General features: G+C 67.4%; 55 protein-coding genes, 1 tRNA gene and 2 pseudogenes (1 of these 58 running past the window's edge). 38 read left to right on the plus strand and 20 right to left on the minus strand.

The genetic code is table 11. From position 1 onward, the window contains the following. Positions 1-207 precede the first annotated feature (207 nt). Complete coding sequence (locus tag AB0H56_RS29325) at positions 208-828, minus strand: TetR/AcrR family transcriptional regulator (protein ID WP_357169190.1); 621 nt, start codon at positions 826-828, stop codon at positions 208-210. Between the two features lie 56 nt (positions 829-884). Between AB0H56_RS29325 and AB0H56_RS29330 the strand changes: the two genes are divergently transcribed. From AB0H56_RS29330 to AB0H56_RS29345, 4 genes are read left to right on the plus strand one after another with little or no spacing between them, the layout of a single operon-like run. Continuing rightward, positions 885-2048 (plus strand): acyl-CoA dehydrogenase family protein, encoded by a 1164-nt coding sequence (locus AB0H56_RS29330; protein ID WP_357169193.1) that lies wholly within the window; start codon positions 885-887, stop codon positions 2046-2048. Positions 2049-2057: 9 nt separating this feature from the next. Next, the gene (locus AB0H56_RS29335; protein ID WP_357169196.1) at positions 2058-3185 is read left to right on the plus strand and encodes an acyl-CoA dehydrogenase family protein; all 1128 of its coding nucleotides are present in this window, start codon (positions 2058-2060) and stop codon (positions 3183-3185) included. Next, positions 3185-4306, plus strand: a complete 1122-nt coding sequence (locus AB0H56_RS29340) for an alcohol dehydrogenase catalytic domain-containing protein (RefSeq protein ID WP_357169199.1) — start codon at positions 3185-3187, stop codon at positions 4304-4306. The genes AB0H56_RS29335 and AB0H56_RS29340 overlap by 1 nt, the downstream gene beginning before the upstream one ends. After that, positions 4306-5742, plus strand: a complete 1437-nt coding sequence (locus AB0H56_RS29345) for an NAD-dependent succinate-semialdehyde dehydrogenase (RefSeq protein WP_357169202.1) — start codon at positions 4306-4308, stop codon at positions 5740-5742. Before AB0H56_RS29340 ends, AB0H56_RS29345 begins: the two co-directional genes overlap by 1 nt. Positions 5743-5754: 12 nt before the next feature. On the opposite strand, the gene AB0H56_RS29350 is transcribed toward AB0H56_RS29345, so the two are convergent. Further along, positions 5755-6378 carry a helix-turn-helix domain-containing protein gene (locus AB0H56_RS29350; RefSeq protein ID WP_357169205.1) on the minus strand — a complete coding sequence of 208 codons (624 nt, stop codon included), beginning with the start codon at positions 6376-6378 and terminating at the stop codon, positions 5755-5757. 75 nt (positions 6379-6453) lie between these two features. On the opposite strand from AB0H56_RS29350, the gene AB0H56_RS29355 reads away from it, so the two are divergent. Further along, positions 6454-7665 carry an oxygenase MpaB family protein gene (locus tag AB0H56_RS29355; RefSeq protein ID WP_357169208.1) on the plus strand — a complete coding sequence of 404 codons (1212 nt, stop codon included), beginning with the start codon at positions 6454-6456 and terminating at the stop codon, positions 7663-7665. Between the two features lie 343 nt (positions 7666-8008). On the opposite strand, the gene AB0H56_RS29360 is transcribed toward AB0H56_RS29355, so the two are convergent. Then, positions 8009-8575 (minus strand): DUF2637 domain-containing protein, encoded by a 567-nt coding sequence (locus tag AB0H56_RS29360; protein ID WP_357169211.1) that lies wholly within the window; start codon positions 8573-8575, stop codon positions 8009-8011. A gap of 157 nt (positions 8576-8732) precedes the next feature. After that, complete coding sequence (locus AB0H56_RS29365) at positions 8733-9926, minus strand: helix-turn-helix domain-containing protein (protein ID WP_357169214.1); 1194 nt, start codon at positions 9924-9926, stop codon at positions 8733-8735. Between the two features lie 174 nt (positions 9927-10100). Between AB0H56_RS29365 and AB0H56_RS29370 the strand changes: the two genes are divergently transcribed. Then, entirely contained in the window at positions 10101-10961 is an 861-nt protein-coding gene (locus tag AB0H56_RS29370) for an alpha/beta hydrolase (protein WP_357169217.1), read from the plus strand. 9 nt (positions 10962-10970) lie between these two features. Here the strand turns inward: AB0H56_RS29370 and AB0H56_RS29375 are convergent, their stop codons facing one another. From AB0H56_RS29375 to AB0H56_RS29415, 9 genes are all read right to left on the minus strand, one after another. Continuing rightward, a complete protein-coding gene (locus AB0H56_RS29375) occupies positions 10971-11540 on the minus strand; it encodes an alkaline shock response membrane anchor protein AmaP (RefSeq protein ID WP_357169220.1) in 570 nt (189 codons plus the stop codon). Beyond that, positions 11537-12073 (minus strand): DUF6286 domain-containing protein, encoded by a 537-nt coding sequence (locus AB0H56_RS29380; protein WP_357169223.1) that lies wholly within the window; start codon positions 12071-12073, stop codon positions 11537-11539. Before AB0H56_RS29380 ends, AB0H56_RS29375 begins: the two co-directional genes overlap by 4 nt. Next, entirely contained in the window at positions 12070-12387 is a 318-nt protein-coding gene (locus tag AB0H56_RS29385) for an Asp23/Gls24 family envelope stress response protein (RefSeq protein WP_280299212.1), read from the minus strand. Before AB0H56_RS29385 ends, AB0H56_RS29380 begins: the two co-directional genes overlap by 4 nt. Then, entirely contained in the window at positions 12384-12572 is a 189-nt protein-coding gene (locus tag AB0H56_RS29390) for a hypothetical protein (RefSeq protein ID WP_232999091.1), read from the minus strand. The genes AB0H56_RS29385 and AB0H56_RS29390 overlap by 4 nt, the downstream gene beginning before the upstream one ends. A gap of 1 nt (position 12573) precedes the next feature. Then, complete coding sequence (locus tag AB0H56_RS29395) at positions 12574-13053, minus strand: Asp23/Gls24 family envelope stress response protein (protein ID WP_357169228.1); 480 nt, start codon at positions 13051-13053, stop codon at positions 12574-12576. Positions 13054-13126: 73 nt separating this feature from the next. Beyond that, positions 13127-13444, minus strand: a complete 318-nt coding sequence (locus tag AB0H56_RS29400) for a hypothetical protein (protein WP_357169231.1) — start codon at positions 13442-13444, stop codon at positions 13127-13129. A gap of 14 nt (positions 13445-13458) precedes the next feature. Further along, positions 13459-13830, minus strand: coding sequence for an Asp23/Gls24 family envelope stress response protein (locus AB0H56_RS29405; RefSeq protein ID WP_357169234.1), 372 nt, complete (start codon positions 13828-13830; stop codon positions 13459-13461). Next, positions 13827-14402 (minus strand): Asp23/Gls24 family envelope stress response protein, encoded by a 576-nt coding sequence (locus AB0H56_RS29410; protein WP_357169237.1) that lies wholly within the window; start codon positions 14400-14402, stop codon positions 13827-13829. Before AB0H56_RS29410 ends, AB0H56_RS29405 begins: the two co-directional genes overlap by 4 nt. Further along, positions 14393-14959 (minus strand): sigma-70 family RNA polymerase sigma factor, encoded by a 567-nt coding sequence (locus AB0H56_RS29415; RefSeq protein ID WP_110040687.1) that lies wholly within the window; start codon positions 14957-14959, stop codon positions 14393-14395. The genes AB0H56_RS29410 and AB0H56_RS29415 overlap by 10 nt, the downstream gene beginning before the upstream one ends. Before the next feature lie 272 nt (positions 14960-15231). Between AB0H56_RS29415 and AB0H56_RS29420 the strand changes: the two genes are divergently transcribed. Next, positions 15232-15316 (plus strand) — tRNA-Leu (locus AB0H56_RS29420). 685 nt (positions 15317-16001) lie between these two features. On the opposite strand, the pseudogene AB0H56_RS29425 reads toward AB0H56_RS29420, so the two are convergent. The 5 genes and pseudogenes from AB0H56_RS29425 to AB0H56_RS29445 form a co-directional block, all read right to left on the minus strand. Next, a pseudogene (locus AB0H56_RS29425) lies at positions 16002-16958 on the minus strand (recombinase family protein); the annotation flags it as partial. A gap of 671 nt (positions 16959-17629) precedes the next feature. Beyond that, positions 17630-18878: pseudogene (locus AB0H56_RS29430) on the minus strand (IS110 family transposase). A 493-nt stretch (positions 18879-19371) separates the two neighbouring features. Continuing rightward, positions 19372-20466 (minus strand): LAGLIDADG family homing endonuclease, encoded by a 1095-nt coding sequence (locus tag AB0H56_RS29435; RefSeq protein WP_357169240.1) that lies wholly within the window; start codon positions 20464-20466, stop codon positions 19372-19374. A gap of 215 nt (positions 20467-20681) precedes the next feature. After that, on the minus strand, positions 20682-20969 hold the full coding sequence (locus AB0H56_RS29440; RefSeq protein WP_357169243.1) for a hypothetical protein: 288 nt from the start codon (positions 20967-20969) through the stop codon (positions 20682-20684). Between the two features lie 269 nt (positions 20970-21238). Beyond that, positions 21239-22732 carry a DEAD/DEAH box helicase family protein gene (locus AB0H56_RS29445; RefSeq protein WP_357169410.1) on the minus strand — a complete coding sequence of 498 codons (1494 nt, stop codon included), beginning with the start codon at positions 22730-22732 and terminating at the stop codon, positions 21239-21241. Positions 22733-23149: 417 nt separating this feature from the next. Between AB0H56_RS29445 and AB0H56_RS29450 the strand changes: the two genes are divergently transcribed. After that, the gene (locus AB0H56_RS29450; RefSeq protein WP_357169246.1) at positions 23150-24016 is read left to right on the plus strand and encodes a hypothetical protein; all 867 of its coding nucleotides are present in this window, start codon (positions 23150-23152) and stop codon (positions 24014-24016) included. Positions 24017-24161: 145 nt separating this feature from the next. On the opposite strand, the gene AB0H56_RS29455 is transcribed toward AB0H56_RS29450, so the two are convergent. Further along, the gene (locus AB0H56_RS29455) at positions 24162-25091 is read right to left on the minus strand and encodes a tyrosine-type recombinase/integrase (RefSeq protein ID WP_357169249.1); all 930 of its coding nucleotides are present in this window, start codon (positions 25089-25091) and stop codon (positions 24162-24164) included. Positions 25092-26233: 1142 nt separating this feature from the next. After that, positions 26234-27052: a helix-turn-helix domain-containing protein gene (locus AB0H56_RS29460; protein WP_357169252.1), complete on the minus strand. Its 819-nt coding sequence runs from the start codon at positions 27050-27052 to the stop codon at positions 26234-26236. A 920-nt stretch (positions 27053-27972) separates the two neighbouring features. On the opposite strand from AB0H56_RS29460, the gene AB0H56_RS29465 reads away from it, so the two are divergent. From AB0H56_RS29465 to AB0H56_RS29610, 30 genes are all read left to right on the plus strand, one after another. Next, entirely contained in the window at positions 27973-28596 is a 624-nt protein-coding gene (locus AB0H56_RS29465) for a hypothetical protein (protein WP_357169255.1), read from the plus strand. A gap of 233 nt (positions 28597-28829) precedes the next feature. Next, the gene (locus AB0H56_RS29470) at positions 28830-29822 is read left to right on the plus strand and encodes a cutinase family protein (RefSeq protein WP_357169258.1); all 993 of its coding nucleotides are present in this window, start codon (positions 28830-28832) and stop codon (positions 29820-29822) included. Further along, positions 29819-30940 (plus strand): lipase family protein, encoded by a 1122-nt coding sequence (locus tag AB0H56_RS29475; protein WP_357169262.1) that lies wholly within the window; start codon positions 29819-29821, stop codon positions 30938-30940. The genes AB0H56_RS29470 and AB0H56_RS29475 overlap by 4 nt, the downstream gene beginning before the upstream one ends. 79 nt (positions 30941-31019) lie before the next feature. After that, on the plus strand, positions 31020-32525 hold the full coding sequence (locus AB0H56_RS29480) for a cutinase family protein (protein WP_357169265.1): 1506 nt from the start codon (positions 31020-31022) through the stop codon (positions 32523-32525). 120 nt (positions 32526-32645) lie between these two features. Then, on the plus strand, positions 32646-33302 hold the full coding sequence (locus tag AB0H56_RS29485) for a hypothetical protein (RefSeq protein WP_357169268.1): 657 nt from the start codon (positions 32646-32648) through the stop codon (positions 33300-33302). After that, on the plus strand, positions 33302-33952 hold the full coding sequence (locus AB0H56_RS29490) for a hypothetical protein (RefSeq protein WP_357169271.1): 651 nt from the start codon (positions 33302-33304) through the stop codon (positions 33950-33952). The genes AB0H56_RS29485 and AB0H56_RS29490 overlap by 1 nt, the downstream gene beginning before the upstream one ends. A gap of 2 nt (positions 33953-33954) precedes the next feature. Then, positions 33955-34251: a hypothetical protein gene (locus AB0H56_RS29495; RefSeq protein WP_357169274.1), complete on the plus strand. Its 297-nt coding sequence runs from the start codon at positions 33955-33957 to the stop codon at positions 34249-34251. 1 nt (position 34252) lies between these two features. Continuing rightward, positions 34253-35113: an alpha/beta hydrolase gene (locus AB0H56_RS29500; RefSeq protein ID WP_357169277.1), complete on the plus strand. Its 861-nt coding sequence runs from the start codon at positions 34253-34255 to the stop codon at positions 35111-35113. After that, positions 35113-35346 carry a hypothetical protein gene (locus tag AB0H56_RS29505; protein WP_232998174.1) on the plus strand — a complete coding sequence of 78 codons (234 nt, stop codon included), beginning with the start codon at positions 35113-35115 and terminating at the stop codon, positions 35344-35346. Before AB0H56_RS29500 ends, AB0H56_RS29505 begins: the two co-directional genes overlap by 1 nt. Before the next feature lie 53 nt (positions 35347-35399). Further along, positions 35400-36005 (plus strand): hypothetical protein, encoded by a 606-nt coding sequence (locus tag AB0H56_RS29510; protein WP_357169280.1) that lies wholly within the window; start codon positions 35400-35402, stop codon positions 36003-36005. Between the two features lie 10 nt (positions 36006-36015). Further along, entirely contained in the window at positions 36016-36816 is an 801-nt protein-coding gene (locus AB0H56_RS29515) for a hypothetical protein (protein WP_357169283.1), read from the plus strand. 140 nt (positions 36817-36956) lie between these two features. Next, complete coding sequence (locus AB0H56_RS29520; RefSeq protein WP_357169286.1) at positions 36957-38234, plus strand: hypothetical protein; 1278 nt, start codon at positions 36957-36959, stop codon at positions 38232-38234. After that, positions 38231-39703, plus strand: a complete 1473-nt coding sequence (locus AB0H56_RS29525; protein WP_357169289.1) for an SCO6880 family protein — start codon at positions 38231-38233, stop codon at positions 39701-39703. The genes AB0H56_RS29520 and AB0H56_RS29525 overlap by 4 nt, the downstream gene beginning before the upstream one ends. Before the next feature lie 323 nt (positions 39704-40026). After that, positions 40027-41427 carry a hypothetical protein gene (locus tag AB0H56_RS29530; RefSeq protein ID WP_357169292.1) on the plus strand — a complete coding sequence of 467 codons (1401 nt, stop codon included), beginning with the start codon at positions 40027-40029 and terminating at the stop codon, positions 41425-41427. Further along, the gene (locus AB0H56_RS29535) at positions 41424-43073 is read left to right on the plus strand and encodes a peptidoglycan DD-metalloendopeptidase family protein (RefSeq protein WP_357169295.1); all 1650 of its coding nucleotides are present in this window, start codon (positions 41424-41426) and stop codon (positions 43071-43073) included. Before AB0H56_RS29530 ends, AB0H56_RS29535 begins: the two co-directional genes overlap by 4 nt. 7 nt (positions 43074-43080) lie before the next feature. Then, positions 43081-43644 (plus strand): hypothetical protein, encoded by a 564-nt coding sequence (locus AB0H56_RS29540; RefSeq protein ID WP_357169298.1) that lies wholly within the window; start codon positions 43081-43083, stop codon positions 43642-43644. 91 nt (positions 43645-43735) lie between these two features. Continuing rightward, positions 43736-44548, plus strand: a complete 813-nt coding sequence (locus AB0H56_RS29545; RefSeq protein WP_357169301.1) for a hypothetical protein — start codon at positions 43736-43738, stop codon at positions 44546-44548. A gap of 23 nt (positions 44549-44571) precedes the next feature. Then, positions 44572-44868, plus strand: coding sequence for a hypothetical protein (locus tag AB0H56_RS29550; RefSeq protein WP_357169304.1), 297 nt, complete (start codon positions 44572-44574; stop codon positions 44866-44868). Beyond that, positions 44868-45896, plus strand: a complete 1029-nt coding sequence (locus AB0H56_RS29555; RefSeq protein WP_357169307.1) for a hypothetical protein — start codon at positions 44868-44870, stop codon at positions 45894-45896. Before AB0H56_RS29550 ends, AB0H56_RS29555 begins: the two co-directional genes overlap by 1 nt. 1 nt (position 45897) lies before the next feature. Further along, positions 45898-46767, plus strand: coding sequence for a hypothetical protein (locus AB0H56_RS29560; RefSeq protein ID WP_357169309.1), 870 nt, complete (start codon positions 45898-45900; stop codon positions 46765-46767). A 309-nt stretch (positions 46768-47076) separates the two neighbouring features. Beyond that, positions 47077-47778 (plus strand): hypothetical protein, encoded by a 702-nt coding sequence (locus AB0H56_RS29565; RefSeq protein ID WP_357169312.1) that lies wholly within the window; start codon positions 47077-47079, stop codon positions 47776-47778. Next, positions 47778-48743 carry a hypothetical protein gene (locus AB0H56_RS29570; protein WP_357169315.1) on the plus strand — a complete coding sequence of 322 codons (966 nt, stop codon included), beginning with the start codon at positions 47778-47780 and terminating at the stop codon, positions 48741-48743. The genes AB0H56_RS29565 and AB0H56_RS29570 overlap by 1 nt, the downstream gene beginning before the upstream one ends. A gap of 215 nt (positions 48744-48958) precedes the next feature. Next, positions 48959-50200: a hypothetical protein gene (locus AB0H56_RS29575; RefSeq protein WP_357169318.1), complete on the plus strand. Its 1242-nt coding sequence runs from the start codon at positions 48959-48961 to the stop codon at positions 50198-50200. Between the two features lie 76 nt (positions 50201-50276). Then, positions 50277-52115 carry a TraM recognition domain-containing protein gene (locus AB0H56_RS29580; RefSeq protein ID WP_357169321.1) on the plus strand — a complete coding sequence of 613 codons (1839 nt, stop codon included), beginning with the start codon at positions 50277-50279 and terminating at the stop codon, positions 52113-52115. Continuing rightward, entirely contained in the window at positions 52112-52960 is an 849-nt protein-coding gene (locus AB0H56_RS29585) for a DUF4913 domain-containing protein (protein ID WP_357169324.1), read from the plus strand. The genes AB0H56_RS29580 and AB0H56_RS29585 overlap by 4 nt, the downstream gene beginning before the upstream one ends. Further along, entirely contained in the window at positions 52957-53817 is an 861-nt protein-coding gene (locus AB0H56_RS29590) for a hypothetical protein (RefSeq protein ID WP_357169327.1), read from the plus strand. The genes AB0H56_RS29585 and AB0H56_RS29590 overlap by 4 nt, the downstream gene beginning before the upstream one ends. Continuing rightward, complete coding sequence (locus AB0H56_RS29595) at positions 53814-54719, plus strand: hypothetical protein (RefSeq protein ID WP_357169330.1); 906 nt, start codon at positions 53814-53816, stop codon at positions 54717-54719. The genes AB0H56_RS29590 and AB0H56_RS29595 overlap by 4 nt, the downstream gene beginning before the upstream one ends. 1333 nt (positions 54720-56052) lie before the next feature. Then, positions 56053-56727, plus strand: a complete 675-nt coding sequence (locus AB0H56_RS29600; RefSeq protein ID WP_357169413.1) for an MspA family porin — start codon at positions 56053-56055, stop codon at positions 56725-56727. 41 nt (positions 56728-56768) lie between these two features. Then, the gene (locus AB0H56_RS29605) at positions 56769-57434 is read left to right on the plus strand and encodes an MspA family porin (protein WP_357169333.1); all 666 of its coding nucleotides are present in this window, start codon (positions 56769-56771) and stop codon (positions 57432-57434) included. A 179-nt stretch (positions 57435-57613) separates the two neighbouring features. Continuing rightward, on the plus strand, positions 57614-57671 hold the beginning of the coding sequence (locus AB0H56_RS29610; protein WP_357169336.1) for an acyl-CoA dehydrogenase family protein. It continues 1121 nt past the right edge of the window; the window shows 58 of its 1179 coding nt (coding positions 1-58); the start codon lies at positions 57614-57616; its stop codon lies beyond the right edge, outside the window.

The following is a 57671-nucleotide window of genomic DNA, read 5'->3' on the forward strand; positions in this document are numbered from 1 at the left end:
AAAAACAAACACCAAACCCCCCCCACGCCTATGCCAATCCAGGTGATGGTTGTTCTGCGGGGTGCACTCCCCACCCCCCCCCCGGCGCGGCCCCGCGACCGGGGTGATCGTCGACGATGAGTTCGATGACACTCCTGGGTCATGTCTCCCAGTCGGATGTCCGGTCACGACCGCGGATCGGCCGCTGATGCACGTCGACGCGGCGAGCTACCGCCGCAGCGCCAGGCGCCGCGGGCAGTTCGCGGTCGGCTCGCCCGAGCGGTACCACCCGGCGAGGGTGTCCAGTGCCGATGTGCGCGCGAGGGGCCTGCCGAGGCGGTGCCATTCGGAGGCCGCCGCCAGGGTCGCGCCGACGAGTCCGGCGGCGCGCAGGCGGGATCGCGCGGGGCTGCTGTCGCGCGGGTGCAGGTGTGCGGCGAGCGCGGTCATGAATCCGGCTCTGGCCGCGGCGATGTCGGCCTCGACGGCGTGGTCGCCGACGGCGGTGGAGCCGAACACCAGATCCGGGGTGGAGTGCGGTCCGGATTCGACGAGGTCGAACAGGATCTCGACGGTGCCGCGGACCCGGTCGGCGTCGGCGGTCGCGGTGTCGGCGGCCTCCCGCAGCCGGTGTCCGAGCCCGTCCAGGTAGTTCAGCACGACCGCGCGATAGAGCGCGCTCTTGGTCGGAAAGTGCCGGTACAGCACGGGTTTGGTGACCTCGGCGACCGCGCACACCGTGTCCATGGTGGTGGCGTGGTAGCCGTACGCGCTGAACGCGGTCCGCGCGGCCGTGAGGAGACGGCCGCGCTGGGGGTCGCATCCGGCCGTCCGGACGGAGGTGCTCATGTGCCGATTCCCGCTTCCATTTGATACACGAGGGACTCTGTGTAACATACCGGACCATGCAACTGGCCTTCACCGAGGACGAGCTCGCCTTCCGCGACGAGCTGCGCGCCTTCTTCCGCCGTGAGATCCCCGCGGACATCCGCGAGCGGCAGCGGCACCAGCGGGAACTGAGCAAGGACGACTACGTCACCACCCAGCGGATCCTCAACGCCGCCGGGCTGGCCGTCCCGAACTGGCCCGTGGAGTGGGGCGGGCGGGACTGGTCGCCCGTGCAGCACCACATCTGGCACCACGAGCTGCAGCTGGCCTCGGTGCCGGAGCCGCTCACCTTCAACGCCAACATGATCGGTCCGGTCCTCGCCGAGTTCGGCTCGCCCGAGCTGAAGGCCCGCTTCCTGCCCGCGACGGCGAATCTCGACATCTGGTGGTGCCAGGGCTTCTCCGAGCCCGACGCAGGCTCCGACCTTGCCTCCCTGCGGACGGTCGCGGTGCGCGACGGCGACGACTACGTGATCAACGGGCAGAAGACCTGGACCACCGCCGCCCAGAGCGCGGACTGGATGTTCTGCCTGGCCCGCACCGACCCGGCCGCGCCGAAGAAGCAGGCAGGCATCTCGATGCTGTTGTTCCCGATGGACACCCCCGGCGTGACCGTGCGGCCGATCGAGCTGATCGACGGTGGCTTCGAGGTCAACGAGGTGTTCCTGGAGAACGTGCGCGTGCCCGCCGATCAGCTGGTCGGCCAGGAGAACCACGGCTGGACCTACGCCAAGTTCCTGCTCGGCAACGAGCGCACCGGCATCGCCGCGGTCGGGCAGACCAAGGTCCGCCTCGAGCTGGCGAAGGAATACGCCGCACGCACCGCGTTCGGCACGGGCACGCTGCTCGACGACCCGGCCTTCGCCGCCCGCGTCGCCGACCTCGACAACGAGCTGCTGGCACTGGAACTGGTGCAGCTGCGCGTGGCGGCGAGCTCGAGCGACGGCGCGCCGAACCCTGTCTCGTCGATTCTCAAACTGCGCGGCACCGAGCTGCAGCAGGCCGTCACCGAGCTGTTCGTCGACATCGCCGGGCCTGCCGCCGTCGCCAGGGTGGGGGAGACCGACGACTGGGCGCGCCGCGCGATCGCCGGATACCTGAACTACCGCAAGACTTCCATCTACGGAGGGTCGAACGAAGTGCAGCGCACCATCATCGCCTCCACGATCCTCGGACTGTGAGCAACCGCCATGGATTTCACCTTCACCCCTGAGCAGACGATGCTGCGTGACACCGTGCGCAGCGTGCTGACCCGCCACTACACCCCCGAGCACCGCGCCGCGGTCGTCGCCGACGATCCCGGCTGGGATCCGAAGGTGTGGTCGGCCTTCGCCGAGATCGGTCTGCTCGGGCTCACCGTGTCGAGCGAGGACGGCGGCATCGGCGGCGGACCCATCGAGACCCTGCTGGCCATGGAGGAACTCGGTCGCGCGCTGGCGCCGGAACCGGTCTTCGACTGCGCCCTGCTGCCCGCGCTGCTCATCGGCCGGGCAGGCACCCCGGACCAGCGCGCTGCCCTGCTGCCCGGCATCGTCGACGGCGAGCGACTGTTCGCCTTCGCCCACGCCGAGCCCGGCGTCCGCTGGCCCTACCCCGAGCCGCGCACCCTAGCCGTCGACGACGGTGACCAGTGGTCGTTGACCGGGCGCAAAAGCCTTGTGCCCGGCGGTGATCGGGCCGACCAGCTCATCGTCTCGGCCGTGGTGCCGACCGGCGAGACCGCGCTGTTCCTCGTCGACGCCACGGACGCGGCCCTCGTGCGCAGCGCCTACCGTGCCTACGACGGGCGCCGCGGCGCCGACATCGAACTCCGTGGCGCGTCCGGCACGCTGCTCGGTTCCGCCCTCGACGCGGGCGCGGTCATCGACGAAGCAGTGGTCACCAGCCAGGCGGCCCTCGGCGCCGAAGCGGTCGGGGCGATGGCCGAGGCGCTGCGCCTCACCACCGAATACCTGAAGACCCGCAAGCAGTTCGGGGTCGCGCTGCGCACCTTCCAGACCCTCACCCACCGCGCTGCCGACATGTACGTCTCGCTGGAACTGGCGCGCAGCATGAGCCTGTACGCGGCGATGTCGCTGGCCGACGGCGTCGTCGACGCCACGGTGGCCTCGCGCGCGAAACGCCGCATCGACCGCTCCGGCAAGCACATCGGCCAGGAGGCGATCCAGTTGCACGGCGGCATCGGCATGACCGCCGAATACCCGGTCGGCCACTACACCGCCCGGCTCACCACCATCGAACACACCCTGGGTGATCAGAGCGATCACCTGCGCGCCCTGTCGAACCTGGTGGGCGGCCCCGCGAGAGCGGAGTACTGATGCGCATCCGCGGCGCTGTCCTGGACCATCACGACCGGCCGCGACCGTTCGCGTCGTCGCGGCCGATCGGGGTGTACGACCTCGAACTCGACGAGCCGGGTCCGACCGAGGTGCTGGTACGGATCGAAGCGGCCGGGGTGTGCCACTCCGATCTCAGTGTGGTCGACGGCAATCGCGTGCGGCCGCTGCCGATGCTCCTCGGACACGAGGCGGCGGGCATCGTGGCGGCCCTCGGTGACCAGGTCGACGATCTGGCCGTCGGCGACCGCGTGGTCATGTCGTTCCTGCCGCGCTGCGAGCGCTGCGCGGCGTGCGCCCGCGGCGGACAGCTGCCGTGTACCGAGGGGACCAGGGCGAACACGGCGGGCGAACTCCTGCACCACGCAGGCAGATTGAGCAGGGACGGCGAGCCCGTGCGCCACCATCTCGGCGTCTCCGGCTTCGCCACGCACGCGGTGATCGACCAGGCCTCCGTCGTCCCGGTGGGCCACGATGTGCCGCCGGAGGTGGCGGCCCTGCTGGGGTGTGCCGTCCTCACCGGGGGCGGTGCCGTGCTCAACGTCGCCGACCCGGCGCCTGAGGACGACCTCATGGTGGTCGGGCTCGGCGGCGTCGGCATGGCCGCGCTGCTCACCGCGGCCGCGATCGGGGTGCGCCGGATCGTGGCGGTCGACCGGCTGCCCGCCAAGCTCACCGCGGCGCGCGATCTCGGAGCCACCGAGACCTACACGCCGGAACAGGTGGCGGCGCAAGGCATTCAGGCCCGCTACGTGATCGAGTGCGCCGGCCATCCCGCCGCGTTCGAGACGGCGTTCCTCGCCACCGCCGCGGGTGGAACGACCGTGACCGTCGGTCTGCCCGCCCCCTCGGCCACCGCCACCGTGTCCCCACTGACGCTCACCGCGCAGGCCCGCACCGTCGTCGGCAGCTACCTCGGCTCGGCCGTGCCCGCCCGTGACATCCCCCGCTACGAGCAGATGTGGCGCGCGGGCAGGCTGCCGGTCGAGAAGCTGATCTCGGCCCGCATCGGCCTCGACGACCTCAACGAGGCGATGGATCAGCTCGCCGACGGCGCCGCCGTGCGTCAGGTGATCGTCTTCGACCCGGCCACGGAGGCATGATGACCCACACCGATCTTCCGGTCGCCCAGTTCCTCGGCGGTCACTGGGTGGCGAGCACGGCGACGATGCCAGTGGTCGATCCGGCGACCGGCGCCCAGATCGCCACGATCGCCGACGGCGACGAGGCCGCCGGCCTGGCCGCGCTGGACGCCGCGGCCGCCGCCCAACACGACTGGGCGGCCACCGACGCGCGCCACCGCAGCGACATCCTGCTGCGCGCGTTCGACCTGCTGCACGCCGACGCCGAGCGAATCGCCAGCACGATCACCCTGGAGATGGGCAAACCGCTGGCCGAGGCGCGCGCCGAGGTCGGCTACGGCGCCGAGTTCCTGCGCTGGTTCGCCGAGGAGGGCACCCGCGCCGGCGGATCCTATTTCCGCGCGCCCAGTGGCGGGCGCCGCATCGTGGTCCGGACACAGCCGGTCGGGCCGGTCTTCGCGATCACGCCGTGGAACTTCCCCCTGGCCATGGTCACCCGCAAGATCGCGCCCGCGCTCGCGGCAGGCTGCACCGTCGTCCTCAAGCCGGCACCCCAGACACCGCTCACCGCACTGGAATTCGTGCGGATCCTGGAGGCGGCCGGCGTACCGCCGGGCGTGGTCAACTGCGTGACGACCTCGCGCGCGCCCCAGGTGTCGGCCCCGATCATCGCCGATCGCAGGCTGCGCAAGCTCACCTTCACCGGGTCCACCGCTGTCGGGCGTGCGCTGCTGGCGCAGGCCGCGCCGGGGGTCCTGCGCGTCTCGATGGAACTCGGCGGCAACGCGCCGTTCGTCGTGCTGGAGTCCGCCGACCTGGCCAAGGCCGTGGAGGGCGCGGTGGCGGCCAAACTGCGCAATGCCGGGCAGACCTGCGTGGCCGCCGACCGTTTCCTGGTCCACGCCGCGGTGGCGACGGAATTCACCGAACGGTTCCTCGCCGCCGTCGCCGCGCTGCCGGTGGGCGCGGGCAGCGACGAGTCCACCCGCGTCGGTCCGGTCATCGATGATGCGGCGCTGCGCCGGATCTCCGCCCTCGTCGACGACGCCGTCGAGCAGGGTGCCCGGCCACACACCGTGGGACCCCGGATCGACGGACCCGGCCATTTCCTGCGGCCCACGGTCCTCACCGACGTCGACACCCGCACGCGCCTGTGGAATTCGGAGACCTTCGGGCCGGTCACCGCGCTGCGCACCTTCACCGACCCGGCCGCGGCACTGCGGCTGGCCAATGCCGGCGACTCCGGCCTGGCCGGGTACGTCTTCGGCGAAAACCTGGGCGAGACACTCGACTTCGCGGAGAACCTGGAGACCGGCATGGTCGGCGTGAACACCGGAATCATCTCCGATCCCGCCGCGCCGTTCGGTGGCGTGAAGTCCTCCGGGCTCGGGCGCGAAGGCGGGAGCACGGGGCTGGCCGAGTATCAGGAACAGCAATACCTGGCCATCGCGCGCTGACGCGGGCGCGGCTCAGGTCGACCGGTTGACCACGGCGAGCGCGAGTTCGGTGCAGAGCGCGGCGACCTCGGCGGTCGGTCGGCTCGGGTCGCGCAGCCAGGCGTCGACGAGCTGGTTGATGCCGCCGACGACGAACAGCGCCTCGCGGTGGCGCACCTCGGGATCGGCGGGGGCGTCGAGGAACTCCGCGCTGTAGCGCAGGACGAGATCGGTGACGATCTCGACGGCGTGGGCGCGCAGTTCCTCGAGCCCGGCCACGCTGTGCGTCTCGCTGGTGAGAATGCGGTGCACGCTCGGGTCGGCGGCGATGGCGTCGAGGTACGTCGTCAGGGCTCGCCGCAGTTTGCTGTCGAGCGTGCCCGGCTCGGCCTGGCTCGCCGCGACCAGGGTGGCGAACAACTCCTCGATCACCTGCTGGGCGACGGCCAGCACCAGTGCGTCCCTGGTGTGGAAGTGCTCGTAGAAATAGCGCGGGGTCAGGCTCGATGCCGCGCACACGCGCCGCACGGTCACCTCGGTCAAGCCCGCTTCGCCCCAGATCTGTCGCGCCGCGGCGAGCAGCTTGTCGCGACGTTCGTCGCGCCGATTCTCCGCGCTGATCCCCCGGTAGGACCGGACCACCTCTGTACGCGCCATTGACAGCACTTTAGCAGCAGGCCTACTTTGGATATCAGCTGTTATCCAATTTGCGTCGCTCAACGAGGAGTGCCGATGACCACCGTTCCCACCCGCCATCCCGATCGCCCGCACCGCGTTCCGGCGATCGTCGGCGGCTTCGCCGCGATGCTGGGGGTCCGCGGCCCCGACACGGCCCAATGGCAGCGCCTCGGCGAAAGCCTGCTCGTCGGCGACGAGCCGATGGACCGCCTGGTCGAATGGATGGTCACCACGGGCAGCAAGCAGACACGTCCGCTGTTCGATCGCGCACTGGCCCAAGGCATCGCCGCGGTCCCCGAGGCGCCCGAACCGCTGCGCGAGTTCTTCACCACGGTCGAGGCCGTTCCGGGCTGGGTCGACCCCGACACGCTGGTGCGCGGCGCCAAGGTGCTGCTCAGCAGCGGCTCCGACGGCATGTACTTCGCACGCGACGTCGCCATGATCGGCGGCTACCAGTTCTCCGGTTTCAACAAGACCCTGCTGCGCACCGGCGCCCTCGAAAAGGGCTCCAACCAGCGCTGGGCCGAGACGATGCAGTGGGCGATGGACGTGTTGTCCGAGGACGCGCTGGCTCCGCTCGGGCGGGGCTATCAGTCCACGATCCGGGTCCGGCTCATCCACGGGTTCGTCCGCAGGCACGTCGCCGCCATGCCGGACTGGCAGGTCGAGGACTGGGGCCTGCCCATCAACCAGACCGACATGGCGGCCACCCTGGTCGGCTCCTTCATCGCGCCCACGGTGGGCGGGCTCGGGATGGGCCTGCTGCTCGGTCCCGCCGACGCCGACGCCGTCGCGCATCTGGTGCGCTACGTCGGCTGGCTGCTCGGTGTCGAGGAACAATGGCTGCCGCACTCCTTCCGCGACGGTGTGCGCGTGCTGGTGCACACCCTGTCCGCGCTGGCCGACCCCGACGAGTCGACCCGCGTCCTCGCGGTGCCGATGTCACGGGATCCGTTGTCCTGGAACTACGATCGGCTGCCCACGGTGCGCCGTCGCCTCGCCTACGCCCAGCACCTGTCCGTCACGGGAACCTTCCTCGGCCCCCGCACGATGCGCGCGCTCGGGCTGCCGACCGTGATCGTGCCCTGGTATCCGGCGCTGCGGATCCCCGCCAACATGGTCCGCTCGGCCACCCGGCTGCTCCCGGGCGGGCTCGATCGGGCGGCGCATCGCGGTGCGCGCGAGAACGATCGCTTCATGCGCACGCTGGTCAGCGGTGGGCCGACCATCGGTGGGTCGGCCACCCAGCTCACCCACGCGGCCTGAGCGGGGTCACGATCCGGTGCGCAGCGCGGTGACGAGATCCCGGATGTGGTCGTCGGCGACCGGGTAGCCGGGGAAACAGCAGCACAGCTGAGTAACTGCAGGTCATAACAGCCCGTCGGCCCCGCCCGCCGCCATTTCCGCCGCCCGGACGGCGGCATCACCCGGCCGCGCGTCCAGTTGCAGATCCACCTTCATTGACGCGCGTCTCCACGCATCGGACCCCACGACCGCACGGGCCGGAGCGGATATCAGCCGAGGCGCCCGTCCACGACGTGACGTGTGGTGGCGCGCCTCAGGTCGTGGACGGGGTTTCCCGGTTGTCTTCGCGGCTCGTGAGCGCGAGCTACCGGGCGCCCGGCGGGGAGTTCTTCGACGTCGCCGCCGGAGTCCTGGCCTCCGTGCGGTGCTGGTCCCACCAGGCGGCGCCGTCCTGGCGTGCGGGGCTGGTCTCCCCGGAAGATGAAGGCGCGCTGGGTATTCCGAGCACACGCAGCCGCCAGTCGTGCTCGGGAATCGAGGCCACGATGCGGACCGGGACGACGGCCGTCAGCAGCAGGTAGTTCCCGACACAGATCATCAGGCACAGCGGGGGCAGTGAGACCACGGTCGCGGTCTCGAGTGTCCCCATCTGGATCGGCGCCCGCGAGATGGCCAGCACGTTGCCGATGATGCTGGCGAGCACCGCGGCGACCAGCAGCAGTTCGTAGACCCGCACCATCGAGGTGGCCTTCTCGTCGCGGATGCCGACCAGCGTGATGAACGTGCAGGCCACCAGCGCGACGGTGAGCCCGACCACCACCGGCCACAGCCAGGTCAGGTGCTCGGGCACCCCGGCCGCGCGGGCGAGGGTGGAGGTGAAGGTGAACGACGTGATCGCCGCGGCGACAACCAGGACCGACCCTAAACCCACGAGTAGCTTCGGTACCGAGAAGGGAACAGGGCGGGGGAAAGGGTCCGAGTGGTCCATCAGGCTCCATCCTAAGGGCTACGGCCACCAAACATGCAGGCACTCAATAGAGTACGGGCACCCGGCGGGTGGCCGCCGCAGAGCGGGGCAGCGCCCGTCGTCACCCGCGGACGGGGGTGAGTATCTGCCAGGCCTGCAGGGCGGCCCCGAGGTCGCGGACCGCCGCGGGATCCGACAGTGAACGCCCGGTGAGTTTCTCGACGCGGCGCAGTCGGTACCGCACCGTATTGGGATGCAGAAACAGCCGCTCGCCGGTGTTCGCCGCGGAACCACCTGCGGCGAACCAGGTTTCGAGCGTCTCCAGCAGGCGGACGCGTTCCTCGTGGGGAAGGGTGAGTATCGCGCGCAAGCGCAGCTCGACCAGGTGCGCTGCCTCGGCGGGCGCCGCGGCGACCACCATGCCCAGGGGATTGTCGTCGAAGCGGGCGACCCCCGAGGCGCGGTCGGCGAGACCGACCAGCGCGAGCCGAGCGAAGTGCAGGGCTTGCGGTGTCTCGGTGAGCGACTCGTACGGCGGACTCACGCCGATCCTGGCACGGTGTTTGCGCAGGGCGGCCAGCGCCGCCGACTCGCGATCCACCGGCAGGGCCAGCACGCCGATCTGCTGATCGGGTTGCAGCCGCCAGGCGGAGGTGATCCGGGCGTGGCGCAGCGCCGCCTCGATCCCGGGCAGCGCCTCCCGGCCCGCGACGCCCACCTCGGCGGCCACCACGACGAAGCGTCCCCGCGCGGGCAGCCCGAGGATGCGGGTGGCCTCGCCGAGGGTGGCCGGGTCCGCGATGACCCCGGTGAACAGCGCCTCCACCAGCACCGAACGCTCGTGCTCACGCTGCAGCATGAGCTCCGAACTCCGCTCGCGGTAGGCGGCGGCGACGGCGACGGAGTACTCACCGGCCAGCGCCCACACCTCCGCGGCCAGATCGACCAGGACCGCATCGCTCACCGACTGCTGCCGCCTGGCCTCGGCGACCAGTTCCGACCACAGGAATTCGAACCCGATCCGGAAGGCGTGCAGCGTCTCGGCCAGCGGCACGCCCTGCTGGGCGCGCAGCCTGCCCGTCTCCCGCGGCGGGTCGGGATCCACCGGTTCGTCGGTGGTGAAGTGCTGCGCCATCAGCCGCAGATTGCGGGTGCAGGAGATCTGGATCGTGGCGAAGGGCACCACTTCCTCGTCGCGGTAGGTGTCGAGTTCGGCGACCAGGATCCGGGCCAGCTGCGACCCGAGATCGTCGATACGCGCGAGCAGCGCCGCCGCGACCTCACCGATCGGGCTCGGTGGAGATGTTCGAACCATTTCCGCAGCTTACCGGGGGTGCGATTGTCCCCGTGGACAATGCCGTCCCGCCGATGCTGTCCGGCGACCCATGGGAGTGACGGCACCACGGTGCGACGATCTCCCGCAGTGCCTTGCGCCCGGCCCCGGCCCCGCTCGTGCACGCCTTGCTCGCCCGTCACCCAGGAGTCACCCATGTTCACCTATCCCAGCAGCGACGGCACGGCCATCCACGTCCGCTCCTGGCTACCCGTCGGCGACGCGGACGTCACCGGTGTGGTCCAGATCGCGCACGGGATGGGCGAACACGGCGGACGCTACCGCCCTGTCGCCGAGCGCCTCACCGGTCTCGGCTACGCGGTCTACGCGGCCGACCACCGCGGCCACGGGCACAGCATGGCGGGCGAGCCCGGTGCCCTGGGCACGAACGGCTGGAACCTGCTCGTCGAGGACATGGCGGCGCTGACCACGATCCTGCGCCGAACCCACCCGGAGCTGCCCGTGGTGCTGTTCGGGCACAGCCTCGGCTCGTTCGCCGTCCAGCAGTACCTGCTCGACCACGACGCGCTCGTCGACGCGGCGGTGCTGTGCGGTACCACCGCCGTCGACGAGCTGTTCGTCGAGATCGCTGCCGCCAGCGGCGATCTGCTCGACCTGTTCAACCGGGAGTTCCAGCCGACGCGCACGCCCGCCGACTGGCTCAGCCGCGACGCGGCCCAGGTGGACGCCTATCTGGCCGACCCCTGGTGCGGCTTCGAGATCGATGCGGCGAACATGGCGCTGCTGGCCGAGGCGGGCGCCGAACGGCTGGCCGAGCCCCGCGGCATCAGGCCCGAGCTGCCGCTCTACGTCATGGTCGGCGCACAGGATCCGCTGAACGCCGGTGTGCGGCTGAGTGATCTGCAGGTCCAGCGCTACCGCGACGCCGGGCTCACCGACATCACCTATCGCGTCTACCCGGACGCTCGCCACGAGATCCTCAACGAGATCAACCGTGCCGAGGTGGAGAACGACCTCATCGCCTGGCTCGCCACACACCGGGCCGTGGCAGGCTGACCACCGCCGCTAGCGGGTGCGCTGCGTACGCCCCCGGTCGGCGATGCGGAACTCGACCGTCACCGGGATGGCGGCGAGCTCGAGTGCCGTCTGCAGCCGGGGCACGGCGTGGCCGAGGATCCGCTGTCGCAGGGCGGACAGATCGGCGGCGGGCTCGGCGTCCACCAGCAGGTGCAGGTCGGGGGCGAGCGCGCTGCCCGACAGCCGCGCGGTGGTGGACCGCACTCCGTCGTAGGACTCGATGTCGGCGGCCACCGCATCGGCCACCGTGCCGGAGCCGAGTTGCGTGCGGCCGGCGTCGGTGTCGCTGATCCGCCACACCGCGCGCTTGGGCAGCCGCGTGAACTGCGCGGCCAGCCAGCGCAGCGCGAGCAACGCGAGGACCACCGCGGCGGCGATCACGAGGACGAAGACCAGCCGCGGCGGTTCCTCGGTGCCGGGCACCAGCGGCGTGTCGGGGGAGACCCGGAACGCGCTGAAGTGCGCCGCGATGAGCAGCCCGCCCGCGCCGGCCGTCAGCAGGCCGAGTAGCCCGAGCACGCTCCGGTTGAGCCGCGCGGGGCGGTTGGCGGTGGTCATCGTTCACCTCCCGGTGCGAGCCTGCGCAGGCTGGTGCGCAGGCGGGGAACCTCGGCCGGCTTGATGCGGTCGAGCCGCTCCGCGACGGCGAGGCCGACCTCCCGCGCGGTCTGTTCGGTCGTGTGGTGGGTGCGGCCCGAGACATGGATCTTCTTGCGGCGCAGCTTGACCCGCGTCTTGTCCAGGCCGTCGACCGTGCCCGCCGCGTCGGCGAGCGCGGCCCGCAGACTCCGGCGGGCGATCCCGGCGTCGAGACCGTCGCCGGCCTCCAGCGCGACGACGACCGGCCTGCCGGGCAGCGCGGCCACCGCAAGCAGTGCCAGGCCGAGCACCGCGACCGCGATACCCGCCCCCAGCACCCACCCGCTGCCCCACGACGTGTCGTGCAGCCAGGTGGCCACGCTGTCGTAGGAGACCCACTCCCTGGTCCCGGTGAGCCGCTGGACCAGCGACACCACCACCAGCACGGCGGCCGCGATCAGCAGGACCGCGACGACGACGGCCGGGACGACCCGGCGTGGACGGCGTGTCATCGCACTCTCCTCTCCGGCGGTTCCGGCACCATCGCCGAGACCTCGATATCGACCCGCGGCACGGTGAGCCCGGTCAGTTCCTCGGTCCGGGCGATCAGATGCGCCCGGCACTCCTCGGTGACCCGGCCGACCGGCAACGGGTAGCGCACGGGGAGCCGGACGCTCAGCGTCGCACCGGTACCGATCACCTGCGCGCTGACCTGCACGCCCGGCTCCACTCCCGGCACCTCACCCGCGGCCCGCTGGGCCAGGCGGCGCACCGCGCGCTCACCGATCGTGGTCGTCCCGGGCAGCGGGACCGCGGTGCTGGTCACCGCCTCCCCCGATCCTGGGCCGAGCGCACCAGCCCGGACAGGTCGACCTCACCGTCGAGCCAGCGTCCGATCAGCAGACCGAGGCCACCGAAGATCAGCACGACGGCGAACGCGCCCAGCCCGCCGAACGCGGCGGCGAACCCCAGGGACAGACCCATGACGAGGCAGATCGTGGTGGCACTCATGTCACTGCACCCGGTCGCGGCCGGCCGACTGCTGCTCGTCGGTGTCGTCCTCGATGAACACGTCGTTGACGTTGATGTTCACCTCGACGACCTCGAGTCCGGTCATCTGCTCGATGGCCGTGATCACGTTGCGGCGCACCGCGATCGCCAGCTCCGCGATGGCGACGCCGTATTCGACGACGAGCTCGAGGTCCACGGCGGCCTGCTTCTCGCCCACCTCGACCGAGACACCCTGGCCGATGCTGGAGGAGGCGCCCGGAATGCGGTCGCGCAGCGCGCCGATCGCGCGCGCCGTGCCGCCGCCGAGATCATGTACCCCGCGCACCTCCCGCGCCGCCAGGCCGGCGATCTTCTGGACCACCGCGTCGGCGATGGTGGTGGTGCCCTGGTCGGTCACCAGCGCGCTGGGCCGGTTCGAGGCGTCCCGGCCCGCGCCGGTCTTCTCGACGGTCTTGGCGTTCTCGGTGGTCGTGCTAGACATGATGCCTCCCGATTGTGTTGTGCTCCAAGGGTTGACGAACTGTCATAGGTAGGACACCGGGCTCGCCCGATCGTCACGGTCCCGGGGAGTGATCTGGCTCTCTGTTCGTGTCGAACGCGTCGACGTGCAGATCGACGACGTGCACGCGCAGCACCGCGTCGGCCCACCTGGTGGTGGCGAGAACGGGCCGCACCGCCGCATCCAGCTTTTCGAGCAGGGGCGGCAGCGGCAGTGTCGTGGCGACCACCCGGATCTCGACCACCGTCTCGCCGAGATCGACGGCGGCCCTGCCCGCGTTCCACGGCAACCAGCGGCTGTTCTGCAGACCCATCGGCACCGCCGGGTGCGCGCCGTCGACGGCGTCAATCGCCGCGATGATCCGATCGGTCATCTCGTCCTCGTTGCTCACGGCCGCCCCGGTTCGATGTCGAGCACGGACACCCGCACCGAATCGACTTCGGCGCCGGTGGATTCCGCGACGGCGTCGGTGACGGCCCGCTGCACGGCCCGGCCCACCTCGACGACATTGCCCGCCGCCGACAGCGTGAGATCGATCTGGAGGTCGAGCAGCCCACCGCCCCGCCGCACCCTGACCCCGGCCGAGGCGGCCGGCTCCTGCCCGATCCACAGCTGCCGCCCCGACCTGGCCAGCTGACCGACCAAGCCGAGCACACCCGGCTCGAGCCGCGCGACACCCGGCACCCGCGCGGCCGCCGCCGCGGCCACGCTCGCGATCACGGCGTCCCCGACGACCAGCTCGGTCGTCGTGCCCGTCACCGCTGCTCCTCGTAGAGATCGACCACGGTGACGTCGAGCCTGCCCAGCCGCACGCCGATGCGTGCGGTCGCCGCGGCACGCGCGCGTTCCCGCACCGTCGCTACGAGCGCGTCGATGCTGTGCACGCCCGAGCGCACGGCGATGGTCAGGTCGACCGCGATCACCTGCTCGCCGTCGGCCCCCGGTTCGCTGCTGCGCACCCGGCAGTGCCGGGCCCGGACGCCGTCGACGGTGTCGGCCGCGAACCGCAGCACCACGGCCACCGCCTGCTCGCTGACCTGGATGCCGCCGGGATGCGACGTGTCGACGGTGAGTGTGCGGCCACGGCGCACGTCGGCGCGCACCGCGGACATGATCCGCCCGAACAGGTCGGGTGGTGGGGGATCGGGCTCGTCGACGAGCTCGCGGGTGGCGTTGCGCAGCGTCAGCAGGCTCTCGCGCGCACCCGCGCAGTGCGGGCAGCCCACCTCGTGCCTGTCGAGTTCGGCCGCGTCGAGTCGCTCCCACACCTGTTCGAGGCCGCGTCCACAGGGGAGCAGGTAGTCGTTGTCGATGTGGTTGGTCACCGCCATGGCTTCATCACCTCTGCCAGTTGGGCTCGGGCACGGGCGATCCGCCCGCGCACCGCTGTGCTGTTGGCGCCGACGATCTCGGCGATCTCGTCATAGGACCGGCCGTGCACCTCGCGCAGCAACCAGCAGGCCCGCTGTTCGGGCGTCAGCAGTTGCAGCGCGTCGGTGAGCGCGGCCAGCTGGCTGCTCACCTCGGTCGCGTGCTCGGGCCTGGTGTCGGTGCGGGGCGACGCCGTCGTATCCGGGTCGACGTCGGCGGGCAGCCGGCGCGCCCGCAGCACATTGAGACACCGGTTGGTCGTCATCCGGTACAGCCAGCCCGCGAAGGCCGCGTCGTCCTGCAGCCGCCCGATCGTGCGCCAGGCCTTCAGGAACACCTCCTGGGTCACGTCCTCGGCCTCGGCGCGATCGGCCAGCATCTTCGCGGCCAGCCGGAACATCGGACCCTGATAGCGCAGCACCAGCTGCTCGTATGCCCGGACATCGCCGTCACGCGCCCGACCGGCCAGGGTCGCGTCGTCCAGCTCTGTCTCGGGTGCGGGCGACGTCGTGGTCACACCGGCACCTCCTCCGCTGCTCCTGTGTTGGACACGTGTGCGCAGGAATTCGTCACGGAAAGTATCAGTGATCCTGGTCTCACCCCCGGCTCGTGCCATCCGGGGTGTCGCGAAGTCGGCCCGGGTCGAGCGGGTTGGCTCACGGTCGCACCGCCCGCTACGGGCGCTGTGTCAGCCTCTGTAGCGCCTCGGCGAACATCAGCAAATCCCCAGGTCATCCAGGCGATTTGGTTTCCGACACCGCGTCGGATAATCTTTTGGCACACCAGCAAGTCCGGGTGGCGGAATGGCAGACGCGCTAGCTTGAGGTGCTAGTGCCCGTATTAGGGCGTGGGGGTTCAAGTCCCCCTCCGGACACAAACAGTACGCCCACGGGTGGTGTCGCTTCGGCGATCACCACCCGTGTTTCGTCTCTATAGGTCAGCTTCAACCCGAGTTGGCGGTAGACCGCATTCTTGTCATCTGCGTCGGCGTGACGGAGTAGCTGGAACATGCCACCGAGGTTGTCAACGAGGGCGCGGATATTCTCTCTGCTCAGATCAGGCTTCAGCCCTGTTGAGTTGTTCAAGACCGACAGCCTCGCTACAGCTTCCCTCCTCTGCGCTTGAGTCTCCTGAGTCCATGCGGCCACGGTCACGGGGTCTGCGCCGGCATCGAGGGCTTCGCGGTAGCGATCGAGCTTTCGGTCGAATGTCTTGATGAGCTGTTCGATGGAGTCGGTTTCGGGGGAGTGGTCCGGTTGCGCGGCTTGCAGTGCTGCGAGTGTGTCGTCGATGTGGTCGGGGTGGAAGGTTTGTGCGAGCCACGCGTCCAGCGGGCCGATCAGCTGGTCTTCGCGGAGATATACCGAGGGACGGTGATCGATGGTGTTGGCCAGCGCGTACTCGGTGGGGTAGCGGCAGCGATAATGGGCCTGGCCGTGGTTCCACGATCCCTGCATCCGGCGACCACAGGCGTGGTGTGTCAACAAGCCTTTGAACGCATACGGGTGCTTTCGTCGTTGTAGAACGCGGCCAGTGGATTTGGGGCCGCGGGAGGCCAGTCGTGCCTGGGCTTGTTCGAACGTTGTGCGGTCGATGATGGCTTCGTGGGCCGGCTGATCGGACAGGACCCAGTCAGTTTTCGGGTTCCAGGCCAGCCGTGTTTGATGGCCGAGGGCCACGTCGTCGACATCGATAAGTGTTTCCTGCTTGCGCTGTCGGTTCCAGACCGCATAGCCGGTGTAGCGGGGGTTGGTGAGGATGGCTCGGACTGCGCTTTTGGACCATGCGATTCCCGAGCGGTGACGGTTGCGGGACGGGTCATAGGCCGATGGGCACAGGATTCCTGCAGCGGTGAGTTGCTGAGCGATGGAAAAGATCCCTACGCCCGCCAGGTACTGCTGGAAGATCTGCGTCACGGTGGCCGCTGCGGGAGGATCGACGACCAGGCGGTGTAGTCGTTTTCCGTCGGCGGCTTTGCCGGGATGGGGATGCGGTCCAGCGTCTTCGAGGGTGTAGCCATAGGGTGGACGTCCACCGAGATAGCGGCCTTCAACCCGGGCTTGGGCTGCCATGGCAGCGCGGACTCGGATCTTGATGCGGTTGCGTTCGCCTTTGGACATACCACCGAAGACGGACATGATCAGGTCGTGGGCTTCGGAGTCGGGGTCGATCGGCCCGCCCACCTCGGGGACCCAGAGCTCGACACCGTAATGGACGAACACGGGGAACGTGAGCCCGAATTGATTGCCGTAGAAGGCTCGCTGCGGTTCGCCGATGACGATGGCGTCGAATCCTCGGTTCGGGTCGCGGAGCAGTTCGAGCAGGCGGCTGGCTTGGGGGCGGCGTTTCCATGGGATTGATCGTGATTGGCCGATGTCGAAGAACTCGGCGACGATCCTGCCGTGGCCCTCGATCAGGGCATTGGCACGCGTCAGCTGCCAGTTCCTGGATGTCTCGGGGTCTTGTTGATCTTCGGTGGAGACGCGGCCTGCGAAACCGAAGTTCCTAAGGGTCATGGCTGCTCCGTGGTGTCGTGAACTGGGAGTGGGTGGGAAACGCGTTGGAGCAGGCGGAGTAGCGCAGCCGCGGCGGCGGAGTTGAGAACCGGCGGATGCGGTGGAAGAACGACCTCGACCACATCGTGCTCGCCCGGAGACGGCTCAGCGGGGTCTTCGCCCGCGTTGGGTGGCGAGGGGGGATCGGTGCACGACATGACGAGGACCTCTCGATCCTGGTCAGTAGCTCTCCCTGCTTCCATAAAACCGGAAAGTTCGCGGAAGCGCCACCTTACATGTGGGCTCTGTCAGAGGCCTTTGGCATTCGCGACGTGGGTACACAGCGGATTATGGGGGTCTGGACATCGCCCATCGGGAGCTGCTCGGATCCGGCCCTGTATGCTCTTGAACGCCAACCGCTTACCCTGTGTCAGGGCTGTGTGAGGCCGATTACCCAATCGCGAACGCCCCGAACTCTTTGCGAGAGAGGGGCGTTCGACGTTCAGCTTGCTGTTCGGGACTCGGGCCTAGCGTGGCGCTCGCCTTTGAATGCTTTGGCCGCTGATAAGAGACCCTTGCCGGCGGTCTGCGCGGTAGCCGGTCGAGACCTGGGCCGCATCGCCTGTCGCGATGGGCGGTCGCAGGTTCGCGCTCCCGGCGGGGCCACCAAAGACCTCCGATGTTCCTAACTGTCAAGCTGCAGGGTGTTCTGGGGTGTGAGTGACGGGTTGATCGAAGGCTATGTTCAAGTCGAAACGTTCTCGGTTCTGCAGGCAATAGTGGAGCTGTCCGAGCATCTTGTTGACCAGGTGCCGGGGATGCGGCGGGGTGGCGATCGCCGCGGGCTCGGCGACGTAGGTAGTGCTCGCGTGCGGGGCCGGGGTGGCTGAGAGCGCTGAATCCCCAAACCCAGCCCGCGGCGGCGAGGCGGTCGTTCTTGATCCGACGGAAGGTGATCGAGATAGTGCGCCCTGACGCGCGAGTGACCGGTGCTGTTCCGGCGTAGGCCTTCAACGCGCGAGCGTCGGCGAAGCGGGTGCGGTCGTCGCCGATCTCTGCCAGCACTCGGGCTCCGGTGAGATCGGCCAAGCCGGGGAAACTGGTGATGATCGAATAGTCGCGATGGTGACGGAATTCCTCCGCGACAGCCTGTTCGAGGTCGTCGGCGCCGGAGCAGGCCGCGTCCAAGGTCGCTAGCAGAGCGAGACATTGTCGGCCCATGGCCTTCTCGATCAGCTCGGGTTGGCGAAGTCCGGGGCGGCGCAGCCGCTCGACGATGTCGGTGGCGAGTTCGGTGATCCCGCGTTGACGTCCAGCTTTGCGCAGCGCGGTGCAGACGCGGGTCGCGGTGAGCTTCATCGCCGCCGCCGGGGTCGACGCGATGGCCAGGACCGCGCGGACCTCTGGCTTGGCGAGGTTGGTCGCGGAGTTGTCGGCGAACGCGGCGAGGAATATCGGGTGGTATTCGCGCAGCAGCGACCGCAGTTCGTTGGTGGCTTTGGTCCGCCGCCATACTGCGTCTTGCTGGGCGCGGGCCAGCACGGCGATGGCTTGGGCCAGTTCGCTGTCGGCCGGGATTTGCCGGTGCATGTGGGCATCGACCCGCAAGATGTTGGCCAAGGTCATCGCGTCGGCATGATCAGATTTCGCTCTCGCGACCGAGTGCCGCTCGCGGTAGCGGGCCACGGCCATCGGGTTGATCGCGTAGACCGGACGGCCTGTGGCGCGGATCGCAGCGGCCATCAGGCCGCGCGGGGTCTCGATCGCGACGGGAAACGGGTCCTCCGAGGTGTCGCCGGCCTCGACGAGGAGCTGGGTGAGAGCGGTGAAACCGGCCGGATCATCGGTGATCCGCTTCTTCGACACGAGGGTGCCGTCTTGGTCGACGATGGCGATGTCGTGATGCCCTTCGGCCCAGTCGATCCCGCAGTAGCGGTTCATCCATCCTCCATTCTTCGGTTGTTTCCGCAGGTCGATGACCCAGGCAGGAACGCGCGACGCCCTACTTACGAGCCTCTCTATGGGCTTGCCTCCGATGAGTTGTTCGCGCTCCCAGCGCAACCCGCACGACACCTGTCTCGCTGAGAGCTGTGAGCTCGAAAATGCTGAGGTGTTCGGTCGTGCGGGCGGGCTCGGACCACGATCAATGAAACGCCCGATAGTGGCTGAGCAGCAGCGGAATCGGCTGCTCAGCCACTGGGCTCGCTGCCTGGCGCTCGCGGTCTTCGATGAGGCCTTGGGGCCGGATGGGAACTGGGAGTCGCCAGGCAGCGAATCGTTACCCGCTAAGTAGATGGGAACGCGGGCGACCTGGGGGTCGTCCAGGAAGGGGTAAGGGAAGGGCTCGTCCGGTCCGGTGATGTTGGTAGCCCGGTGGTCGCGGTGCCCGTTCGCGATGATCCGGGTCGACTGCGGCTGAAGGTACAACCACGTCCTATTCGGTGTGGCCAGTGACCATGATTCCGCCACAGCTGCGGAGCAGTATGCCGTTGCCCTCGAATGAGTGCACATCAGCCACAGTAACGGCATATACAGCCTCGTGTCCGTCGGGTTCGACGCTGGCCACAGTAGCGGTGTACGGCTTCCGGTAGAAGCCGCGTCGCATGTCGCTGGTAAGAGCTACCCACTTCGCGGCCTTTGCTGTGTTCAGGAAGCCAATTGCCTGCATGTAGCGCTCCGCATTTGCTCCGGTGATGATCAAGCGGTAGCTGCGGCGCGAGAGGTACTTCCCGCCACGGTCACCCCAATCATGGACTCGCTCGTCCTTGAGGTTCCGGATAGAGGACCGGATGCCCAGGCGAGCGAGCATTCGTTGAACCGCATGGAGAGCGGGAACATCGACGGACGTTAGCCGGATGCTCACGCCGCCAGCCGTTGAGGCGCCCTCGATATGGCCGTCTGCATCGAACAGAGCGCGCAGAAAGCCCCGGTAGAAATCGGATGACGCATGCTCAACAACTGGGGTTACGGTCTTGTGGCCAGCGGTGATGTCGAAGTCTGCGGCGAGGTCACGGATGCCGGCAGTCTTCAAACGGTATTGGTTGCTATTGGTCACGGGACTCCAGCCTCGGAAGTCAGCGCGTGTGCCGAGCTTGGTCACTTGCTCGTGGAGGTAGTCACGCACAGGCTCGAAGCCAGAGTCGGTGTCCCAGTACGCGACTGCGCCATAACCCCTGACACCGTTGACATAGAAGGTGCCGTCACCAACAAGATTGCCGAGCACGTAGCCCTGACCATCGGTACCGCGCCCGCCCCAGCTAGCAGCCAGGTTGTCGGTCAGGTAGACGTGGGTACTCGGTTTGAGGTCACCAGCAGGGCGCCACTCATCTTGATCGTCCGTCGCGTAGCGGCTCGATTTCGGGAGGTACGTCAGAACCTGCTGGTCAGCAGTCAGCCGTACCTCGTAACCCTCAGAGGTACGCAGCTTCACGATGTCCCTGGCGCCTGTCCTGAAGAACCCGGGCGAGAGGGAGGCGTAAGGTTTGCCGTCCACTAAGGCAGCGAAGGGAATGCCGATGAGTTCCTTCACTCGCCGGGCTCCCTCGCTGGTGTGAACCCATGTTGAGCCCACCACGCTTGGCTTCGTCGAGCCTAACTCTCGTACCTCCATCAGGTTCGACCATTCGTTGTTCTAAGTGCTGACTGTACGCACTGTGGGGCGGAGTCGATTCGGGGGCATTTGCGAAGACTGCGATGCCGGTTGAGGTCGTGGGTATTCGCATCGTTGCGGTCAGAGTGGGATCCTCACTCATGTTGAATGAGGAATGACTCATAGCTGTCGATAATGAACTCGGATGGATCTTCCCCGCGTTCTTTGATGTCGATCATCTCCAGCAAATGGGAAGTTGTCAGAAACAAGATGACCTTACCTTCGTTGGAAAATACGATGTTTCGACGCTTCAAGGCGGCATCGGAAGGCATTTTATTGCAGCAAACGATTGCCAATTTTCCCATCGTATTCTTCATGTAGTTTCGAGTCTGGTCTACTTCGTCCTTTCCGATTTCGATCCGGTCATAGTTCTTGAACTCCACCAGGATGAGTCTCGCGTTTAACTCCTTGTATAGAAGGCCCCAGGGGCTCGTGGAGTCCGTTATTCTGTTCGGGAATATAGCGTCACGACGATCGATTCCAGACAGCGTTTTCGCTTGGATCTGTGGACGCGAGAGTGGAGGGACTAACAGGTATGTTAACGCCGCAACTCCTACATTTTCATACTCCTGCCATCCTAGCCGCCCTGGCGGGCATGTGGTGAGACGTCGGCGGATCCCGGGAACGTCGAGTCGAGTCCCGCCCACCGTGCTCACCGACCAACCTCGGTCGCAGCGAAATACTTCACAATAAGGTCCGGCTCGCTCAACAGCAAGTTCTTGATTCGCAATGCGTCGAATACGTGCAGGTTTGTATGCCGACTATTGGCGTCAACGAGGCTGGTCGTAGCCAGGCTTGTCAATTGAAAATTGGTAACTAGCAGGATATGTGCCGCCGCGTTGCGGGCGCGATCTGCCGCCGTCCAAAGGTCCCGAACTGAAAGTCGGTTGCTTTGCCCGTATTTCACTTGGATTACATATTCGGTAGGGTTTGCAAGTCCGAGTTGATCGCGATAGACACCACGGAAGTCGATCCCTGCATCGGGATATTCAGGCTGCTTCCTGAGCGAGAATCCTATTCGTGGCAGCAGTTCGGATATCAGGTTCGAAAATTCTGTCTGTCGTAGAACTGTGAGGTCAACGATATCGACCCACTTCAGGCTGTTGACGACGCCGTCAAGCCCATTAGTCGCGTCGACCACAGCTTGGCCAGAGAGGGATTGAGGTATGGCGCATGGCTTGAGAATTGCAAACAACAGGGTGGTGCCTCGTCGAGCGAAGAGGTGGTCCAAATCGCTTTGCAGACGAGGGTCATCGACGCTATTCGGCGACAGGCAGTATATTACAATGTCGCCTTTTCTAATCTCGAACTGAACCTCAGCTAGAGGATCGCTCGTACTGGCCATGCTGGCAAAGTAGATTCGAGCATCGAAGCCCGAATTGAGCACCTCAGAGTGGAGTTGGGAACCCTCTACCCGGTCTTCTTCTGCGCAGACAATGAATAATTTTCCATCAGTAGCCGATGTCTTTCTTGCCCATTGGAATGATGGCGGTGTTGTAATTGACCGGTGGTCAATTACAACACCATCTGTCAATGCTTGATCGAATGTATACTCGAATTCTAAATGGTCTTTCGATGCAACAGGTGAGGTGGCAAACCGCACAATAATGGCTTCGGTCAGGTTATGCAGGAATCCGAAAATGTGACCATTTCCGGCGAAGTCATCACCGCTCCATTCGTCTACGATGACGAGATCAAATGCGTCATTCGAATCGAGAGTGCCTGCAGCAGTATCGAAGCTCTTGTTAGATTGACTATCTGCGATGGATTGATTCAACTCAAAGAACGATGAGACGCAGAGAAAGTCGGAAGTCCTATCCTTCTCCTGCATTGCGGCTATCGAGGCAAGTCCTTCAACTCCGGAAAATATCAGACTTCTGCTCAGGTAGTTGCTACTTCCTGACTCGGCGAACTGTCGCGTCAAATCGACAGCTTGCAGTGCCATTGCTCGGGCGCGAGTAAGATATAGGACTCGCGTGGCTACTCCGGATCCCCCGAGTCGGTCGATCAGCCGAAATGCGGTTCTGGTCTTGCCGGTTCCCGGGGGCGTGTACACCGTCGAAATGCGAGCTCCGGAGGCTATCGACTCCTCGACTCGGGCAATCAGCTCCGCCTGGTGTGGTCTGAGATCATGCTGGACTGGCATCGCCTTCAACCGGTTAATAGCCTTACTGTCCCGAACCACCTTGCTTCCCTTCGTGCGAGCGGTTCATCCGCAGCGGTTTCTTTGCCCCGCATGGGAACTCACGCCCCCGCTTGATTCTCGCGGATGTCGAACACAGTACGCCCATCCACCGACAGGTCGAACGAGATGTACGGCAAAACCCACCACCGCGCGACCTACCGGATCACACGCGTCGGGCCAAACCCTAGCCGCCACCTCAACACAGCCCCGTCGGATGTCTACTTCGCGACTGTCTCGGTGGGGTGCAGATACCAGCCGTTGCCATACGCCGGGCACTGGGCGGCGTGCTTCGCCTGGTGGGCGAGCTGTAGACAGGCCCGGTGTTGATTGAGGTGATAGCACTGCGCGCCTGGGCGTTTCGCGATATCGTCGCGACTCGTGTCCGAAGGGGAGGAAGTCGCGGCCGGGTCGACCGACGAGAAGACTCAGCAGCTCGCGCGCAGTGAACTGGTTTCGATGCCAGCTCGTTCATTCTGGATCGGCATCGCTCTGGTACCGATCGGCGCGGCTACGGCAGGGTTTGGTGCGGCAGCACTGTCCGGCGTCGATACCAGTTTCAGCCAGCCGCTCACGACGATCATTGGCGGTGCGGGTGTGCTTACGGCAGGCATCCTGACCTATATCAACGGTCAGCGCAGCCGGGTGCAGACAGAGGCTCATCAGCGGGCTGACGCGGAACGCGAACGCGAGCGGCACGGTCAGGACTCGCGCCGCGAGCGAGACCGGCACGCGGAGGACTCACGTCGCACCCAGGTATCGAGTCTGCGGGACCGTTACACCGCGATTGCAGCGCAGATCGCCCACGAGTCTGCCGCCATCAGGCAAGCAGGCGCCTACGCCTTGGCTTCGCCCGCGGACGATTGGGCTACCTTTAAAGAGAACGGCGAACGCCAGGTCTGTATCGACCTGCTCCAGTGGTACCTGCGCGTTCCATTCCCGGGGGGAGGCAACTCCGATAAGCCGGACTTGCCGGAGCGTGAGATTCGACGGACCATCGTCCGCATTCTCACTGAGCGCCGTCGGCTGCCAGCCAGTGATCCAAAGTCTGGTCAAGAAGTGTCGTCCCCACACGCGTGGGGGAAGAGCCCGCGCCCAAACCGCTGCCCGCGGTGTCGGAAAGTCGTCCCCATATGCGTGGGGGGTGAGCGTCCGCGCGGATCACCGGTGGACTTGAACTCGGTACCACCGATGGCAACCGTTGCCGTTCGTCGCCTAGGTCCGCATCGACGCGAGTTGGACACGTGAGTCAGTCGTCGATCAGATAGTCGACTACATTTGTGCCGCAAGAAATTTCGATCAACGAGCTTTACGGCGCCACGGCACGACCGTTGATACTTCCTCGACGACCTCGGCAGCGCCTTGTCGCGTGACCGCCCCGAAGCGGAGTAGGTCACGCGTCAAGATCCACGGGTGTGCTGCCGATGGCGAGGTCGAGGACGTTCGCCGCGGTCCGGTGTGGGCGTCCTCTCGCCATGTAGTACCGCTGGGTCATCGCGACGTCGACATGGCCGAGGCCATCGGCGGTGACTCGTGCGGATAGGGCCGCGTCGTCGAGGATCGTGGCCACGGCGTGCCGGAAGCTGTGCGGGGTGATGTCCTCGGCGAAACCCAGGGCTTCCCGGACGCGCTGCCACGCGTGACCGACGTTCTGCGGGTCACGCAGGGTCCACACCGCCGAGGGGAACACCAGATCCAAGTCTTCGACTCCGGGCTTCGGCGGCGAAGTCTTGCGCCTGGCTGCCAATGCGTCTTTGCGCTGTTTGAGCATCGCCACGGCGAACTCTGTCAATGCCATGATCCCGGTGTGGTTCTTCGGATCGTCGTCGTCGGTGACCCGGACCAGGCCCTTGCCTGCGACTCGGACGACTTTGCCGACCGGGTGCAGGGTTGCTTCGTCGAGGTCGATGTCGGACCAGACCAGCCCGAGCATCTGGGAGCGCCGAAGCCCGGTCGCGGCGTAGAGGGTGATGACGTCGGCGAGGTCGGCGCCTTCGCAGTAGGCGGCGACCGTGGGCGGGGTGTAGGCCTTGACGGGTGTGCCCCGCTCGCGTTCGGCCTTGGACAGTTTGCGCGGACACGGGATCTGCGAGGTGCGCACCGAGGACAGGATGAAGCGGAGCTCGTCGACGGTCAGATCACCCGCACCGCCGGTGGGGCCCTTGGCTTCGACGTTCTCGGCCATCCGTGCTTCGCGCACCGGGTTCACAGCGAGCGCGGTCCGGGCGCACGCGAACCGGAACATGCCTGAGAGCACGTTGCGGGCGGTGCGCATGTTCGACGGGCCTCGGGCGTGGCCCACGTCCTTGAGGAAGGCTTCCACCGTCGCGGTGTTGACCTCGAAGAGCCGTCGGCCGCCGAAGGCACTGTCGAAGGTCTTGGCGGCCTCGTCGTAGCGGCTGAGGGTGCCCTCAGCGCGACCGAGGGAAACCAGATGGTCGCGGTAGTGGTCCCACAGCTGCTTGACGTGATCGAGTCCGACAGCTCGTCATCGAGATCGACACGGATGTCGACGGCGGCGGCCATCACCGCGTCGAGAGCGCGTTGGCCGGTACGGTCGGGCACCGGACGTCCTTGAGCGCTGAGCTTGATCGGGGCGAAGCGGGCGACCTCGCGCCGGCGGCCGGAGGTGTCACGGATGTAGATGCGTGCCTTCCAATGGCCGGGGGCGATCTCGGTGAGCATCGGCTTGCCGGGTACCCCGAGAGGCCTCGGTGGTCTACCCCGGCTCACCGTCGTGCTCAGTCGGCGAGTCGCCCGAGTTCGCCAGGGCAGCTTCGAGTTCGTTTATGTCCCAACGGAATTCCCTGCCAACTCGGATAGGTTTGGGTAGCCAGGTGTGCTTGCCTGGTTGGCGGGCCCAGCGCCGCAGCACTTCTGGGTGGACGCCGATGTGGTCGGCGGCGGTTCTGGTGTTAACCCACCGGCGCAGCGGCGCAGGCTTCGGAGTCGAGGGACCATCACGCATCGGCGTGCCTCCGGTCGCAGTCGACGTGGATCACGGGTGTGCGGTGCCGGGCGCCGTACCTGACAGGCGAGTGGCAATCGCTCAGAGAACTCGCGTTCTTCTTCTGGAGGCAGTGGCGATCAAAGTCCCGAAAATTGTGTACACCCGACGAATGAGTGCTTGAGTCGGAGCCACGGTCAGGCACATTTGAAGCCCAGGACTGCCACCGTTGGCAGGCTGCGACGGCTCCCGATGGCAGCGCTGAAGAATCTTCGCGACGAAAGCCTGGGAGGGTAGTTGCGTGGAATTGCATCGGGCACCTTTCGGCCCGATCAATGACTCTTCCCACGTCCAGGAAACCTGAAATCGAGGACGTTCGCCACCAATTTCCCACAGACGAGCAGAAATCAGTGGCGATCGGCGCCTAGTTTCAGACCGCCAACTCTGTGGCCGATCACAATCGCCGACCGGGTGTAGTGGATCTGTCGCCACTGCACCCGGTCGGCTGTCGGTTCCGGTTAGACGAGTCGGGGCACCGAGGACGGCTCCGGCGTGGCGGTGACGAGCTGGACGTGGTGTGCTGCAATCCCGTCGGTCAGCGACAGCAGGTAGGAGACTGGATTGCCGTGAGCGTCATAGGCGTGCAGCAGATTCCGTGAGTCGCGTCCATAGGAGACGTTCACACTGGCCGCCCACAGCCGCCGAGCATCGCTGATCGGCGCCAGAGTGGAAACGAGTTCTTGTGCCTGTGTCGAGCTGCGGTGTCGCCCCAGGGCAGATTTCAGCATCGCGACACTCCAGGAAGCTTCGGCTTCGTAGTCGCGGATCACGGCCCTGCCCTGGTGGCCCAACGTCCACACCGCCACTGAGTTGCAGTCATCGATGCCGGGAAAGGCGTCGACGCACAATGCGTTGTACGCCAGCAGATTCCAGAACGGGTCGATGAACGCGGCCGGGATTGCGCGGGCTTGGAAGCGTTCGAGGTTGAGCATTAGGGACGTCTCGGCTTGGACGTAGGTGCGCAGTGCCTCGGGTGGCGCCAGCATGAGCGCGGGCCCAGCGAGCTCGCGAAGGTGTGAGGCCATGTCACGATCGAGGCGGTAGCCGCTGATGATCTTCTCGAGGGTCTCCGCGGGCGGCTTCGCCTCGCCGCGTTCGAAACGTCCCAGGTGCACAGCGCTGAAGTTGACCGCTGCGGCTGCTTGGGCCTGGGTGAGTCCGAGGTCATCTCGGATCCACCCGATCGTGGTACCGAGGTCGGGGATCGAGACCTTCGGTCGGTTGCGGGCACGTCGACGTTGACGCCCAACGTGAGGCCTGGCAATTCGGTCGTTCATATGTATCTCCCCCCCAGGAGAATGTGAGTGAAGTCACAGAATGAGTGGTTTGAGTGGAATATTTCGACTTCGTGACGAGACCTGTTCTACCAGAGGGGGTTTCATGCGGCAAGTTTGCCCGCGTCGTCCTGAATGGCGGACGAGCATGTTCGCCGATTGCTGTGTAGGTAAGCCTATCCGGTGTGGTTTGTGCTTCCCGGAACGAGTGTCTCGCTGCGCGGTAAGAAACCTTTCCTGATACGTCAGCGCAAATCTGCTGCCCAGAACAATTTTTCCGAACTGATCATTCGGTGATCTATCGAAACAAGATCAGTTAAGGCACTAGCGGCCCAACAGATTTCGTGGCTTGGATGGAAGACGTAAGCCATTCCATGCAATCCGAGAAAGGACGACTTGTGGATCCCATCATGATCGCCAGCTACATCAACGCCGGGCTCGCACTGCTGAACAACGGCCTCGCGCTGGCCGGCAACGTGCTCAACCTGGCCCTGCACCTGCTGTGAGACCCGCCCCCTAGGGCACCGCCCGGTCGGACGGGCGCCAGCCGACCGGGCGCACAGGGCCACCGGCCCCAATTCCACTGCCGCGCAACACCAGCAGCCTCTGATTACGTCCACCCTTCATCGAGAAAGGGTCTGTCCGTCATGCCCGAAACAGGCTCGACCATCCATCCGAACCCCGCACAACCTCACCTGGGAACGCGGTTGGCCCGCCGCGGGAGCGCCCTGCTCCTGGCAGTCGCGATCCCCGTCGCGATCGCCGTCTCGGCCCCAGCCGCGGCCCACGCGAGCTCGCCCGCGGCCGCGGTGGCCGACCAGGGAGGCGTCACCAGCCCGGCCCAGCCCGGAACCGAAACGCCCACTCCACCACCGCCTCCCGACCAACCAGCTCCTGAACCGGCCCCGGAGCCGACTCCGCCGGTGTACTACGAACAGCCGCAACAGGTTCGCACCGGACCGGCGCGCCCCGCCCCCGAGGTGGACGAGCCGGTGGAGCCGGTACGCATCGAGGAACTGCATCTGCCTGTCCCCGTGGAGCCGGTCGCACCGATCGTTCCGCCGGAGAACACGATCCGGATCGGGCAGTGGCAGACCCCGAGCCCGGACTGGCTGCCGGTGGAAGTCCGCGACACCATCAACAACACCGCCGCCGGCGCCGAGGCGCAGGTCGCCACAGCGCTGGACTCGGTCGGTATCCCTGCCGGACGTTCCGATCGCGTCAGCGGCGCGACCCTGGGCGGCGCCGCGCTGGGCGGCGCGGCCGGTGCGACCGTGCTCGGTGCCCCGGCCGCCGCGGTGGGCGCGGTCGCCGGAGGACTTGTCGGCGGCACAGTCGGCGGGATCGCCGGCGCCGCCCTCGGCATCATGATCCCGGTCCCCGTCATCGGACAGGTCACCAGCGGTGTCGCGGGCACCGCACTGGGCGCTGCCGCCGGAGCGGCCGCGGGCGCGGCGATTCTCGGAGTACCGGCAGGCGCAGTCGGCGGGGCAGTTGGCGGAACGATCGGCGCCGGGTTCGGCGCCGGGGTCGGAGTCGGTCAATGACCGCGAACCCGACCCGGGCACTCGCCGCGGCGGCCGCGATCGCCGGGGCGGCGGTACTCACGGCCAGCTCACCAGCGGCTCCCGCTGGCGCGGTCCCTATCCACGGATGCCCTGCCCTGTTCATCCTCGGTGTACAAGGCACCGGCCAGTCATCTCCGACCGCGGACCCCACCGCCGACACCGGCGTCGTCGGATCGCTGATCGGACCGGTCGTCGGCGCGGTGCCAGCCCTCGTGCAGCGCGCCTACATCGGCTACGACGCCGGGTTCGGCGGCATCGTCCCCGGCGGCGGCTCTGACCCGTACGTGGCCTCGGTGTCCGGGGCTCGGGCCAACCTCGACGCAGCGGCACGCGAGGTCCTCGAAGCGTGCCCGGACACGATGCTCGCCGGGGTCGGTTACAGCCAGGGCGCCCAGGCGATGGCGAGCTTCGCCCGCGATGTCGGCGCCGGTCACGGGCCGGTCCCGGCTGATCGGGTGGCGGGGATCGCGTTGTATGCCAACCCGGATCGAGGCGAGCTCGAACCGGTGTTCCCTGGGCGGCCGGGCCAGACGGTGCCAGATGCCGCTCCGGGGACTTCCGGGGCGGCGGTCGCGACTGTGCAAGTGCTCGCGGCGCCGGCGGGCGGGTCGGGTATTGCGACCACCGGCGAGGGGTATGGAGCCCTGGTCGGCCGGGTTGCCGACATCTGCAGCGACGGCGATCTTGCCTGCTCGGCCCCCGGCCAGGCCTCGGTTCTGCGGTTGGGTGCGCAGGTCTTCGCCCAGGCGGATCTGACCAATCCCGTCGCGGCACTGTCCACGTTGGGCACCGCGTTCTCATCGGCGCTGGGTGAGGCATGGAACACCGTGATCGTCAACGATTTCCGTGTTGATGCGGGCGGGGTGGATTACGTGCCACAGGCCGGATTGGGGCAGCGGCTCGTCGACGCTGGTGACCCACGCACACCGGCTCCGGATCCGGGTGCCGCAGCGGCTCGGTGGAACGAGATCGTCACCACCGTCACAGCGAACCCGATCACCCTGCTCCCGAGACTGCTCGCCCAGCTCTCAGGAGCGTGGGGCCAGCTCGCGTCCGAGAACGCCGAGCTGGTCGACCCGGTGACGTGGCTGCGGTTCGCCGACACGGTCGGGCGCCACAACGGCTACGCCCTGACCGGGCAGCTGGACTCGGGCATTGCGTGGATGGTCGCGCTGGCCCATGACATCGCGGGATCGCGGTCGTGACCGGCACCGGAGCGGACCCTTTCCGCGCGAACACCGCGATCGGGTTCGACAACCCCGGCCAGATCCTGCGCACCCGCGAAGTGATGGTGCCCCACATCGCTGGGCTACACCGTGCCTGGCAGGTGGTTTACACGACCAAGACCTCTTTCGGTATCGCGATACCCGCATCGGGAATGGTGCTGGAACCGGCCGCGTCGACCGATGACGCGATCTCCAGCACCCCGGTGGTGGTGTACTGCCCGGCCTTTCACGGCTTGGGTGGTCGCTGCGCGCCCTCGCAGCTGCTGGTCGACGGGAACGAACCCGACACCAGCAGCATCGCCGCCGCTCTCGTGCAAGGTTGGCGGGTCGCGGTTCCCGACGGGGTGGGCCTGGGTATCGATGGGCTCGGCCCGCATCATTGGCTGGCCAAGAAGGCCGGCGCCCACGCGGCGCTGGACCTGGCGCGCGCGATCAACTCTCAGTCCGACGAGCCGAAACTCGAAGCACCGGTCGCGGTGTGGGGGTACGCCGATGGCGGCCGGGTCGCTGCCGCGGCGGCTGAATATCAGCCGACCTATGCCCCCGAGCTCGATCTGCGTGCTGTCGCGGCCGGTGCGGTGATCTGCGACCCGGCGGCGTTGATCAACACTCTCGACGGGGGTCCGTGGTCGGGGTTGGCGTTCGCGGGCATGGTCGGGTTGGCGCGGGCGTATGCGCATCTGCCGGTTGATCACCTGCTGACCGACGTCGGTGTCCGCGCGGTCCGGGCAGCGTCGGAGGCCGACGTGGCTACGTTGCTGGTGGAGTTCTTGTCGCCGTTGGCGGCCTGGTGTGAGCGTCCTGACCCCTGGAACGACCCGGTCTGGCATTACGTCCTCGCCCACGAAAACCTCGGCACCGAGACACCGTTGGTTCCGATTCACCTGTATCACGGGCTGCTCGACGGGCTGGTGCCGATCGAGTCCGGACGCGAACTGTTCGCCGAGTACACCTCCCGCGACGTGGCCGTGTCCTGGTCGGAATTCGACGTCACCCACCTCGGCGCGGCCGACCTCGGAGTCCCCGACGTCCTCACTGCATTCCGTACCGGATTCGCCCGACCACCGCGCCATCGCGGCGCGAACCCGACCAACTGACCGGCCGGCCTGCCCGCACCACCCCCTCCGGTGCGGGCAGGCAAGGCCTCATTCGACAACGCCCGGAAGGCGGAACCCGATGAACCACACCACTACTGGGCGCAGAGCGCTCGCGATCGCGGCTACATGGCTGGCAGTGGCCGTCATCGGGACCACCCCTGCCCTGGCGGAAACCGCCAGCGCACCGGCAGCAACGTCCTCGCGCGAACCCGCGCCCGCAGCGTGCCCGGCGTTGTACGTACTGGGTGTCCAGAGCGGCGAGGAAGGTGCCGCGAACTCTGTCGACACCGGTGACACCGGGGTACTGGGTCAGGCTTTCGGCCGGTTGAGTGCCGCCGTGGGCGCGGTGATCGAGCGGTCCTACATTGTTGTCGGCGCCGAGGTGAACACGACGAACTATCCCGTCGCGGTGACCACCGCAGCCGAGCAGATCGAACAACGCGCCACCGAGGTCATCGCCCGATGCCCCACGACCCAGATCGCCGTCGCCGGATACGCCCAAGGCGCTGCCGCGGCAACAACCTTCGCTGAGAAGGCCGGGAACGGTCAGTCGCGTGTCCCGGCTGACAAGGTCGCCGCGGTGGCGCTGCTGGCCAACCCGGCACGACGAGCAGCGACCGGCGCCCTACCCGGCACCGCCAACGCTGCGGTCCCCTCTGCGGCGCCCGGCACGTCCGGAACCGAAGTGGCCAAGATCGAGCTGGCCAACGTCGGGCTCTCCGGGGCCGGAATCGCGGCCAGTGCGGCCCCGGCGAACTATGGCGCTCTGGTCGGGCGGGTGGCTGATCTGTGTGTGGCCGGTGATGCGACGTGTGATGTCGGGTCCGGGAGCCCGTTGCTGACTGCGGTCAGCAACATCACTGGCCAAGCCGAGGGCAAGGACCCGGTCGCCGCGATCAGCACGGTCGCCCAAGCCCTGGCTTCCACCGCGTTCACCACCGCGGTCGGCGTGGTGAACGACGACATCTCCGGCACCAGCTTGGATCAACTGTCCTACACCCCGAACGAAACCCTCGGTCAGCGCATCGCCGCGGCATCCTCACCGACTGCCACCACACCGACCGAGTCCGACGCGCTGTCGGCGTTGTTCAAGATCGGCACGATCGGGTTGAACGCCGTGGTCTCGGTGGCACAGAAGGTGTTCACCGCCACCACCATCGCCGAGCTCGCCGCGGTCGGTCTATCGAACCCTGCCGCCGCGGTCGCGGTGCTCGGCACGAAAGTCGCCGATGCCGTGGTGGATATGGTTCCGCCGCAGTCGATCAGTACGTGGGTCAACGACGCGTTCGAGGCCATCACCTCCACCATCACCGAACCCCAAGACCTCTACACGACCTCGGCGACCGCCCAGTACAGCGACGCCTCAGGGCGCCGCTCCAGCTACAGCACCGTCTCGGTCACCACCGGCGGGGACACCCCGCTGGCCGCGACCACCGCCTGGTTCACCGCGATCGCCCGCGACCTCACCGCCGCGACACCGGCTCCGACGAAGCAACCGACGCACTCGTCCACCACAGCGAAACCGACTGTCACACAGACCGGTTCGCCGTCGGTGCCGACCAGTTCACCGGTGGCGCACCCCTAGACCCCTTCGGAGCACGTCGGGCCCTGTTCCTTCCCCCTGGTCAGTGGCTCTTCCCGGCGGCGTGCTCCGAAGGGCCCGACCACCCACCGAACCATTCGACCGAGCGAGGAGGTGAACACCATGCCCACCGATGATCTGAGCCGTAGCCACGGCCTTGACTGGCTTAACGAACCAGTAACTCCACAACCCGATCCAGAGGAGCCGCGGCGGCTCGGCGAACACCTCCACCACCGAGCCACACCGCGCGGTACACCGATGAGCCGGTCGCGCATCGCCGCGCTATGCGCTGCCGCCAGCATCCTCACCGGCGCGGCGGCTGCGGTCGCGGTGGACATGTCGGGCAGCGACCCTGCCGCCTCCGCAACGCTCATGACCTCGATCGCTCCCACCTCGACTATCGCCGCCACCGAGCGAGCTTGCGCCGGGCTGACCGCACACACCGTGACAGCGGGTGCCGGAGACACCACGACTCTGGCCGGTGTGATCGCGGCGTTCGAATACGCCTACTACGTCACACGCAGCGCTGAGGACGCGCTGCGATTGGTGACCCCGCAGGCCGGAATCACGCTCGAGCCGCTGGCCGCCGCGATCACCGCGCTACCGGCCGGCACGACCCACTGCGTGGGCGTCACCGCCATCGCGGAGAACACCGCCGAGGTCCACCTGGTGGAACTGCATCCCGACGGCCGCCGTTTCGACTACCTGCAGGTGATCAACGTAACCGCCGCCGATGCACCCGGATTGGTGATCACCAACATCCAGAAGCGAGGCAGCTGATGCCCGCGCCGACCCTCCACGAGCATCCCCTCGCCGTGATTGGGGGCCGCCGGTTGGACCCGGCGACGGTGACCCCGCCACATCGCGCAGCCAGTATCCGCGTAGAACCCCTGCCCACGACCCGAGCCCACCCACCAGCGGTCGCGATCGTCGGCGCCCACGGCGGGGCCGCAACCTCGACGCTTGCACGCTGGTGGGCTCCAGCCGCGGACTGCGGGCAATCCTGGCCGGCATCGGCGCAAACGACCCAGCGGGTCGTTGTGGCAGCACGGCTGTGTCTTCCGGGGCTCGTCGCCTGCGCGGACCGACTGCGCGAATGGCACGCCGGAACAGCGCCCGAAGGCGTCGAGGTCGTCGGTGTCGTACTCAGCGCCGCTCGCCCGGGCCGAGTCCCGGCACCGGTGCGCCGCTACCGCGCCGTGGTCGAAGACCTCGCCGAACACGTGTGGGAGATCGGCTGGCATGACGAGCTCATCGAACGTGAACTCGCCGAACTCGCCGAGTTCAACCCCTTCGACCCCGCCCCACAACGGCGCGCCCGCCTGACCGAAGCGGTGCCCCTTGATGTCCATCACGTCGGCAGCGAGCTCATCGACGCCCTCGCCCGCACGACCAAAAACCCTATCGACCAACACGATTCGGAGAAATGACGATGTCGGTTCTATCTGTCGTGGGCGACAGCGTGACGGTGCTGGCCCAAGAGATCAAGATCAACCCGACCGTCCCGCCGGGCGGGGACAAGCTGACCAACCTGGTCGGCTACCTGTCCTGGTTGGTGATCTTGGCCGGGGTGACGGCCCTGGTCTATGCCGGGGGCAAGTTCGGGTGGGAACGCTGGCACGGCGGCGCGGTCGAATCACCCAAGATCGTGTTCGCGGCCCTGGCCGGCGGCATCATCGCCACCTCGGCTGGCGCCATCATGAACGCCGCCGTCACCGGAGGGTCCTGACATGCAGGCACCCCAATACCGCCACGAAACCCGCAGCACCACAACTGATTCACGCTCTGTAACCATCACCGCCGCCGACGGCACAGTGTTGACGGGAACCCGGTGCGGGAACCCCGACGCCGCGCTGACCGTCGTCTACCTGCCCGGACCACTGGCCGATGCAAGCCATTTCGCGCCGATGATCACGCTGATCGACCGGCACTTCCGCGCCGAGGTCGCCCAGCTGGTCTACGAGCAGCGTGGCCACGGCAACGACCTGCCGCTGCACCCGGGCCCGGCCGGGATGGCCCAACTCGTCGAGGACCTAGACACCGTCATCTCCCATGCCGACGGCCGCGTGGTGCTGGTCGTGCATTCACTGGCCGCGATCGTCGCGCAGGAATGGCTCTACCACCACCGACGCGACCCCGCCCGCGTCGACGCGATCGTCGCGATCACACCGGTCACCGAACTACCCGATCACGACAAAGCCCTCACCGAACACCCCACAGGGGCGGCCCGCCGCGCCGGACGGCGTCTCATCCACCAACTTTCCACCGCCCTGGGCGAACACCGCCTCCACACCGACCCCGAACTCGAGGCCGCCCGCCACACCCTGCGCGCGTACCGGCGCTGCGATGCCGACCTAGCGGTGGTCGAAGACCTGTTGCGCGCGACACCGACCTGGATCGTGGCCGGGCACGCGGACCCAGTCGCGCGCTACGGACGGGTGACGGAACTGGCGGAGACGGTGTGGGCCGAACTGAGCAGCCTGCGCGACGGGGGCCATGACCTGGCCCGCACCTTTCCCTGGCTGCCCGCCGCAGCAGTGTCCTCCGCGATCCGGGTGGCCCGCGACGCTGACCGGTTCGGAGGCCACTGATGATCGCCGCACCGCTGCCCGCGCAGGTCTTGGCGCCGCTGACACAGCTACTGAACTGGCTGGCCTGGTTCGTGCTGCTGCTGTGCGTGGCGCGGGCGACCTTCGTCGGCGGCCAACTCGCCATCCGGATCTACCGCGAAGAAGCGATCGAAGGATTCCTCGGATCCCTCGCCGCCGCCGCACTCCTCGGCTCGGCCAGCGCCCTGGCCATCGCCATCCTGCCCACCACCTGACACCACAGGACACCCCAATGCCACACAAACTCTCGTCACCCGTCAACCCGGTGATGATCACCTGGCTCGCCCTCGTCATCACGGGCATCACCGCCACGGGCTGTAGCGGCACGAACCCCGGCGACAACCATCAACTGCCCGCCACCACCACGGAACAGGTAGCCCCTAAAGGGCTGAGCTGGCGGACCTACCAAGGCATTGATCTGCCGGTGGCGGCGCAAGGCCCCCGCGTGATCGACGGCGCGACCGCCACCGATTTCGACCGGTCCCCGGCCGGGGCCGCGCTGGCCGCGATCCACACGACCGTGCGCATGTCGGTCGCACCCGACAGCCAGTGGGCGGCGGTCGGGCACCGCATGATCGCCCCGGGCCCAGGCCGCGATGCCTGGGCCACAGTACGTGCACAGGTTTCGATCACCACTCCGGCCACCGACACGGTGCCCAAGCTCCTCGGCTACCTCGTCACGGCCTACGGCGAGACCGAAGCGCAGGTCCAGACCTTCTCCCGCTATCCGGACAACTCGATCACCCGTAACACCGCCACCGTCATCTGGGCTGCCGACGGGTGGCGACTGCGGCTGCCCGACACGGTGACCGAAAGCCCGGTCACCGCAGTCGATTCCGTGCCCGCTGACATGGTCGCCCTGCCGAGACCCTGAGGACCAGCTGATGCGTGCCACTCGAACCCTCGTCCTGCTACTCAGCATCATCGCTGCCGTAGTGATCACCGTATTCGTCCTGACCGTGACCGGCGGCGACCGGACCGACACCAACCAACCTCCTGACCAGGGCGGACAGCGCTCGACGACCGGTGTGCCGTCGACGACATCGTCAGGGGCACGTCCGCCGACAGTCGACATGTTCGGCAACCGCCTCGAAGTCCCTGCTGAGGAAGCCGGTGCGGTCTTGCCGCAACGCGCCGAGGATCGTGTCGACCCGGCGCGGCCGGACTATTTGAGCGCGCCACCTGACCAGTTGCAGTGGCAGCGCATCTGGGGCGGTGCGGCGGTGCCGGTTTCGGGCAGCGACGGCCCTGCCCGCATTGATGCCGGTGTGGCTGAGGGGTTCGCGCGGACGCCGCAAGGGGCCGCGTTGGCGGCGATGGACGCCATCGGGCGGGTCTACGCCGCGCCGGACCCGATCTGGCGAGACGTGGTTCGCGAGCGCTTCTACGGCGGCGGACAGCCTTTGATCGACCGGTTCGCGCGGTCACGGGCAGACACCCCGGGTGCATCCCGCTACGTGACCGTCCCAGAAGGTGTGCGGATTCAATCGGGTTACCGTGACGACCTGGCCGTGGTGCAGCTCGCGGTCCGGTCCACGACCGGGTACGCGATCGCGACCTGGCCGATGGTCTGGGTCGAGGGCGACTGGCGGGTACGGGTACCCGAGGACGTCGAAAGCCTCTGGCGCCCAGCAACTCCGACCGCGTCCGTGAGCGGGTTTGGTGATTGGAAGGCCCGATCATGAATAGTTTTCTCGACGCTGCGGCCCCGCTGGCGGCAGGGCCAGCCCGAACGCAGGCCCCCGACATCGCCTGCACTGTGCTTCCGGGAGTCCGGGAGGCATGCCAGCTCGGCGGCGTCGCCGCAGACCTAGCGGGTGACTCCGTGGTCGATGGGCTTGTCAACATCCTGCTGTCAGCCTTGACGACGCTTCTGCAGATGGGGATGACGTGGTGGACGACGTTTCCGTCGCCGCAGTTGTCTTCCTCGGCCGGCCAACCCGCTCCCGTCCTGACTCAAATCAGGGAATACACAGTCGGCCTGCAGGTGGTGCTCTTGACCGCGGGCATCATGCTCGCTGCGGCGCGGCTGGCGCTGGCCAAACGCGGTGGCCTGGCGGGAGAAGCGCAGGAGAGCTTTCTCATGCTCGCTCGCGCCATCTTTGCGTCGATGACCTTCGCGACACTCATCACCGTCGGCACCAATGCCGGCGACCAGTTTGCCAACTGGGTGATCTTCGACGCCACCCGCGGCGACCTCGAGAACGCCATCGGCAAGATCCTCGACCCCGACACCATGGCCACTCTCGGGCCGGGGATCCTTCTGCTGGTCGGCGTGCTCGGTGTGATCAGCATGCTGGTCCAGTTGGTCATGCTCGTGGTCCGGCAGGCGCTGCTGGTCGTGGTCGTCGCGGTGATTCCGTTGGTCGCCGCCGCGTCCGGGTCTTCGGCTGGCTCGCAGGCATACAAACGCCTTCTGGCGTGGTCGCTGGCGTTCGTGCTGTGGAAGCCGGTCGGGGCCCTGGTCTATGCGATCGCCTTCACCGTCCTCGGCGCCGAGGACCAGACCGATGCCCAACTGATGCTGCTGGGCCTGATCTTGATGCTGATGAGTGCCATCGTGCTGCCAGCGCTGATCCGGTTGATCGCACCCGCAGTGGCCACCCTCGGTGGTGGTGGCGGAGCGGCATCGGCGTTGGCCGGTGCTGGTGCGGGGATCGCGATGTCTGCAGTCGGCAGCCGGGGATCACAAGCCAGGAAGATGTCGGAGGCCGAAAGCTCTGGCTCGTCGTCAGGTTCCTCGAGCCCGAGCGGGTCGTCCTCTCCGTCGGGCGGAACAGGCAGGGGGAGACCGATGGCGGCGAACTCGGGCTCGCCGCCCGCCGGGGCGTCCCCCGCATCGGGTGGTGGTGCGCCGAGTTCCGCGCCGGCAGGTGGGGGTGGTTCGAGCGCTGGCCGGGCCTCCGCTGCCGGTGCCGGTGGGTCGGGCAGTGCCGCGGCCACCGGCGCGGTAGGTGCGGGGCCTGCGGGTGCGGCGATGCTGGGCGCCCAACTCATGGTCGGGGCGCTGCAAGGCATCGCCTCAACCGCTCAACGTGCCGTCCCGGAATCGTCTGGCCAGTTGGATCCGGATTCGCTCGGTCCCGGGGAGGTCCGCCGATGAGCACGCGAATGTATGGGCGGTGGGAACAGCCGCGCTCGGCCGGGTTCTTCGGATTGACCTGGGGAGTGTCGCTGCTCGGGCTCGGCCTGGTGATCACGGTGATGGTGTCGTTCATGATCACCCGCTCCCTGGAGTTCGCCGGGGCGGTCCTGGCCGGGGCTGCGGTGGTGTTCGTCCCGCTGGCGGTGACCCGCAACGGGCGTACCGGGTGGGAGCTGTTGCTGTTGCGGGTCCAGTTCGCGCGTGCGCGTTCTCGCGGCGAGCTGACCTACCGATCCGGGCGGTTCTCGCGCCTGCCGGGTGTGGCGAAATTGCCGGGATTGCTCGCTGATTCGCGGCTGACCGAGTACGAGACCCCGGGTGGGAAGCGGTTCGCGATGCTGCACATCCGGCGCAGCGATCACTACACGGTCATCGTGCGGGTGATCCCGCGCGGCAAAGAACTGGTCGACCAAGCCCAGATCGATTCCTGGGTCGAGGGATACGGCCAGTTCCTGGCCTCGCAAAGCCGCGGCGGTGAAGTGGTCGCGGTGACTGCGGTGCTGGACAACGTGGTGGAGACCCGGTTGAAGCAAACCCGGGAAGTCACCCGCCTGATCCGCCCGAGTGCCCCGGATTTCGCCAAGGCGGTGATGACCGAGGCCGCTGCCGACAGCGGCGGGGTGGGGGTGCGGATCGAGGCACGGATCGCGATCACCTACCGGGCGATCGGCAAGGGTCGCATCCGCCGTGATCAGGCCGAGCAGGCCCGTGAGATCGGGCAACGCCTGCAATCGGTGTTGTCTCAGCTGGCCCGCGCCGGCCTGCCCGCCACACCGCTGCAGGCGTGGGAAGTGCTGGGGTTGGTGCGTAGCCGGTTCGACCTGGCGTCTCAGCGTGATGTGGAGGCGGCGGGGGATCGGATCGTGGAGTCGCAGTCGTGGGACTCGGTGGGTCCGCTGGCCCATCAGGACCGGTGGGATCACTACCTCCACGACGGGGCCCGCTCGATCACTTGGGAATTGGACGGCGCCCCACGGGGTGCGGTGATGGAAACCGTCCTCGAGGAACTGCTGCGTCCGCGCCCGGATGTCCCCCGAAAGCGGGTCGCGATCGTCTACCGCCTGCATTCGGCCGCTGAAGCGACATCGTTGGTGGATTCAGACTTCCGCGACGCGGTCGCCGCCGAACAGACCGAACGCGGCATCTCCTCGGCCGCGGCCCGTATTCGGGTCGGCAACACCTCCGCTGCCCGCGAGGAGCAAGCCCGCGGGGCGGGGTTGACCCGGTTCGGGGTGTTGGTGACGGTGACCGATCACCTCGATGCGGATCTGCCCGGCATCGAGGCCTCGGTGAGGGGGATGGCGGCGGCGTCGCGGTTGACGGTGCGCCGCTGCTACGGCTACCAAGCCGCGGGTTTCGCTGCCTCGCTCGGGATCGGGTTGATCCTGCCCGAGCACGCCTCCATCTCCGAGCGGGTCTCGGGATGACCGGGCCCACGAACGGGTTGCCCGGCCGAGGCCAGCCCGCGAAAACCGAAATCATCGAGGGCATCAGGGTTCTGAGCAGAACCCGCCGTGCAGAAGTCGAACTCGCGGCCACACAGGCCGGTTTGCGGGGTCGACGGGCTCGAATGCTGCTCTCCAGTGACGATCACCGCCGTGCGACCGCGGCACGGCGCCGCGACGGTAGCGCCGGGGACGGGTTCGATCTGAACGCGCCGATGTTGACCGACCGCGGATATGCCGGGCCCGGGGGAGGTCGTGCGTCGGTGGTGCCGCGGACCCCGGAGTGGCGCGGCACGACTGTACAGGTGGCGGGGTTGTGGCCGTTCTGTGTCGGGGCGAGCGCCCCGACCGCGGGTGTGCCGGTCGGCAGTCACTACATCACCGGCGCCCCGGTGCATTTCGATCCGATGTCGTGGTTTCTGCGGGGGTTCATCACGGCGCCGATCGCGTTCGTGTTGGCGCTCAACGGGTTCGGCAAGTCCTCGTTGATCCGGCGCATCATGACGGGCGCGGTGGCGGCGGGGGAGACCGTGCTGTGCATGGGCGACACCAAAGGCGAGTACCGCGACCTGGTCGAGTGCCTCGGCGGCCAGGTCGTCGATGTCGGCTACGGCCACGGCACCGTCAACCCGCTCGATGTCGGCGCCCTCGGGGCCGTTATCGCCGCACTCCCCGATGCCGATCAGCGACGTCAGGTGATGGCGCGGGTCGAGGCCGGGCAGATCAACATCGTCGCCGGGCTGATCGAGCTCGTGCGCGGCGCCCGCGTCGAAGACTACGAGGAAGTGCTGCTCGCCGCCGGTCTGCGCGAGCTCTACAGCCCGGCCGGTGGTTTCTCCCATGCGAATCCGCCGCTGTTGGAGGATCTGCTGGCGGTGATCTCGGCGGGCGGGGAGCGGCTGCGCGCGTTCGCCGAAGAAGACGACGACCTCTCCTATCGAGCGGCGACGAAGCCCTTGCGCCGGTCGATGCGTGCGCTGGTCGAAGGACCGTTCGGGGCGATCTTCAACGGACCCACCTCGACCCGGCTGGATGTGTCGAGTCCTGCGATCTGCATCGACATCTCCCGCATCCCCGAAGGCGACACGAAACTGCTGGCCGCGGTCCTGATGACCTGCTGGTCCGACGGGTTCGGCGCGGTCGCCGCCGCCCACGCCCTCGCCGACGCGGGCCTGGCGCCGGCGCGGACGTTCGAGGTCGTGATGGACGAGATCTGGCGGGTCCTCGGCGTCGGGGAATTCATGGTCGACCGTGTGGACGCACTGACCCGGCTCAACCGTGGTCTGGCGACGGGGTTGATCATGTGCTCGCACACCATCAAAGACCTCGCCGCCTTCGATTCGCCCGCCGCACAGGCCAAAGCGCTCGGCTTCTTCGAACGCGCCCGCGCGAAGATCATCGGCCCGGTCGGCCCCGAGGAAGCTCACCGCATCGCCGCGGTGGCGGGGATGACCGACACCGAGAAACTGCTGGTCACCTCCTGGGCAGCGCCGCGCCCACCCAGCGACGACGACCTCGACACCTCCCGGCGCGAAACACCTCCCGGCACCGGCTGCTATCTGCTCAAGACCGGGGAAGCCGAACAACCCGGCATCCCGTTCCGGATGACATTCACCCCCACCGAACGCGACTCCGAGATCCACAACACCAACCGCCGCTTCGACAACCTCGGCCAAACCCCCATCGGGCCGGTGAATCCGCGATGAGCGGCGCCGCTCGCACAACGACCGCAGCCGTGGCCGCGGTCGTGCTGCTGGTCGTCCTGCTGCTGTTCGCCGGCATGGCACAGGAGCAGGGATGTGCGCCGTCGGCGGCGTCGAGCGGGACGTCCTCGGCTTCGTACGGAACGAGGACGATGCCGATGGCAGAGGGCACCTTCGCGTTGACCTCGGGTTTCGGAATGCGGTGGGGCACACAGCATCAAGGCCAAGACTTCGCCGCCGCACCCAAGACCCCGATCTACGCGGTCTCCGACGGGGTCGTGGCGCGGGTGGGCGCGGCGAGCGGGTTCGGGATCTGGGTGGTCATCGACCACAACATCGACGGCGAGATCGTGTCCTCGGTCTACGGGCACATGTTCGCCGACGACGTCTACGTCGAACAAGGCCAGACCGTGCGGATCGGGCAGCTGATCGCCGGAGTCGGCTACAACGGCCAGACCGTCCCCGCAGGCCCGGACGGCGCACACCTGCACCTGGAGATCTGGACCGGCGGAGGGCGATTCGGCGGCGGCACCGCGATCGATCCGATGCCGTGGCTGCAGGGTGGGTCGGCGCCGACCAGCTCGGTCGGATCGACCGACCCCGCCCCATCGACGACACCTACGCCGGACGAAGGCTCGGTGATCGAAGCCGGAACAGCGGCAGGGACCGAACTGCCCGCGATGCCCGCATCGATCGGGTCCGAGCGCGGTTTACAGGTCGACACGATCCGGTTGGCGCGCACCGTCGTCCAACGGTTCCCGCAGGTGCGTGAGATCGGTGGGCAGCGTGAGGATCCACTGCCCGATCACCCGAGCGGGCGGGCGATCGACATCATGATCCCCGACCCGATGTCGGGGCAGGGCAAAGCGCTCGGTGACCGAATCGCCGACTTCGTGATCACCAACGCTTCCGCGCTGCGCATCGATTACCTGATCTGGCGCCAGACCTACCGTTCGGCCGATGGCGAGTCCAACCTGATGGAAGACCGGGGCGGGGCCACCGCGAATCACATGGACCACGTGCATGTCACCACGCTGGGTGGTGGTTACCCCGACGGCACACCGCTCGGGCCGGTCACCACGGACTCTGCGGGTGCTGCGAGGGCGACGGTGTGTGGGCCCGCTGTCGGCGACACCGACCTGGAACCCGGCACGGTCCCCGAGGAACTGCTGGCCTGGTATCAGCTGGGCGGGACCGTGTGTCCGCAGATCACCGCGCCGTTGCTGGCAGCGCAGGGCAAACAGGAATCCGGATTCCAGCGAGGGCTGACCTCGGCCGCCGGGGCACAGGGGTTGGCCCAGTTCCTGCCCAGTACCGCGACCGCGCTCGCCTCCGACGGGCAACCGTATGTGATCGACGCCGACGGCAACGGCGTGGCGTCGGTGTGGGACGACGGCGACGCGATCATCGGCCAAGCCCGCTACATGTGCGACATCGCCGACCACGTGGACACCTGGATCAGGGAGGGCAAGGTCGTGGCCCCCAACGGGCCCGCCGAGCTCTACCTCGCCGGCTACAACGCCGGCGAACACGCCGTGCTGCGCTCGGGCGGATTCCCCACGGGCTCACCCGATTACGAGATTCAAACCCGCCCGTACGTGGCCAACATTCTCGCGATGGCCACCCAAATGTCGACGACGCTGAGCTGAGGACGCCATGGTCAACCGTCTCCCTCTCGTCGCCGGGACCGCCGGGGTCGCGGCCGTCCTGATAGCGCTCGCCACAGTGCTGCTGAATGGGGCCGATGAGCCTGGACACGTACCCGACACACACACTCCTGGTGTCGCCCACGTGGAGGGTCCGAATCCAGAGGGTGCCAACGCGCTGACGGTCACCCAGATGGGGCTAGCGGCGATGTTCTGCTGGCAGCCCCGTGTCGATCCCGGCCCTGGTGCCGGGTTGGTTCGGGCGGCACCATGGCTGACCGGCGAACTGGCCGCCTCGGCGAGCAGTGGCCCCGCGATCGGGCTGGTGCAGTTACCGGAATGGGCGGGCTGGCGCGACAGCAACGACATCGTCACCGCCCTGGTCGATGCCGAGCAAGCCAAACCCGACGGGTCCGGGACGACGGTCGCGGCGACGGTGACCCAACAGGTGCTCCACCACGACGGGTTCACCACCATATACCGGCGGATGCAGGTGACTGTCACGGTCACTTCAACCCCGCAGGGGTGGCGGATGTCGAGCTACCGCATCACATCGGTAACCGATCATGGTTGAGCGCACAACACCCCGCGCCCCCGCCGGCCGGGCACTGGCCACGACACCTCACCACCTCGACGGTCCAGGGGCGGTGCTGCTGCATCGTCGGATGGCGGCACTGATCCACAACGTCAGCGTCGATCTGAGGCAGTTGGCGCTGCAACCACACAGCCGCGTCCAGACGTTTCGGGATCTGTCGGTCGTTGGTCGCGTCGTGCATGAGCAAGCGGTGGCGATCGGTGTGCCCGCCAACTGGATCGCTCATGCGAAGAAGGCTGGTCAGCAAGGTCGCAGAGCAACCGACGCTGCTTCGCTGCCGCCATGCCGTCCGGTGGCGCGGTCGCTGCTGCTCGCTCAGCTCTACCACCAGGTCGACACACTATCGACCCTGGCCGCGGGGGGACCGATCCGCCGCGACCACGCCACGGTGACCCTAGAAGCAGCCGACAAGCTGACCGAGCATCTGCGGTTGCAGTGGTTGCGGGTGGCGATGGTCGCCACCGCCCTCGACGTCACCGAGGCCGAAACCAGCGGTTGGTGGTCCCTCGAGGCGGCCGACTGGCGAGCACGCCTGGACCAGATCTCGCAGCAGTCGGCACCCGATCAGGGGCGTCAATGGCGCGACCTCACCCACGTGGGCCGGGTCCGTGAAGGACGGATCCGGGTCGCGGCGATGCGCATGGTCGGCATCGACCTCGCCGACAGCTCACCCCACCAACTGCCTCCCGCCCCGCATCTGCTGGAAACCGTCGCCGAAACCACCTGGCACACCGCCTCTTTAGAACCCGGTAGTGGCGCGGGGATCGGTGCCGCGATCGCCGCGACCGGCGTCGAGGACGGCTACGGCATCGCCGACAGCGATCTGTTCGACCTTCCCCCGCCCGGAGACGTCCCGCACCCCCAGCTCGAACCAGATTTCTGACCGATCGCTCCGAAAGAAGCCCGATGACCACGAATCCCCGTACCCGTGCCCCGGCCACACCGATCGCCCCCGAAGACATGGTCCGCGCCCGGGCAGCTGAACTACAGACCTTCGCCGCAACCAGCGAATTCGACACTCTCGCGGCCGAATACGGTTTCACGACCGATGACTTGTCGGCCCGCTACATCCAAGCGTTGCTCGATGTCGTCGGGATCGACTACGACGGTCTGCGCCAATCCGAAATCCCCTGGGCCGCATCGAGTGCCAACCTCGTGCGCAAGGGTGCGAACGGCCCGGCGCTGACGGTGCGGGTGTCGTGATGAACGGAGATCCGGTCGAAGAAGGCGGGCAAGCGGTCCGGCAAGGGTTCCTGCAAGCGCTGCAGACCGCGCACACCACCAACGCTCTGTTCCGGAGCAGGGGCGGGGAATCGCGCTCGCGCGCGGAGTCCGACCAGCGACTCGCGATCGAAGCGGCCAAGAACCAACGGTCATGGATCGAGCACCAGGCCCGCCTCGGCAACCTCGGGACCGAGCAACACCTGGCCATGGCCAAGATCGACGAGGTCCGCGCCCGCATCGACAACGCGGCCAAGATCAACGACGTCGACCTCCGCCACAAGCAAGGCCAGATCGGCAGGGCTGAAACAGATCTCGCGCGACGCGAACTCGACGGTGAGCTTTCCCGGCAGCAGAGCAGCGAGGTGCATGCCGCCCGCATCGCCGGCTACACCAACCGCGAAGCCCGCGAAGTGCAGCTGCACCAGCTCGATGTCGAGCTCAAGGAACTGATGATCGAGATCCGCCGCCGCGCGGCCGGATTCACCGACAGCCTGCACCACACCGATGAACGAACCGGCACCGCCAAAGCCGCAGCAGCCCAGTTCGCCGCCGCTGACGCCACCCGCGACCTGTCCCCAGATGCCGAAGCCGCGAGCCGAGCCTACGAAGAGCGGTTCACAGTCGACACCGGCCTGGACACCGACGACTTCTTCGCTGACAACGCCACGAATCAGCCCGAACACAGACCGCGCGGCGTCGACGACGACATGGGCGGGCTCGCAGCCGATCTCACCATGGATGCGAACCTGCACCACGAGTTCGGCTACCTCGCCCGCTATCTCGCTCCGACCACCGCCCCGGCCGCTGAGGCGATTATCGACGCGGAGATCGTCGAGGACGGTGAATGGATCGAGGCCGCGGTGTCGGCGACAGCGGTCCACGACGTCGATCACACCGCCCCCGACCGGGACCTGACCAGTGGGGGAGCAGACCCCTCGCCCGCCCGCGCCACCGGCGCAGAGCTCGAGGTGTGGCGTGGCGATCCCGATGTGGGTTGGGGCCGGTGAGATGTTCGAGCCGAATCCGGTCCAGGCCAAGCTGCTGCAGGCCGTGCAGAACCTGGCCAGCGACAACCAGCACCTGATCGACCGATCCCGCACCGGCGACAACCAGGACCTGTCACCGATGGCGCTGGCTCATCTGGATATCGGGCGCCGCACCCGGGAAAACCTGGAAGCGATCGCCACCGCGGTCGGGGTGCCGAAGTCGGTGATCGACTACACCCGCGCCTGCGGGGAACGCGGACACCGCTGGGCACCCGGTCAACCGTTGTTGAGCACCGAAGCGATCGACCGCGACACCCTCCTGCGCGGGCACCGGCGAGCGGTCGCGCAATTGCAGACGATGGCCGGAGTCGGGGCTGCTGCCGCGCGAGGGGGCACCCTGCCGCGTGCCGGGTTCTCCGCGTTTCGGCGCGTCATGGGGGTGAGCTGGCAACGCGTCGGCGCTATCGGGCACGCCCTGGGGCTCAACACCATCGAACAGCAGCATGCGTGGGAACCCACCGCCGGGCCGTGGACCGATCAGATCGCGCGGACCATGTCGAGGCTGGACCGGGCGGAGTTGTCGGCTCGGTGGCGCGCGATCGTCGACACCGACTTCGCCACGGTGTCGATGCCGGTGATGGTGCTGCAAGCCGCCGGAATCACCCCCGACGACATCGACCGCCAGCTCCCCGTCCTACCGGACCGGATGGTCGAGCTCGCCGCAGCCGCCCTCGAACCCCTTCCCTCGGGGCGGGAATACGGCGGCGTTGGCATCGACGCCGCGATTGAGGCCACCGGCACCGGTGCCCACACCGAACACGACCCCACCGATCACGGACCCGGCCCGAAACCGGATCAACACACCGGGCCCGACATCGGGCCGGGGCCGTGAACCGCCGCGCGGACGACAGCTCGACCATCCCGGGCACTGAACACGCAGTCAATCAACAGGATTGGAGAACCGGTGAGTCATCCACTCTCGGGTGCCGAGGATCTGCCGTCGTGGCAGCTTCGCCTACTCGAACGAATCCAGAACGCCAGCTACGACCACTACCGCACCTTGTTCCATGGGTCCCCGCGGTACTCGCCCGCCAGGAGCCCGAGCGTTCAGCTCGAGACGTGGCGGACTCATCTGCGGGCGTTGGAGGACGAGCGCGGTGAGATCGAGTTGCACGCCCACGCCCGCGGGGTCCCGCAACGGATGATCGACTACGTCACCGAAACCGGCGCCAGGGGAGCGCGGTGGGGCGATACTGCTGAAACGGCGACATTGCCGGTGGCCGCGCCGGGGGCGGATCCGGCGCGCCTGTATCTTCTCGACCAGCTCGCCGAGGACGTGTGGCGTCTGGAACACACTGCTCTGGTCCGCGGGGAGTACCTGCATCGTGTGCACACCGGCGGGTTGCCCGACAACGAGCCAGCAGAACGCCAGCTTCACGACAACATGGCCGCGTTGTGGCGCCGTGCTGCGGGGACCGCGGCGCTGATCAACGTCCAGCTCGGCGAGGCCGAGCAGCTGTGGGGTCGTAGGCCGGAGTCGTGGCAACAGGTGGCGGAGCTGACCGCGGCCTCTTACACCGATGCCGAACTGCGGCAACGGTTCACTGAGATGTCGTGGAAAGGGATCGAAGCTGACGTCTCGCGCACCGTCGACAACCTCGCCACCACCACCATCACCGATCTCGGCCCGCCCACTCCCTGGGAGTTCGCCCACCGTGCCGAACAAGCCCTGGCCGCCGTCAGCTTCACCGACAGCCTGGGCACGCGCGCGGGGCACGGTATCGGCACCGCGGTCGAGGCGACCGGAGCCGGAACCGGAGCTCGGTGGGAGGCGGACCCGGACCTGCAACCTCGCCCGCCTGATCGAGGGCCGGGACCTGGTGTGGATCAGGGGGTGTGGTGATGACCAGCAGCGCTCCAGGACCCGAGGAGTCGGTGGCCCAGTGGCAAGGCCGCATCCTGCGCCGGATCCAGCAATTGGCCGCCCAGCATCGGGAGGTCGCTGATGCCGGACCTTCCATGTTCGACGACGGTGTCTCCGGTGGCAGCGAGCAGGTGTGGAACGAGCGACTCGAGTTGCTCACGGTGCAGCGTGAGCACGCCGAGTACGCGGCGATGTTGGGTGGGGTCGACCCGGGGTGGGTGGTCGATGCCCGCGAACTGGGCCAGCGCGGCGAGAACGCCCCGAAGCCGGGCGTGGTGCGCCAGCATCCCGCCCGCGCCAGCGAAGCGCAGGAGTTCTACCTCGACATGCTCGAGCTCGACTTGTGGACTATGGAACGCATGGCCGGCCTGGAAGCGGCCCGCATGGACCGAATCGCCACCGGGAGGTGGACTTTCGACACCAACCCGATCGCGGTCGCCCAGTTTGCCGACAACATGGCAGCACTGCACACTCGGGTGACCGTCCTGGCTGCCGCCGCCCAGCTCACGCCGGCCGAAGGCGAGAGCCTGTGGGGGTCGAGCGTGGAAGGGATCCGCCGCGTGCACGCGGTCACCTTCGCCGCTTACACCGAGCACGCCCTGGCCCAAGCCTGGAACGGCTACGCCCGCGCCGACCCGGCGTTGGCGGTACCACCGTATGTTCCGCGAGATCCCGACACCGGCACTCCCACCGACACCGCCCTGGTCGCCCCGCCGACGCCAGTCAAGATGCTCGCCGACGCGACGAGTGCGTTGCGGTCCCAGTTCGTCGACACCGCCATCCGCCAAGCCGAACCGACCGACCTGGCCGCCGAGAGCACCGCGATCACCACCGTCGTCGACGCTGCCCTGGGCGAGGACACCGCGTGGTCGTGGGAACCCGATCCGGACCCGGCTCTCGGACCCGCTGGTGAGATCGGCGCCGATCGCGGCCCAGACCTATAGAGCCGCAGCACGATTGGCTATTTGTCGGCGTCACGGCCAGGGGGAACTGAGCCGGGGCGACCGAACCTGAACCGCTGGGACTTCACGACACCCCGTCGTGGGTGTGACGTTTTCTCGATCCGAGGAAGCACGATGCCCCACCGTCTCCACCAACAGCCACCTCCACCCTCGAATCCCACCTCATCGTCGTGCCTGTGCTTGTCCGGGAGCATGCGATGACTTGGCAGACCCGAGGAACCAGTTTCACCGATCCCGACTATTACCGTGACGCCGTCGACCGCGTCGAAGCTCAACTCCGCGCCGACTTCGCCACCCACCACCAGCTACGCGAGATCGCCGTCTACGGGGAAACCCCGGCACAGGTCGTCGAGTACAAAGCACGCGCGCACGACATCGCCCGACAGTGGCAACACGACGCTGCGCCCGAGCATCAGCAGTTGTGGCACCAACTGACCAGCGCGGTCGAGGCCTGGACAGCCGACCCCGAAGCCGCCCGCGTCGAGTTCGGCCAGCTGCAGCAATCGTTCATCGAGGGCGGTTCCGGGATCGACTCGAGCACCATCCTGACACTCCGGCAAGCCGCGGAACTGACCGGACACCTCGAACCGGTCAACGATCGGTCCGCCCAAGACGGCGCCCGATGGCGACCTCGCCACCTGAGCGTGGTCCCCGATCCCAGCGCCGAGAAAACACGCTCGGACAGCTTGATCGACCGCGCGCTGGGCGGGCGAGCCGCACAAGAGCTGAGCATGGCCGAGGTCGAGGCCATCATCAACGGCTCCGACGAACTCCTCGCCGCCGAGGAAGCCCTCGGCGATCTCGACACCGGTGAAGACGAGATCACCGCCCTCTTGCCGGCCGCCCAACGCAACACATACCTCACCCCCACCGTCAGGGTCGACCAGGTGCCCACCCAGATCGCCGCCGTGCGCCGGGTTCAAGACCTGGCCGCCCAACACGCCCGCCTGGCAACAGAATTCGACGAATCCCCCGAAGGCAGTCAGGTCCGGATCGACCAACTGGAGCGGTTGATGGACGGCGCCAGGCACGCCCGGCGCGCCGCCGCGCTCGCCGGCGCCGACGACGCCGAGATCACCAGCGCGTACCAGGCGGGCCTGGCCGGGCACTACTGGTCGCAGCAGCCCGGGGCACCGCGGCTGGCCCAACTCGAGCACGTCCTGGGTGAACGCGACACCGCTGTAGCCGAACTCGACACCCTGCGAGGCCAACTCGGTCGCGCCCCTGACCAGCCACCGGCGCTCGCGCTCGCCGCCGGCGCGGAGAACACCCACCACCTGGCGGCCTCCAACACCGCCGTGGCCGGTGGGGCGGTGATCTCCAGTGCGGTCGAGGCTGCCCTGCCCGATGCCGACCCCGCCGCCGACTGGGAGAGCCCAGAACTCACCGGTGTCATCGACGCACCCCGCCACGCGCCCGGCGTCGACCCCCACTTCTGAAAGGACAAGGTCAATCATGTTCTCCCCCCGAGAAACCCGCCGCCGCACCAAGTCTGGGCTGGGTGAGGAAGCCAGCATGCTGGTGATCCTGCTGGCACTGCTCGCGCTGGTGTTCGTGTTGTGGGTGGCGCTGAAACTGGGTAGCTTGCAGGCCGGGCAATCCCTGTCGTGGAACCCTTTCTCAGGCCTGCTGTCGGTCGTCGCCGGAGACAAGCGGTGGCCTTGGCAAGCCACCCCGATCGCGGTGGTCCTGCTCTGCGTGACCGGCGTAGCTGCGATCCGCGGAGCTCGATCGTTCACCAGCGGTGGGGAGGTCGATGCGGCGGCGCGGACCATGCAGCCGCCGGGCAAGATCCGCATCGCGCGCGCCGCCGACAACCTCGCCGACAACCAACGCCTCCTCCATGACGCCCCACCAGCAGTGCAAGGGAATCCGGGACCGCTGTTGGGTCGCACGGTCATCGGCGATATCGCCCTGCATGTTCCCGCCGAACTCGGTGTCACGGTGACGGCTGGTCAGCGGACCGGAAAGACGGTGGCGTGGGCGATCCCAGCGGTGTTGTCGGCGTGGGGGCCGTGCCTGGCCACCTCGAACAAACCCGACCTGTATCGGCACACCGTCTACGGACGTGAGCAGCTCGGGCGGGTGTGGGTGTGCGACTTGCAAGCGGTGACCGGGCAGGTGGTGTGCGGGTTCTGGGTGAACCTGTTCAACCAGGTCAGCGGGCTCCCGGCGGCGCGAAAGCTGGCCGGGTTCTTCGTGTCCGGGTCGGCGGGTTCGGCGAACGAGATCGCGAACGCGAAAACCGATGCCTACTTCGACGGCGGCGCCCAAGAACTGTTCGCCCTGCACATTTTCGCCGCGGCGTGCGCGGGTGGGGACCTGCATCATGTCGCGGAATGGCTCGGCCGCGACCAGGACCCGACCCCGGCGTTGATCCTGCGCCACCACGGCCACGACCGTCCCGCCGCCCGCATCATCGAATGCCAAGGCCTCTACGCCCGCCAACGCGACGGCCTCTACGACATGGCGCGACGCTTCCTCAACGTGCTCTCCGACTCCGGGTACGCCCAGATGGTCACACCGCCGGTCCGGAAACTGTTCCAGGTCAGCGAAACCACCGCCAAGCCAACGACGGCGGTGCGAAGTCGGGGAGGGAAGGCAGCCTCGACTCGCAACGGGGTCCTTATCGAGTCCATCGATCAACCACGTACGCATTTGCTGCCGGAGTTCGACCCGACCGCGTTCGTCACCTCCAACGACACCCTCTACCCGTTGTCGATGACCGGTCCTGACGGTGCCACCCCGTTGACCGCAGCCTTGGTCGGGCAAGTCCTGGAAGCCGCCCTGACCGCAGCTAGGGCCCGCCCGGATGGGCGGTTGGCGGTACCGCTGTTGTGCGTGCTCGACGAGGCCGCCAACTGCGCACGCATCAGCGAACTGCCCTCCTACTACACCTACGCTGCCGGGTGCGGAATCATCTTGATGACGATCCTCCAGGTCCTCGAGCAGGGCGAAAACCTCTGGGGCGTCAATGGTTTGAAGACGATGATGGCCCAGTCGATCGAGGTCTACGGCGGGTCCATCGCCTCCCGGGACTATTTGGAGCATTGGTCGGCGATGGCCGGGCAACACGACGTCTCCGACCGCTCCCGCACCTCGACTCCCGGCGGGGTCCAACGCAGCTTGTCCTGGCGCGCCGAACCGATCCTCGACGTCGCCATGCTCGCCGCCCTCCCCAAAGACCGCGCCCTGGTTCGTCTTCCCGGCCACGGACCCGTCGTCGTCCGCAAGATCCCGTGGTTCGTCAGCGAGTACGCGCCGCTGGTTCGTTTGTCGATGCGGCGGTTCGAAGGGGAGCGGGTTTCGCTGATCAAAGCCGCTCCTCTGGCAGCGGGGGAGGGGCAGTCGTGACCAGCCCTACCCAGGCCGCGGCGGCGCCGATGCCGCCGCAGTTCGGTCATTTCACCGATTTCGCCACCGCGTGGATGTTGCCGACGATCAGCGTCCGGTTGGCCGAGGCGAACCGGGAGAACACCTTCACCTGGTGCTCACGGTGGTGGGCGCATCGTCCGGTCGCGGTCCGGGTCGCGCACCTGCATACCGCGTTCGAGGCGATGCGCCGCGCCAAAGCCGGGTCGAGCCTGAGCACGTTCCTGCTCACCCATTTCGACCCGCACGTCAACTCGATCCTCGACGCCGCGAACGGCCCCTTACACCGCTGCACCCGCACCCACCACCAGGCCACTCCATCGTTGCCGTTCGACCCGGTGCCACCCGCATGGTTCGGCGCCACCCCCCCCGCCTCCGCCGTCGATGATGACAAACCGGCGAAGAGGTTCGGCCACTACAGCGAGTTCGTGCAGCAGTGGTTGTTGCCGGTGGTGTCGGTGAAGATCGCCGCGAACAACCGGGAAGGCCAATACACGTGGTGTCGGCAGTGGTGGCGCCACCAAGGCGTGGCCATCCGCTTCGCCGGACTACATGCCTGCTTCGAAGCCGCGACCACTGCCGACGACAAGCAGGCGATGAGCGCACTGTTCGTCCGCCACATCGACCCGCACTTCCGGCACATCCTCGACGCCGCCAACGGCCCACTGCACCGCTGCACACCCGACCAGCACATCGACAGCCCCGGCCTGGCCGGTGAACCGGTTCCCGCGAATTGGTTCGGCACCCCGGGGTCCTTGACGCCGATCCACTGCCTAGGCTTCGGCCCGGACTTCCGCGCCTACGACGTGGGAGGTGAGCGACCATGAGCATGAAGCATGCGAGCGCAGTCCACAAGCGGGTCCTCAAAGCACTGCAGAATCAGGCCGCGGACTCCCAAGACCTGCTGAACACCCAACGCGCCAGCGGCACCGAGCCGACCCCGGAGTGGACACAGGATTTCCAGGCGCGGGCGATGCTGCACAGCGAACTCAGCGCCGCTGCCATCGCCGGTGGGGTACCAGTCGAGTGGGTCGATCAGGCCCGCGCACGCGGTACCAAAGGCATCCGTTGGAACACCAACCTGTTTCTGCGCCGCGCCGCCCCGGTCGATCGTGAGGCGCTGATCGACAACCTGCGCACCGACATCGATCACTTGGCACGGTTCACCGGAATCCATGCCGCCTACCGACCCATCGCAGCGGCACGCAACTCCGACACCTCCAGCGTCGACGAAACACTCGACACCCTGTGGCGACGATCTGCCCAACTCGGTGTCCTGCTCCGGGTCGATGCCGACCAAGCCCGACAACTCTGGCCACACGACACGTGGATCGAAACCGCCGCCTCGGCAGCGGCGGGTCTGACCGAAGCCGAACTCGCCCACCAGTGGCGGGCCATCGCGGCCACCGACATCAGTGGCTGCGCTGTGCAGGCGCGTGCTTTGACCGCGGCCGGGATCGAGCCCGACCCGGTGATCGCCCCACCCGAACCTGCCGCAGTGCTCGACGTTCTCGGCGACAACCACCTTCGAGTTACCGGATTGTTCTCCCACGCACTCGGAGTGCAGATCGACGCCGCCATCGGCGCGACCGAGGCCTCTGCCCACCATCTCGGCAGCGACGGGTGGACCACTCAGCCGGTTTTCAGTGACCCGCAAACCAACTATCCCGGGATCGAGCCATGAGCCGGCCGCCATCGCAGCCGCGTCTGGTCTCGGATCTACCTGCCCCGCAGGCCGAAGCGCTCAATGACATCCATGACCTGGCTCGCCGTACCGGTGCGCTGCGTCGAAGCCAGCCGTATGCCCCCGAACTGGTGCGGCTCGAACATGACCGCAGCATCGCCGAGATCGTCGCCGCCAGCAGGGCGATACCGGCGGTGTGGATCACCCAAGCCCGCGAATACGGACAGGCGAACCGGGCATGGCAACCGACCACGGCGCTGCGGGACCCGCCGAAGTACAACGTGCCGCGCCGCGGCTACGGCCGAGTCGTCGCCGACACCAACCGGCTCGTCGACATGGCCACGGTGTCGGTCCTGCGCCACCAGCATCTGCACCAAGCCGGGATCGAAGCCGAGCCCGAACCTGCTGTGGCGCAGCAGCTTCGGCAAAACATGGTCGCGATCCGCACCCGCATCATCCACACCGCCGCCGCGATCAACATGCGCCCGGCCCAACGCGCGCGCAGCACGACGGTCACCGATGCCCACCTCGCCGAACGGCTCGCCAACCGCCAACAGCTCGCCGTCGACGACCTGACCGCGCTCTGGCGCGACCTGGCCACCCCCGCGATCGCGGCGAGCGTCCGCTCGTCGCTGGCCAGCCTGCGCCGCACCACCGGACCACCTGTCAGCGCCGACAACGGACTGCCGATGCCGCCCACGGTCGAGGAACTGATCACCCGCACCCACCTGCAACTGACCAACATGACTCCCGCCGATGGGGCCTTCACCGACGGGCAGCGGATCGAAATCGCAGTCCAGCTCGCCTTGCCGCCTACGGCGCCAGAACCCGACCACCACAACGCCGAGACAACGGCCGGGCCGCCACCGGATGGCCCACTCACGCCAGGACCTGAACCGTGACGAGCCGTCAGCTCGACCGCGGGACTATCGACACGTCGGTCTCCACCGCTGTGGTCGGCTGTTTAAACCCACTCAGGTCCAGTCCGTCGTCTGACGGACCGCCGCTCGCCGACCATGACCTGTTCCTCGGTGAAATCCGAGTATTTTTCCTGGATCGCTTTCGCCAGGACGGGATAACCAACCAACCGGTATAGGGTCATCCGTGTCTCGGTACTCGGCTTGCGCGCCAATGCGCCTCCTCGTTGTCGGGTCAACGTGCTGATGGTGCGCAGGAGCGCTCGGCGAGGTAGACCATGGTCTAGGGCCGACCGTCGGTCGGCCCCGCGGAATCTCCGGGTTGTCGACGCAGTGCGGTATCCGCACGTCGTACGCGTGTCATTTCGCGACGTCGTCCAGTCGGGGTCAAAACCAGCCCCTCCGTGGTAGCCCGTTATACCAGCTGGTCGGACTTGGGGGCACTCCTTTTCGACGCGTGCCGTATCGAGTCACCTGCCGACCGTTGGCCGAGTTCGGTGCAGCCACAGACTCAGGATCAACTGCGTCCCTGACCTCAATGACTACGTTTCCAAAGTTCTACTACCAGCGATCCCGGCTTTGCCTCGCAAGTGGCATCCCTGCACGGCCACATCGGAGCGCTCCAGCGCCGTCTGGATCCAGGACGCGTGGCGGTTCGGCTGGGTCGAGATCGGCGCTCGCCACCTTCACTGTTACCACCACCGCGCACACGGCGGCTACGACCGAGGAGACGGTCGGACCGATCCGGGCGGAACTCTGTTGATCAGCCACCAAATTTTCCTATCCGTCCGGCAGTGGACCCGACTCTGCACGTGTACCCGGATGGTCGTCTCAGGTTGATCACCCGTGCCGACGATCTCGCCCGCGCATCGTGAACTTTCTCCATGCGCCCCGGCGAGCGGTGAACTCACAGGTCATCGGTAACCCGTAGCCGAGCGCATTCGGAGGCTGGGACTCTCGGCCGACGAGGCTGGCAGGGACGTTCAAGCGGGGACGACCACTGAGTGGGGGCCGCTGATCGTGTGCTGGAGGCGGGTCGACCGCCCCGGCTGGCGGCGTGCTGCTGACTTCGCGCCAAAATAATTTTCGCAACAACTGTTGTGTGAACCCCATAGGGCTCATTACAGTGATGCACGCCACCTCGGCAGGTGGAAGCGGCGGGTGGCACGAAGCGGTGCGAAGTGTCGAGCGCTGCGTTCAGGTCGATCAAGGCCAGGACGACCTCGCGCGCCGTTCGGGTGGCATATCGGACGTCATTTCCGGCAGTTCATTTCGTCGATGGCTGGCGGCTCGGCAGGTTGAAGGAGATTTAATTATCATGAGTTCTCGTCGCACCCGGGTTCGACCCGGTCGCTGTGCTGTCGTCGGGCTATCCGGAGCCGTTTCCGTAGCCGTCGGTGTGCTGATGCCGACGGTGGCAAGTGCGGATACGTTCGTGCCGCTACCGGATGGATCGAAGGTTGGCCCCGGGGTCACCCTGTCACGCACCGGTGAGCACGCCATAGTTTCGCCGTCGATGGCCGCCAATGGTGCCGGTCGCGTGGTGTGGGTCTCGGGTAACGCGGCTGTCGATGTCACGGTGACCCCTGAAGGCGAGGTCGGTCCAACCAACGGCCCGGCGGACCTACCGGGGAGCAACAACTCGTCCACCCACGGCGCTTCCCAACTCAACACTGGTTACCTAGTCGGTTGCCAGGTGAGCATCGCCGACGATGCCATCGGCGCAGGGATCTCCGGTGGAATCTCCACCGGTGGGGTGAGTGCAGGGGGGTCTATCGGGGTGAATCTCGGCCCGGGCGAGGTGAAGTTCGTGCAGATCGACTACAAGGGCATTCTGAAGCCGGGTCGGTACTCGGTGGAATATCAGGACGCCGAGATCGAGATCCAGGGCTGTGCGGGATATGCCCAGGCTCGCGCCTACACGGTGGTCGAGATCATCGGCGACCACTACTCCAAGACCACCCTCTACGGCGCGCCATTCAGTATCGGCTGAACCGCGACTCCATCCTCCCTGAATCTGAAGGTGAATTTCTCATGATCAACCGAAAGAACATCGCGCGCAAAAGCTACGGCGCCGTTGCCGCCCTGGCGTTGGGCCTGCTCGCCAGCGCTCCGGCCGGCGCCGACACGCTCGTGCCGCTGCCGGGCGGGGAGATGGTGAAGACTCTCTCCGACGGCACGGTGGTCACGGTTCGGCTCTCGAACGAGTCGGCCACGATCAGCCCGTCGATGGGCGCAACCCCGGTTCACCGCAACGCATGGGTCTCCGGCGCCGCCCAGGTCGACATCGCCGGTGCGAGTGAAGGGTCCTACGGACTCATCATTCCGGGCTACACCGTGGGCTGTCAGGTGAATATCGCTGGCGGCGGCGCTGGCGGCGGTGTGGAAGGGGCGTCCGATTGGGAGGGCAATGCAAGCGTCGGAGCCAACACCAGTGGCGAACTGTCGCTCGGGCCCGGGCAAGCCGAGTCGTTCTACATCCTCGATCGGGAAAAGGCCGACGACTTCGGCAACGAGTCGCACAAGGTTTACAACGAATTCACCGGCGGGAGCGGCTCGGTGGCTTGGGCTGATCAGACGATCGGATTGTCCGGCTGCGGCGGTTACGCCCAGGCCAGGGCCTTCGTCAGCGTGGAGATCGTCACAGACAGTGTCACCAGCTGGGTGACTCTGTGGGGCCGGCCCTTCAGTCTGGGCTGACGGAAGATTCGGAATGAGCCGGTCGCGCGGACACCCGTCCGCACGACCGGCTATTGGCATTTCCTTTGTTGCGCAAGATGATTCGTGGCCACGGGCGGTCACCAGGCATCCGCTTGACGTCCGCCGATGGGCTGTAGCACTATCAGGTGAGCAAGCGCTTAGTTACGAGGAGGCCTGGCATGACCACCGTGGTCACTCGCAGTACACCGCTCGGGCTGTTCGGGATCGACGAGATGC

It is taken from the genome of Nocardia sp. NPDC050717 (assembly GCF_040654275.1).
Classification (GTDB): Bacteria; Actinomycetota; Actinomycetes; order Mycobacteriales; family Mycobacteriaceae; genus Nocardia.

Bases quoted from the DNA above. Each gene is read 5' to 3' on its own strand.
- AB0H56_RS29485 (WP_357169268.1), top strand. From the start codon at position 32,646: ATGCCCACCGATGATCTGAGCCGTAGCCACGGCCTTGACTGGCTTAAC.
- AB0H56_RS29340 (WP_357169199.1), top strand. From the start codon at position 3,185: ATGCGCATCCGCGGCGCTGTCCTGGACCATCACGACCGGCCGCGACCG.
- AB0H56_RS29400 (WP_357169231.1), bottom strand. From the start codon at position 13,444: ATGACCGATCGGATCATCGCGGCGATTGACGCCGTCGACGGCGCGCAC.
- AB0H56_RS29580 (WP_357169321.1), top strand. From the start codon at position 50,277: ATGCTGGTGATCCTGCTGGCACTGCTCGCGCTGGTGTTCGTGTTGTGG.
- AB0H56_RS29350 (WP_357169205.1), bottom strand. From the start codon at position 6,378: ATGGCGCGTACAGAGGTGGTCCGGTCCTACCGGGGGATCAGCGCGGAG.
- AB0H56_RS29480 (WP_357169265.1), top strand. From the start codon at position 31,020: ATGAACCACACCACTACTGGGCGCAGAGCGCTCGCGATCGCGGCTACA.
- AB0H56_RS29590 (WP_357169327.1), top strand. From the start codon at position 52,957: ATGAGCATGAAGCATGCGAGCGCAGTCCACAAGCGGGTCCTCAAAGCA.
- AB0H56_RS29445 (WP_357169410.1), bottom strand. From the start codon at position 22,732: ATGCCAGTCCAGCATGATCTCAGACCACACCAGGCGGAGCTGATTGCC.
- AB0H56_RS29495 (WP_357169274.1), top strand. From the start codon at position 33,955: ATGTCGGTTCTATCTGTCGTGGGCGACAGCGTGACGGTGCTGGCCCAA.
- AB0H56_RS29355 (WP_357169208.1), top strand. From the start codon at position 6,454: ATGACCACCGTTCCCACCCGCCATCCCGATCGCCCGCACCGCGTTCCG.
- AB0H56_RS29335 (WP_357169196.1), top strand. From the start codon at position 2,058: ATGGATTTCACCTTCACCCCTGAGCAGACGATGCTGCGTGACACCGTG.
- AB0H56_RS29390 (WP_232999091.1), bottom strand. From the start codon at position 12,572: ATGAGTGCCACCACGATCTGCCTCGTCATGGGTCTGTCCCTGGGGTTC.
- AB0H56_RS29330 (WP_357169193.1), top strand. From the start codon at position 885: ATGCAACTGGCCTTCACCGAGGACGAGCTCGCCTTCCGCGACGAGCTG.
- AB0H56_RS29555 (WP_357169307.1), top strand. From the start codon at position 44,868: ATGAACGGAGATCCGGTCGAAGAAGGCGGGCAAGCGGTCCGGCAAGGG.
- AB0H56_RS29395 (WP_357169228.1), bottom strand. From the start codon at position 13,053: ATGTCTAGCACGACCACCGAGAACGCCAAGACCGTCGAGAAGACCGGC.
- AB0H56_RS29510 (WP_357169280.1), top strand. From the start codon at position 35,400: ATGATCACCTGGCTCGCCCTCGTCATCACGGGCATCACCGCCACGGGC.
- AB0H56_RS29565 (WP_357169312.1), top strand. From the start codon at position 47,077: ATGATCGACTACGTCACCGAAACCGGCGCCAGGGGAGCGCGGTGGGGC.
- AB0H56_RS29535 (WP_357169295.1), top strand. From the start codon at position 41,424: ATGAGCGGCGCCGCTCGCACAACGACCGCAGCCGTGGCCGCGGTCGTG.
- AB0H56_RS29540 (WP_357169298.1), top strand. From the start codon at position 43,081: ATGGTCAACCGTCTCCCTCTCGTCGCCGGGACCGCCGGGGTCGCGGCC.
- AB0H56_RS29545 (WP_357169301.1), top strand. From the start codon at position 43,736: ATGGCGGCACTGATCCACAACGTCAGCGTCGATCTGAGGCAGTTGGCG.
- AB0H56_RS29505 (WP_232998174.1), top strand. From the start codon at position 35,113: ATGATCGCCGCACCGCTGCCCGCGCAGGTCTTGGCGCCGCTGACACAG.
- AB0H56_RS29490 (WP_357169271.1), top strand. From the start codon at position 33,302: ATGCCCGCGCCGACCCTCCACGAGCATCCCCTCGCCGTGATTGGGGGC.
- AB0H56_RS29325 (WP_357169190.1), bottom strand. From the start codon at position 828: ATGAGCACCTCCGTCCGGACGGCCGGATGCGACCCCCAGCGCGGCCGT.
- AB0H56_RS29380 (WP_357169223.1), bottom strand. From the start codon at position 12,073: ATGACACGCCGTCCACGCCGGGTCGTCCCGGCCGTCGTCGTCGCGGTC.
- AB0H56_RS29365 (WP_357169214.1), bottom strand. From the start codon at position 9,926: ATGGTTCGAACATCTCCACCGAGCCCGATCGGTGAGGTCGCGGCGGCG.
- AB0H56_RS29525 (WP_357169289.1), top strand. From the start codon at position 38,231: ATGAGCACGCGAATGTATGGGCGGTGGGAACAGCCGCGCTCGGCCGGG.
- AB0H56_RS29595 (WP_357169330.1), top strand. From the start codon at position 53,814: ATGAGCCGGCCGCCATCGCAGCCGCGTCTGGTCTCGGATCTACCTGCC.
- AB0H56_RS29345 (WP_357169202.1), top strand. From the start codon at position 4,306: ATGACCCACACCGATCTTCCGGTCGCCCAGTTCCTCGGCGGTCACTGG.
- AB0H56_RS29460 (WP_357169252.1), bottom strand. From the start codon at position 27,052: ATGAACGACCGAATTGCCAGGCCTCACGTTGGGCGTCAACGTCGACGT.
- AB0H56_RS29410 (WP_357169237.1), bottom strand. From the start codon at position 14,402: ATGGCGGTGACCAACCACATCGACAACGACTACCTGCTCCCCTGTGGA.
- AB0H56_RS29560 (WP_357169309.1), top strand. From the start codon at position 45,898: ATGTTCGAGCCGAATCCGGTCCAGGCCAAGCTGCTGCAGGCCGTGCAG.
- AB0H56_RS29515 (WP_357169283.1), top strand. From the start codon at position 36,016: ATGCGTGCCACTCGAACCCTCGTCCTGCTACTCAGCATCATCGCTGCC.
- AB0H56_RS29600 (WP_357169413.1), top strand. From the start codon at position 56,053: ATGAGTTCTCGTCGCACCCGGGTTCGACCCGGTCGCTGTGCTGTCGTC.
- AB0H56_RS29370 (WP_357169217.1), top strand. From the start codon at position 10,101: ATGTTCACCTATCCCAGCAGCGACGGCACGGCCATCCACGTCCGCTCC.
- AB0H56_RS29500 (WP_357169277.1), top strand. From the start codon at position 34,253: ATGCAGGCACCCCAATACCGCCACGAAACCCGCAGCACCACAACTGAT.
- AB0H56_RS29375 (WP_357169220.1), bottom strand. From the start codon at position 11,540: ATGACCACCGCCAACCGCCCCGCGCGGCTCAACCGGAGCGTGCTCGGG.
- AB0H56_RS29605 (WP_357169333.1), top strand. From the start codon at position 56,769: ATGATCAACCGAAAGAACATCGCGCGCAAAAGCTACGGCGCCGTTGCC.
- AB0H56_RS29575 (WP_357169318.1), top strand. From the start codon at position 48,959: ATGACTTGGCAGACCCGAGGAACCAGTTTCACCGATCCCGACTATTAC.
- AB0H56_RS29550 (WP_357169304.1), top strand. From the start codon at position 44,572: ATGACCACGAATCCCCGTACCCGTGCCCCGGCCACACCGATCGCCCCC.
- AB0H56_RS29570 (WP_357169315.1), top strand. From the start codon at position 47,778: ATGACCAGCAGCGCTCCAGGACCCGAGGAGTCGGTGGCCCAGTGGCAA.